Origin of the sequence: Bernardetia aquimarina (assembly GCF_042180575.1) — a bacterium.
GTDB lineage: Bacteria > Bacteroidota > Bacteroidia > Cytophagales > Bernardetiaceae > Bernardetia.
This window is the reverse complement of sequence record NZ_CP170094.1, coordinates 4957672-5015342: the sequence shown is the minus strand read 5'-3', so window position 1 is coordinate 5015342 and position 57671 is coordinate 4957672. Positions and strand designations below refer to the sequence as shown.

The 57671-nt window shown below is 32.1% G+C and carries 62 protein-coding genes and 2 tRNA genes (2 of these 64 only partly in view); 24 read left to right on the top strand and 40 right to left on the bottom strand.

Going from position 1 to position 57671, the window contains the following annotated elements; all coding sequences use genetic code 11:
• The 8 genes in view from ACE193_RS21520 to ACE193_RS21485 are tightly spaced (at most 47 nt apart) and all read left to right on the top strand, a layout consistent with a single transcriptional unit that may run on beyond the window.
• A protein-coding gene (locus ACE193_RS21520) for a GPW/gp25 family protein (RefSeq protein WP_375560260.1) crosses the window boundary here: on the top strand, positions 1-100 show its 3' end. The gene continues 296 nt to the left of window position 1, outside the view; the window shows 100 of its 396 coding nt (coding positions 297-396); its start codon lies off the left edge, out of view; its stop codon occupies positions 98-100.
• Positions 101-106: 6 nt separating this feature from the next.
• On the top strand, positions 107-337 hold the full coding sequence (locus tag ACE193_RS21515; RefSeq protein WP_375560259.1) for a hypothetical protein: 231 nt from the start codon (positions 107-109) through the stop codon (positions 335-337).
• A 45-nt stretch (positions 338-382) separates the two neighbouring features.
• Positions 383-976 (top strand): hypothetical protein, encoded by a 594-nt coding sequence (locus ACE193_RS21510; protein ID WP_375560258.1) that lies wholly within the window; start codon positions 383-385, stop codon positions 974-976.
• Between the two features lie 38 nt (positions 977-1014).
• Positions 1015-2673, top strand: a complete 1659-nt coding sequence (locus tag ACE193_RS21505) for a baseplate J/gp47 family protein (RefSeq protein ID WP_375560257.1) — start codon at positions 1015-1017, stop codon at positions 2671-2673.
• Between the two features lie 2 nt (positions 2674-2675).
• Positions 2676-3446 (top strand): hypothetical protein, encoded by a 771-nt coding sequence (locus tag ACE193_RS21500; protein ID WP_375560256.1) that lies wholly within the window; start codon positions 2676-2678, stop codon positions 3444-3446.
• Between the two features lie 47 nt (positions 3447-3493).
• A complete protein-coding gene (locus tag ACE193_RS21495; protein ID WP_375560255.1) occupies positions 3494-4834 on the top strand; it encodes a hypothetical protein in 1341 nt (446 codons plus the stop codon).
• Between the two features lie 13 nt (positions 4835-4847).
• On the top strand, positions 4848-5240 hold the full coding sequence (locus ACE193_RS21490) for a hypothetical protein (RefSeq protein WP_375560254.1): 393 nt from the start codon (positions 4848-4850) through the stop codon (positions 5238-5240).
• Between the two features lie 31 nt (positions 5241-5271).
• Positions 5272-6660, top strand: coding sequence for a hypothetical protein (locus ACE193_RS21485; RefSeq protein WP_375560253.1), 1389 nt, complete (start codon positions 5272-5274; stop codon positions 6658-6660).
• A gap of 69 nt (positions 6661-6729) precedes the next feature.
• On the opposite strand, the gene ACE193_RS21480 is transcribed toward ACE193_RS21485, so the two are convergent.
• The gene (locus ACE193_RS21480; protein ID WP_375560252.1) at positions 6730-7185 is read right to left on the bottom strand and encodes a hypothetical protein; all 456 of its coding nucleotides are present in this window, start codon (positions 7183-7185) and stop codon (positions 6730-6732) included.
• 248 nt (positions 7186-7433) lie between these two features.
• On the opposite strand from ACE193_RS21480, the gene ACE193_RS21475 reads away from it, so the two are divergent.
• A complete protein-coding gene (locus tag ACE193_RS21475) occupies positions 7434-8339 on the top strand; it encodes an IS982 family transposase (RefSeq protein WP_375560251.1) in 906 nt (301 codons plus the stop codon).
• 267 nt (positions 8340-8606) lie between these two features.
• Here the strand turns inward: ACE193_RS21475 and ACE193_RS21470 are convergent, their stop codons facing one another.
• The 13 genes from ACE193_RS21470 to ACE193_RS21410 form a co-directional block, all read right to left on the bottom strand.
• Positions 8607-9104, bottom strand: coding sequence for a hypothetical protein (locus tag ACE193_RS21470; protein WP_375560250.1), 498 nt, complete (start codon positions 9102-9104; stop codon positions 8607-8609).
• Between the two features lie 57 nt (positions 9105-9161).
• Positions 9162-10571, bottom strand: coding sequence for an RHS repeat domain-containing protein (locus ACE193_RS21465; RefSeq protein ID WP_375560249.1), 1410 nt, complete (start codon positions 10569-10571; stop codon positions 9162-9164).
• Between the two features lie 209 nt (positions 10572-10780).
• The gene (locus ACE193_RS21460) at positions 10781-11503 is read right to left on the bottom strand and encodes a hypothetical protein (RefSeq protein ID WP_375560248.1); all 723 of its coding nucleotides are present in this window, start codon (positions 11501-11503) and stop codon (positions 10781-10783) included.
• A gap of 2 nt (positions 11504-11505) precedes the next feature.
• Positions 11506-13101 (bottom strand): RHS repeat domain-containing protein, encoded by a 1596-nt coding sequence (locus ACE193_RS21455; RefSeq protein WP_375560247.1) that lies wholly within the window; start codon positions 13099-13101, stop codon positions 11506-11508.
• Positions 13102-13678: 577 nt separating this feature from the next.
• Positions 13679-15010 (bottom strand): RHS repeat domain-containing protein, encoded by a 1332-nt coding sequence (locus ACE193_RS21450; protein WP_375560246.1) that lies wholly within the window; start codon positions 15008-15010, stop codon positions 13679-13681.
• Positions 15011-15044: 34 nt separating this feature from the next.
• Positions 15045-15635, bottom strand: coding sequence for a hypothetical protein (locus tag ACE193_RS21445; protein ID WP_375560245.1), 591 nt, complete (start codon positions 15633-15635; stop codon positions 15045-15047).
• A gap of 9 nt (positions 15636-15644) precedes the next feature.
• On the bottom strand, positions 15645-18464 hold the full coding sequence (locus ACE193_RS21440) for an RHS repeat-associated core domain-containing protein (protein ID WP_375560244.1): 2820 nt from the start codon (positions 18462-18464) through the stop codon (positions 15645-15647).
• Positions 18465-18649: 185 nt separating this feature from the next.
• Complete coding sequence (locus tag ACE193_RS21435; RefSeq protein WP_375560243.1) at positions 18650-19225, bottom strand: exonuclease domain-containing protein; 576 nt, start codon at positions 19223-19225, stop codon at positions 18650-18652.
• 19 nt (positions 19226-19244) lie between these two features.
• Positions 19245-19598 (bottom strand): hypothetical protein, encoded by a 354-nt coding sequence (locus tag ACE193_RS21430; protein ID WP_375560242.1) that lies wholly within the window; start codon positions 19596-19598, stop codon positions 19245-19247.
• Between the two features lies 1 nt (position 19599).
• A complete protein-coding gene (locus tag ACE193_RS21425; RefSeq protein ID WP_375560241.1) occupies positions 19600-19923 on the bottom strand; it encodes a hypothetical protein in 324 nt (107 codons plus the stop codon).
• Positions 19924-19927: 4 nt separating this feature from the next.
• Complete coding sequence (locus ACE193_RS21420; protein WP_375560240.1) at positions 19928-20332, bottom strand: hypothetical protein; 405 nt, start codon at positions 20330-20332, stop codon at positions 19928-19930.
• A gap of 84 nt (positions 20333-20416) precedes the next feature.
• Complete coding sequence (locus ACE193_RS21415) at positions 20417-21154, bottom strand: hypothetical protein (protein ID WP_375560239.1); 738 nt, start codon at positions 21152-21154, stop codon at positions 20417-20419.
• 31 nt (positions 21155-21185) lie between these two features.
• Entirely contained in the window at positions 21186-21869 is a 684-nt protein-coding gene (locus ACE193_RS21410; protein ID WP_375560238.1) for a hypothetical protein, read from the bottom strand.
• Between the two features lie 191 nt (positions 21870-22060).
• Between ACE193_RS21410 and ACE193_RS21405 the strand changes: the two genes are divergently transcribed.
• From ACE193_RS21405 to ACE193_RS21380, 6 genes are all read left to right on the top strand, one after another.
• Complete coding sequence (locus ACE193_RS21405; protein WP_375560237.1) at positions 22061-22285, top strand: hypothetical protein; 225 nt, start codon at positions 22061-22063, stop codon at positions 22283-22285.
• Positions 22269-22730, top strand: a complete 462-nt coding sequence (locus ACE193_RS21400; RefSeq protein WP_375560236.1) for a GIY-YIG nuclease family protein — start codon at positions 22269-22271, stop codon at positions 22728-22730. Before ACE193_RS21405 ends, ACE193_RS21400 begins: the two co-directional genes overlap by 17 nt.
• A 12-nt stretch (positions 22731-22742) precedes the next feature.
• Positions 22743-22988, top strand: coding sequence for a hypothetical protein (locus ACE193_RS21395; RefSeq protein WP_375560235.1), 246 nt, complete (start codon positions 22743-22745; stop codon positions 22986-22988).
• Positions 22942-23292 (top strand): hypothetical protein, encoded by a 351-nt coding sequence (locus tag ACE193_RS21390; protein WP_375560234.1) that lies wholly within the window; start codon positions 22942-22944, stop codon positions 23290-23292. The genes ACE193_RS21395 and ACE193_RS21390 overlap by 47 nt, the downstream gene beginning before the upstream one ends.
• Positions 23293-23451: 159 nt before the next feature.
• Positions 23452-26661 (top strand): SpoIIE family protein phosphatase, encoded by a 3210-nt coding sequence (locus ACE193_RS21385; RefSeq protein WP_375560233.1) that lies wholly within the window; start codon positions 23452-23454, stop codon positions 26659-26661.
• 458 nt (positions 26662-27119) lie between these two features.
• Entirely contained in the window at positions 27120-27320 is a 201-nt protein-coding gene (locus tag ACE193_RS21380; RefSeq protein WP_375560232.1) for a hypothetical protein, read from the top strand.
• Positions 27321-27620: 300 nt separating this feature from the next.
• On the opposite strand, the gene ACE193_RS21375 is transcribed toward ACE193_RS21380, so the two are convergent.
• The 25 genes from ACE193_RS21375 to ACE193_RS21255 form a co-directional block, all read right to left on the bottom strand.
• Positions 27621-28250, bottom strand: a complete 630-nt coding sequence (locus ACE193_RS21375) for a hypothetical protein (protein ID WP_375560231.1) — start codon at positions 28248-28250, stop codon at positions 27621-27623.
• A gap of 21 nt (positions 28251-28271) precedes the next feature.
• The gene (locus tag ACE193_RS21370) at positions 28272-28922 is read right to left on the bottom strand and encodes a hypothetical protein (protein WP_375560230.1); all 651 of its coding nucleotides are present in this window, start codon (positions 28920-28922) and stop codon (positions 28272-28274) included.
• A gap of 11 nt (positions 28923-28933) precedes the next feature.
• Positions 28934-29440, bottom strand: a complete 507-nt coding sequence (locus ACE193_RS21365; protein ID WP_375560229.1) for a hypothetical protein — start codon at positions 29438-29440, stop codon at positions 28934-28936.
• Between the two features lie 38 nt (positions 29441-29478).
• Positions 29479-30003: a hypothetical protein gene (locus tag ACE193_RS21360; RefSeq protein ID WP_375560228.1), complete on the bottom strand. Its 525-nt coding sequence runs from the start codon at positions 30001-30003 to the stop codon at positions 29479-29481.
• On the bottom strand, positions 30000-30215 hold the full coding sequence (locus ACE193_RS21355) for a hypothetical protein (protein ID WP_375560227.1): 216 nt from the start codon (positions 30213-30215) through the stop codon (positions 30000-30002). Before ACE193_RS21355 ends, ACE193_RS21360 begins: the two co-directional genes overlap by 4 nt.
• Position 30216: 1 nt before the next feature.
• Positions 30217-30900, bottom strand: a complete 684-nt coding sequence (locus tag ACE193_RS21350; RefSeq protein WP_375560226.1) for a hypothetical protein — start codon at positions 30898-30900, stop codon at positions 30217-30219.
• A 47-nt stretch (positions 30901-30947) separates the two neighbouring features.
• Entirely contained in the window at positions 30948-31349 is a 402-nt protein-coding gene (locus ACE193_RS21345) for a hypothetical protein (protein WP_375560225.1), read from the bottom strand.
• Positions 31350-31359: 10 nt separating this feature from the next.
• Positions 31360-32478, bottom strand: coding sequence for a hypothetical protein (locus ACE193_RS21340; protein WP_375560224.1), 1119 nt, complete (start codon positions 32476-32478; stop codon positions 31360-31362).
• On the bottom strand, positions 32450-33337 hold the full coding sequence (locus tag ACE193_RS21335) for a hypothetical protein (protein WP_375560223.1): 888 nt from the start codon (positions 33335-33337) through the stop codon (positions 32450-32452). Before ACE193_RS21335 ends, ACE193_RS21340 begins: the two co-directional genes overlap by 29 nt.
• A 75-nt stretch (positions 33338-33412) precedes the next feature.
• Positions 33413-33676 (bottom strand): hypothetical protein, encoded by a 264-nt coding sequence (locus ACE193_RS21330; protein WP_375560222.1) that lies wholly within the window; start codon positions 33674-33676, stop codon positions 33413-33415.
• A 64-nt stretch (positions 33677-33740) separates the two neighbouring features.
• Positions 33741-34661 carry a PD-(D/E)XK nuclease-like domain-containing protein gene (locus ACE193_RS21325; protein ID WP_375560221.1) on the bottom strand — a complete coding sequence of 307 codons (921 nt, stop codon included), beginning with the start codon at positions 34659-34661 and terminating at the stop codon, positions 33741-33743.
• A 22-nt stretch (positions 34662-34683) separates the two neighbouring features.
• Entirely contained in the window at positions 34684-35229 is a 546-nt protein-coding gene (locus ACE193_RS21320; protein WP_375560220.1) for a hypothetical protein, read from the bottom strand.
• Between the two features lie 147 nt (positions 35230-35376).
• The gene (locus ACE193_RS21315) at positions 35377-36027 is read right to left on the bottom strand and encodes a hypothetical protein (protein WP_375560219.1); all 651 of its coding nucleotides are present in this window, start codon (positions 36025-36027) and stop codon (positions 35377-35379) included.
• Positions 36028-36100: 73 nt separating this feature from the next.
• The gene (locus ACE193_RS21310; protein ID WP_375560218.1) at positions 36101-36391 is read right to left on the bottom strand and encodes a hypothetical protein; all 291 of its coding nucleotides are present in this window, start codon (positions 36389-36391) and stop codon (positions 36101-36103) included.
• Complete coding sequence (locus ACE193_RS21305; RefSeq protein WP_375560217.1) at positions 36366-36656, bottom strand: hypothetical protein; 291 nt, start codon at positions 36654-36656, stop codon at positions 36366-36368. Before ACE193_RS21305 ends, ACE193_RS21310 begins: the two co-directional genes overlap by 26 nt.
• Positions 36657-36810: 154 nt before the next feature.
• Complete coding sequence (locus tag ACE193_RS21300; protein ID WP_375560216.1) at positions 36811-37455, bottom strand: hypothetical protein; 645 nt, start codon at positions 37453-37455, stop codon at positions 36811-36813.
• Between the two features lie 38 nt (positions 37456-37493).
• Positions 37494-37567 (bottom strand) — tRNA-Met (locus ACE193_RS21295).
• 123 nt (positions 37568-37690) lie between these two features.
• A tRNA-Arg gene (locus tag ACE193_RS21290) sits at positions 37691-37764 on the bottom strand.
• An 85-nt stretch (positions 37765-37849) separates the two neighbouring features.
• Positions 37850-38227: a hypothetical protein gene (locus ACE193_RS21285; protein WP_375560215.1), complete on the bottom strand. Its 378-nt coding sequence runs from the start codon at positions 38225-38227 to the stop codon at positions 37850-37852.
• A 106-nt stretch (positions 38228-38333) separates the two neighbouring features.
• Positions 38334-38564 (bottom strand): hypothetical protein, encoded by a 231-nt coding sequence (locus ACE193_RS21280; RefSeq protein ID WP_375560214.1) that lies wholly within the window; start codon positions 38562-38564, stop codon positions 38334-38336.
• Between the two features lie 68 nt (positions 38565-38632).
• Entirely contained in the window at positions 38633-40180 is a 1548-nt protein-coding gene (locus tag ACE193_RS21275) for a hypothetical protein (RefSeq protein ID WP_375560213.1), read from the bottom strand.
• Positions 40150-40341: a hypothetical protein gene (locus ACE193_RS21270; RefSeq protein ID WP_375560212.1), complete on the bottom strand. Its 192-nt coding sequence runs from the start codon at positions 40339-40341 to the stop codon at positions 40150-40152. The genes ACE193_RS21275 and ACE193_RS21270 overlap by 31 nt, the downstream gene beginning before the upstream one ends.
• Positions 40342-40361: 20 nt before the next feature.
• Entirely contained in the window at positions 40362-40883 is a 522-nt protein-coding gene (locus ACE193_RS21265) for a hypothetical protein (protein WP_375560211.1), read from the bottom strand.
• Positions 40884-40907: 24 nt separating this feature from the next.
• Positions 40908-41081, bottom strand: coding sequence for a hypothetical protein (locus ACE193_RS21260; protein ID WP_375560210.1), 174 nt, complete (start codon positions 41079-41081; stop codon positions 40908-40910).
• Positions 41053-41559 carry a hypothetical protein gene (locus tag ACE193_RS21255; RefSeq protein ID WP_375560209.1) on the bottom strand — a complete coding sequence of 169 codons (507 nt, stop codon included), beginning with the start codon at positions 41557-41559 and terminating at the stop codon, positions 41053-41055. The genes ACE193_RS21260 and ACE193_RS21255 overlap by 29 nt, the downstream gene beginning before the upstream one ends.
• Before the next feature lie 167 nt (positions 41560-41726).
• On the opposite strand from ACE193_RS21255, the gene ACE193_RS21250 reads away from it, so the two are divergent.
• The 3 genes from ACE193_RS21250 to ACE193_RS21240 all read left to right on the top strand — a co-directional run bounded on the left by ACE193_RS21250 (position 41727) and on the right by ACE193_RS21240 (position 45714).
• Complete coding sequence (locus tag ACE193_RS21250) at positions 41727-42200, top strand: helix-turn-helix domain-containing protein (RefSeq protein ID WP_375560208.1); 474 nt, start codon at positions 41727-41729, stop codon at positions 42198-42200.
• Between the two features lie 237 nt (positions 42201-42437).
• Complete coding sequence (locus ACE193_RS21245; RefSeq protein WP_375560207.1) at positions 42438-43403, top strand: hypothetical protein; 966 nt, start codon at positions 42438-42440, stop codon at positions 43401-43403.
• Positions 43404-43410: 7 nt separating this feature from the next.
• On the top strand, positions 43411-45714 hold the full coding sequence (locus ACE193_RS21240) for an AAA family ATPase (protein WP_375560206.1): 2304 nt from the start codon (positions 43411-43413) through the stop codon (positions 45712-45714).
• Positions 45715-45762: 48 nt separating this feature from the next.
• Here ACE193_RS21240 and ACE193_RS21235 read toward each other — a convergent pair whose 3' ends face one another.
• Complete coding sequence (locus ACE193_RS21235; RefSeq protein WP_375558806.1) at positions 45763-46563, bottom strand: IS5 family transposase; 801 nt, start codon at positions 46561-46563, stop codon at positions 45763-45765.
• A gap of 234 nt (positions 46564-46797) precedes the next feature.
• Between ACE193_RS21235 and ACE193_RS21230 the strand changes: the two genes are divergently transcribed.
• The 6 genes from ACE193_RS21230 to ACE193_RS21205 all read left to right on the top strand — a co-directional run.
• Positions 46798-48279, top strand: a complete 1482-nt coding sequence (locus tag ACE193_RS21230; protein WP_375560205.1) for an AAA family ATPase — start codon at positions 46798-46800, stop codon at positions 48277-48279.
• A 5-nt stretch (positions 48280-48284) separates the two neighbouring features.
• Complete coding sequence (locus tag ACE193_RS21225; protein ID WP_375560204.1) at positions 48285-49103, top strand: HNH endonuclease; 819 nt, start codon at positions 48285-48287, stop codon at positions 49101-49103.
• A 234-nt stretch (positions 49104-49337) separates the two neighbouring features.
• Positions 49338-50552 carry a hypothetical protein gene (locus ACE193_RS21220; RefSeq protein WP_375560203.1) on the top strand — a complete coding sequence of 405 codons (1215 nt, stop codon included), beginning with the start codon at positions 49338-49340 and terminating at the stop codon, positions 50550-50552.
• A 59-nt stretch (positions 50553-50611) separates the two neighbouring features.
• On the top strand, positions 50612-51547 hold the full coding sequence (locus tag ACE193_RS21215; RefSeq protein WP_375560202.1) for a hypothetical protein: 936 nt from the start codon (positions 50612-50614) through the stop codon (positions 51545-51547).
• 4 nt (positions 51548-51551) lie between these two features.
• Positions 51552-52745, top strand: coding sequence for an AVAST type 1 anti-phage system MBL fold metallo-hydrolase Avs1a (gene avs1a, locus ACE193_RS21210; RefSeq protein ID WP_375560201.1), 1194 nt, complete (start codon positions 51552-51554; stop codon positions 52743-52745).
• Positions 52742-57671: the 5' portion of a trypsin-like peptidase domain-containing protein gene (locus tag ACE193_RS21205; RefSeq protein ID WP_375560200.1), read on the top strand. It continues 200 nt past the right edge of the window; only the first 4930 of its 5130 coding nucleotides appear in the window; its start codon is at positions 52742-52744; the stop codon falls past the right edge of the window. The genes avs1a and ACE193_RS21205 overlap by 4 nt, the downstream gene beginning before the upstream one ends.

The window sequence follows — 57671 nt, the reverse complement described above, 5'->3', positions numbered from 1 at the left end:
TCCACAGAATGCGATTAAGTGCATTATTAGCTATCAAATCGTAGGAAGCAACCAAGAGGGCAGTTATGTTTTTCCTTTTTATCGTGAACTTAACATATAAAAAACTATGGCAATATCAGAACAGTCAATTCAAGTAAAATGTAATATTCAATCACTACATTATCGAATTCTTGAAGCAATAGACTTTTTTTGCAAAGAGAAAAATAATGAAATTACATACGTTGAAATTGATGCAGCCTTAATAGAAGTACTTTCTAAAAATCGTCAATACCAAATAAAAGGTTTAGTTGAGAAGAAAGAAAAAGAAGATATTGATAAAATAAAAGAAGAAGTCTAATTCCCTCGTATTAGATGGAATTAAAAAATAAAAACCATTACAAATATGTTAGGCAATAGTTTATATCAAGAATTGATAAAATTTGCTAATCTTGAATTAATCATGCAAGAAGATGAAGTATTTTATCTTGGCGATTATTATATTAATTTTCAAGAAAATGAATTTGTAATAATACAAGAAAATGAATTTGGAGCAGGAAATAAGGCAATGAAAATACCATCTATACATCTTGATACAATAGAAGATTTTTCATTCTTTTTTTATTGTCTTACAGGTAAGTACTTATTATCTGTTCTAATTAATGATAAATTAAAAGAACTTGATAGTTATAATTTGTTAGAAAGTAATTTGTTTAACTTAGGTGTAAAGTACATATCGCAAGAATTTTTTCAACCTACTCTAAATACTCGTCGTCGTACACTTAAATACGAACCTCAATTGTTGTTCGATCTTTGTTGGAGGGAAATTAGAAAAGATTTAGAATTAAAGAGAGAAAATAGAGCTATATATCAATCTAGATTTGAACAGGTAAATAAAGTTTGGAAAAAGGTAAATACTGATTTAGTTTCTCAATTTGATAAAGGAATAGGAGATGATAGTTTTAGCAATCATTTTATAAGACATAGAGATATTTTTTAGATAAAAAAAGAATTTTGATACGATAGAATAAAAATAAGATGAGTTTAGAAAATGAATTTGTTAGTTATGGTGACCGAAGTCAAGAACAGATTATGAATACTGTCTTGCCTAAGCTACCAGCCAAACTTCCACGACATACTGACCACTCTCCGACAGAGCCATTATATATGCTGCTTTTTGTTTGGGGAGGTATTGCTGAAATGCTTGGGTATTATATTGATGAACAGGCACGAGAGAGTTTTTTAGTAACGGCAACTCGTTATAAAAACGCTGTCAAGTTTGCTAAGATGGTAGGCTACCGAGTAAAAGGAGTGATTCCTGCTTCGGTTGAGCTTCGTTTTTATTTTGAAAGCGCATTACCTTCTGACGTGCTTATTCCTATCGGAACAGAAGTCCAAACGGCTGACGAAATTATCTATACCACGTCTGATAATCTAATTATTTTAGCAGGACAAACAGAAGGTTTTGTCGATGCCGTTCAACAAATTTCATTTACCAATATTTCCGTCGGTACTTCTGATGGAACGGCTTCACAAACTTTCGAACTCATAGAAGAAATTGTAGATAATTCGGTTTCTGTTTTGGTAAATGGTTTAGGTTGGGCCTCAAAAGATTCCTTCTTAAAATCGTTTCAAATCAATAGGGATTTTGTGGCAGGAGTTGGACAAACTCGTAAAATGGAAATCGTTTTTGGCGATGGAATAAAAGGAGAAATTCCACAAGTGGGAGCTGATATTACTGCCAACTATGCCGTATCTGAAGGAAGTAGAGGTAACGTCTCTGAAAATTCTATTACAGACCTTATTAGCTCGGTAAGCGTTCCGAGTGGGTTTGTTTTGAAAGTTACTAACCTTGATAGAGCAAGTGGAGGCGCAGATATTGAAGCACTAGAAGATTTGCAACGCAAAATTCCTATTTTTATTCGCACCCAAGATAACATGGTAACACCAAGTGATTATAGCGATGTACCTCTTTTGGCTGCTGGAGTTGGAAATGCAGGTCATTTTTTTGATTGTGGGAAATATGTAGATATTTACGTTTCTCCTTTGGGTGGTGGAACGGCTACACAAACGCTGCTTGACAATGTCGCTTCTTTTTTGGAAACAAGAAGAATGATAACGACAAATATTACTGTCCGAAGCGCAGGCGTTTTACAAGCAAAAGTAAAATTCTCTATTCAAGTACGTTCTAATTTCGTTCGTGCTGCCGTGGTTGCTGCTGTAAAAGCAAATATTTTAAGTTTCCTTTCGGCTGATAAACAAACGATTGGAGGGAAAGTGAAAATAAATGATTTGGTAGAAGTCGTCGAAACAACTGAAGGTGTGGATAGCTCAGATACGATTTACTTTTATATTGAGCCGTTCGCTCGTCCTTTACTTGAAAATATGACGGAGTTAGTCTGGAGTAAATCTTTACTTCCTGCTTCCTCTGAAACGATAAAATGGAAAATTACTTTTGTTTCTGCTACTTCATTTAGAGTGTCAAAAAATGGAGTTTCTTTGGGAACTGCAAATGTAGGGCAGCTTATTTCTCAGTCAGAAATAGAGTTTACTATTTTACCAAATGTAGATTATACCCTTGGTAAAACTTGGGAGTTTTACACCTACCCTTATTCAAAAAATTTACTCATTCAAGAACCTTCTATCGTACTCGCCTACGCAAATGATGTTCTTATAGATTCGGAAGGGGGGATATAAATATGGGATATTGGAGTGAAAATATATGGTCTTGGTTCGGTACTGCTTATGACATTTTGGATAAGCAAGGCATTGTTGACGAGAATGGGAAAGGAGAGTTTGAAAGATACAATGAAATTATAGGAGAAGATATTGATGAGAATATTGAGCCGTTATTAGATGCGCTGATAGACAATACAATGCTCGCTGATACGATGTACGATAGGTTTGTTGCGCTTTTTGAAACCACTATTGGAATGACAATGCGACTAACAAATGGAATTGATTTAAGACGAAAAGTTTTAAAAATAGCTTTTCAACTCTATAAAATTAGAGGAACAAAATTAGGTTATGAAGTGCCTTTACGAATGCTCGGTTTTGAGAGTGTTGATATTGTAGAATCTTGGGTAGTTTCTTCTTTGGATTCGCCTCTTACATTAGATGACCCTATTCGTCGTTTGGATAGTGGAGGAAGATGTCAGAGCTGCTCAGGCTATGAATTACATTTGACTGGAAATATAGAATTGACAGCCGAAATAATGCGAGCTGTTGGAGAAGTGATAGAATTTAATGAGCCGATAAATGCTCGTTTGACTGCTCTGACATATAATGGAGAAGATGCACTTTCTAGTTTGATTCGTTTTCGAATTTTTGAAACGAACTTGTATTATGAAAACCTATCGCTTTATGATGTAGAATTTGTAATAAATAATGTAGGAGAATTGATAGCACAAGGAGCTGATGCATATCGTTTTGAGATAAGAAATGGAGATATATTTTTAAGAACAGTTTGATAGTGATAAAATAGAAGGAATAACGATAATTATAAATTGATACAATAATGGCAGAAACTAACTTAGGGCAAGTAGTGGGTATTTGGCTAGAGCCAACTGAACCTACACACAAAAATGTACTTTGGATAAAAACGATAAACCAACTAACCAGTGAAAAAACAGGATTTATTTGGAATGGAACAGAATGGATAAATATCCAAGGGTTAGGCTTTTCGTGGAAAGGAGAGTTTGATGAAAATACAGATTATACAAAAAATGATGTTGTTAAATTTGAAGACAACCTCTATATCAAACTCAATGAAGTGGTAAGTAATGGAGATAACCCTGATGAGATTGCTGATTTTGACTTATTTCTTCCTTCTGCAACTCCTACTGGAGTAGAAGGTAGTGTACAAGTTAAAGATGCAAATGGTAAGTTATTTGGTTCAAATTTACTAAGTTTTATTGCAGGCTTATTTTCTATTTATGGAAACTTCTTTTTAAAATCAAATTCAAGTACTTCTGGAAATGCTGTAGAAGTTAAAAATCTAGGAAATAAAAACCTTCAAACAATCTCAAATGATGGAAAAAAAACAAGAGATGTAAGTATCTTCCAACAAGATGGTGTGGTTACAACGATTGCAGAATCAGAAGATGTCAAAATAACTCACAACTTTTCTGATTCTGGTCAGCAGCGAGGAATTTTTGGGAAGCAATATAATCTGACTTTAGAGCAAAATACAGTAAGTACAAACCGAGAGGTCTATGGAGAACGTCAAGTTTTTACAGAAACAGGTTTAGCTCAAGGAGCTGGAGGTAAATCTGGTTATTATCAGCAAATGGTTGGTGGTACTAGAAGCGTGAGTTACTATGGTAATAGTATGTTCCTTTCTGGCAATCTTCCTCGGAATGTAAATACAGATCATTCTATTCAGAATGGGTACACATATATGACTTGTGGGGATAATTTTGGCTTTCAAGCGACTTATACTTCAGCTTTAGCTAGTACCCAAACTTTACTTAGGCTAGAAGCTAGACAATCTCCTTTATCTGGATTTATGATACCTATCGGAAGAGGTATTCAAACATTGTTTAGCTTGCATGTTTATCGTGACCCTGCAAATGGAAATACAAATTCAGTAATCAATGATTACATCGGTGTACGTGTAGCAGATGACCAATATGCGACTTTAAAATCTGAAATGTATTTCAAAACCACTCAAGACCGTGTAAGTGTAGAGCCTTTAGTTCTAAGAGGTAAGGATGTAAAGCAAGGCTACGCTGACGGTAAACAAGGTTTCTATGGCAAAGAGCCTATTGATAAACAAAGTCTTCCTCAAAATGCTACCGCTCAACAAATCTTAGAAGCTCTTGAAAACCTAGGACTACTTGATATAATCATCCCATAAAATATAAACCAATATGAATAGTTTAAAAGACATTTTTCCTCCTGTATTTATAAAAGACACAAATGATTTAAAGATAATAGCTTGTGTTACTGATGTATATATGGGGATTTTTGGAAATGAAATAAAAGTGGAAGTATCACTTAATACAATTACAAGCATTAATCCACAAGGACTTAAATCATCTGAAACATTAAGTATTTCGAATGAGAATAAAATACCTGTGTACCAAACCACGCAAACACCAAAATACGATATAAACGGAAATCAAGTCTATATTTCTGAAATGCAGATGTGGCTTAATTTGATGGATAAATATACACTAAAGCAGTGTATGCAAATGATACAGGAATCTATGAAACGCAAATTCGGACTTATCACAAGTGATTTTGTTTATATAGAAGATTAAAAAATTGACAGTATAAAATTTATAGAATAAAATGGCACAAAATAGACATATAGAATTTTTAAGTGATGATATAAGTTTTCAGTTTAATGAATTCTTGATAGGACTTATTCCTCCAGGGCTGTATCGTGGTTTTGAATTTAACCCTAGTTCTAATTTATTCTTAGAACTAAATCACGAAAACACAGGCTATTTTTATCCAAAAAAAGACGGAACGATTTCTTCTAAAATAGGTATAGTTCGTTCAAAGCAAGGTGTTTTAATAACTGAAGATGAACCTGTTACTTTACAAGTGAGTGCAAATACAACAGCCAACCCAAGAATTGACTTAGTAGTTTGTGAGCATAAATATGAAGAGATTGCAGGAGGAATTGAAGCTGAATACTTTATTATTGAAGGAACGCCAAATGTAAACCCAACCATTCCAACACTTACAAATCCAAACTTTCAAGTAGTTATTGGAGATCTGTATCTTCCTGCTGGTGCTTCTACTTTGGATGCAACTGATGTGGTTTATACACGTCCACAACTACCAGAGCTTGGAAATAATAATTTGCAAGAGCAGCAAAATATTCTTCAGCAAAACTTTGATGCACTACAACAGAATTTTAATACACTACAAAGTAATTTTGATACGTTGAATCAAACAATGATTGATTGGAGAGAGTATTATCGTCCTGTTATGCAGTTTGATGGCGTGTATATAGAATGGAAATGGTTTGGAGAAGCTGATGATCCTGCTGTTTGGAGAGATTTAGCGCAAGCAATTGTCGTGGACTGCTCGGGTCCTGGAACGATGGAAGTCCGAATTCTGGAAGCGCAATATTTACCAAACGCAGAAGTTTGGAATGCTGCCAATCCAACACAAAGAGACCACAATGTATTAGAGTTTAATACAGTTATTTCTCTTCCAGATGCAACCTATTGGATAAACAATAGAGAATGGATAGCCCCACAGACTAAAAATTATCGCTTTTTATTGGATACACTGAAACTTGTAGCTATTCAAGATTTGATATATGCAAACATAGATACCAATGATTTTCCTTTTAGTTATGGAAATCCTCCATCTAAAAATTGGTGGTTTAATGCTGGTGTAAATGGATTTATAAGAATTGAGCTTATAAAAAATGAAACGGATATAGCCTTTAGCACTTTCCATAAATTTTTAATGGAAGATGGAATGTTAGTCGGAGATGAGATACTGCTTCCAGTAATAGATGAGGTTATTTCTGCTGAAGCTGGTGATCATTTTATTTGGAGAATAAGTATAATGCCTAATTATAACAATCCATCTGAAACAATTCCTGATGGATTTAACTATAATGCAGAAGGTCTTATTATACAAGGAAATACAGCTTGGGTACAAAGAGAATATTTTAATATTCAATCTGGGCATTGGACGATGTTTGGGATGACATAGAATCAAAAAAACTAGAGCTTCATTTTTGAAACTCTAGTTTTTTGAGATTTTAAAATTTAAAGATACTGATTATTTAACTAGAGTAGATGTAGTATTTATCTTTACACTTCCTGTTTCATTGCTAATATCATCAATTTCATAGGAAGACACAAAACGATTTTCTGTAAGTTCTATTATTGTTATGTTTGTTGTTCTAGTCAGTGAATCAATTCCTGGTCCCCTATATAATTTATGTTCTGTAAGTAATGATGTATCATCAATTAGTTCCCAACTTCCACTTATTACAAAACCATCGTTATCTGATACAAATCTATCATCAGATTTATATTCTGTAGTTCCAACATAATCTCTTGTGTAGTCCTCTATAATTTCATCTCCTTCATCATAAACAGTCGTTTGTATTGATTGATGTGTCCAGACACCTATAAGTTTTTCTCTAGTAGATAGCTCATCTTCCTTTTTACAAGCACTAAAAAACAAAACACAGAAAGAAAGCAGAATAAAAATAATTGATAAATTTTTCATTTGAAAATTTAAGTTTAAATAATGAATGTTTACGTTAAAATAAATAGTTGTAACAAAAGTACTACAAATCTGAATAGTTGGCTATACTGACTTAAAAAATAATTGAATTTATTAGTATAACGTGAACTCGGTATTTAACTACTTTATATTTAGCGTTTTATACTGTTTTTTTAAGAGTTTTTTATCAAAAAAGGCTCAAAAAGGTTATTTTTGAATAGCATTAATCAACTTTAACTCTTTTTCGCCTTATGAATGACAAAAATATAAAATTTGATGAAGACCAACTAATCGGTATTTTTTATTTAGTAGATGAGTTCTGTTTACAAGCTCAATCCTATGTTTCTAGCCATTGGGTAGGTAGCAAAAGTCAATCTTCTTCTCATTCTCCAACTCGTATTCCTGAATTAAGCGCAAGTGAAATGATGACTATTTTGATTTATTATAACTACTCTGGTTACAAGAATTTTCAATACTATTATCAACGTCTTGTTAGTACAGATTTACTACCTTATTTTCCTAAACTTTGCTCCTACAATCGTTTTTTAGAACTCATAGAAAGAGTGAGCCTTCCCATGTATGTGTTAGCTAAATTACTCTGTGCTAAAAGTCAAAAAACAGGAACTTATTTTGTAGATTCTAAGAAAATAGTAGTTTCTGATAATCGTCGTATTCACTCGCATAAAGTGTTTAAAGACCTTGCAAAACGAGGAAAAGGCTCAATGGGCTGGTTTTTTGGTTTTAAACTTCATTTAGTTATCAATCAATTAGGAGAGGTGATGGCATTTGAAATCACAGCAGCTAACAAGGCTGACAATAACCACAATCTATTGAAAAAATTACTCAATAACTTAGAAGGAAGTTGCTTCGGAGACAAAGGCTACTTGACAAAATTATGGCAAGAACTCTATGAAAATGGACTTAAATTAATTACTAAAGTCAAAAAGAACATGAAGAATCAACTTATTACGTTGAAAGAAAAATACACCCTCAGAAAAAGAGCAGTTATTGAATCTGTAAATGACATTCTGACTTCTGTTTTTGACCTAGAACACTCTAGACACAGAAAAACAATAAATGCTTTTACACATATGTCGGCTACCATAGTTGCATATCATTTATATCCAGAAAAACCTAGAATTTTTGTACCCAACTAATACCGAGTTCACGTTAGTATAGTCAATACAAATACAAAAATACCTACACTCGCAAATCTAAGATTTGCCATACTGATAGGTCTTAGTCGCAGACTAAGACCTACGAGGGATGGCAATATTACGAGCAACAGCAGGGAATACTTGTTTTTTTTAGACATAAAAGAAAAATAAATAAATGGTGGAAAATTAGTCTTGCAAAGTTACAAATTAAGCCTGTAATTCCTTAACTTAATGACATTGTCGGAACACCAACAAGAACGCACTAAATTATCTTTTGTTATCTACTACATGTATATTAAAAGGAATGCTTCTGATACAACCATTCTCACTAAGTATACTATTTCCTTTTATAGTGTCATAACAAAATGTCCCACTTATTGATAAATCATACTCTTTTATTGTAGGCCTTTCTATAGCATTTCGAACTCCTAAGGATTTAATTATTATAGAATCTTCTTTTAATTCAAAATATATTTTTGACGAAACTATATTATATTTTCTAATATCTAAAAAGGAATTGTTCTTATTTAAAGTAATTTGGAGATTATTTTTTACTTGAGAATAAAAATGCTTATTATTTTTTATATGATTTATAAATATAGGAATATATTTTGTGCTATCAAATATTTCAATACTTTCATATTCTTCTGGTTTTATATGGTAATTTATAGTAAATAAATATTCTTTTTGTTTTTCTTTAATGAATAAAGAATCACTACTCAATTCATAATAGGTAGAGTAGGTAGATATATCGGAATCTTTCATTTTATTGCAAGAAAGTAAAACCAATAAGCATAATAACATAAAAAAATTTTTCATAAATTAAAATCTTGGAGTGCCAAATATAACCCTAAGCGACAAATCTTTTAAAAATAAATCCATAGCTCTTACTACAGAACTCATCGGTTGTAATGCAACAGCAGGACGTGGATAAACCAAAGCCATAAAATTGTAAAAACTATGTCCTAAATAATTACTGTAAAAATCTGAGGACTGATAAGCAGATTCATCATGTCCTCCAAGATCTTGCCCTATTTCTACAAGTGCGCCAACAGTATTGCCCATCATTCCTATAACGAAGAAATGTCTCATATCAATTAGTTTTCCATTTAAAGGATCTTCAACATATCTGAAGAGAGGACCAGCAAATAATTGTCCAGCTTGCTCATTTCTATCATTAACTACTAAACCTAACATTCTGTGATCATCTTTATATGCATCATAAAAATCATTCCAGCTATAAAGAATTTCCCCACTAGGCAAACCTCCGTCATCTTGACCTTTAAATTGCATTATATTATCTAAAGTAAAGAAACTAGAAATTCCACTACTCTGCACACTTTCATTAGAGACTGTAATATAAAAACTATTGCTTTGTCCTTGTTGTTGATGTTCACTTGCATCACCAGCCTCGCTTGGACCATAATTTGATCTACTTTGACTAGATGTATAAACTCTCTTTCCTTGTTTCAACTGCCCACTAGTAGCCAAAGAACCATACACGCTTTCCCAAGATAGTGCTTGCCCTCTACCATTTTCATATCGACCTGTATCCCAGTTGTAATGTTGTCCTTGGTTTTTCTCTCTAGCTTCTCTGTCACTTATAAAATCAGAAAGTCCTCTTACTTTTTCTGGCCCTGTAAGCGTATAAATTGTTCTAAGTCCAGAAGGATCATTAGCACTAATAGGATTATTAAATCCAAACTGAAACATAGAAATAGAATGAAACTCATCAGCCAACGGCTCTACCTGCCAAAACCTCCCAAGCTGTGCATCGTAGCTTCTAAAAGGTGTTTCATACAACTCCAAACCAAAAGCCTCTTCCTTTTCTATCATTCCGTTGAACTGATACATCAAATCGCCTTGACGTTCAATGCCACTCATATTCATTCCAAATGGATAATAATGGTGTTCTTGTGTAATGACTAAAGTAGGGTCGCTTTCTACTCGTAGTTCAAGATTATCAAAATAAACAGGTTCTGTATCGCTATTATCAATAAAAACGGTTACTTCGCCTTCTTCTGCTGTAAATTCAGATACCAGTTTTTGCCACGAAACAGTAGCAGAAATAGTTATTTTTTGTCGCTTCTCAACAATCAAACTATCAGTAGAATCTCTAAGCTGAACTACTAACTCGCCTCGTGGTACGTGGTAACTATCAGGTTCTAAATCCTTCGCCCTTTTGGCTCGGTTTAGTTCTCTTATATTTTTTATTACTGGGACAAAATCCACACAAAAATACCTACCTCACAAATCTAAGATTTGCCATACTGATAGGTCTTAGTCACAGACTAAGCCCAACGAGAGTACTATATTTGTCCATTTTAAAGAAATAGAAGGGAAGAATAAAAAAATATACTCCTAAATTACGAAAACAAAAACACTTTCGAAAGAGGGCTGTTAAAAACGAGCGATGGCAATCTACGAGATACAGCAGGGGACTATTTTCTCTCGTTTCTCAAGTCTCTTGCTTCAGTAGCTCTAATTTGTCTTTCACGCATTTTATGACAATACAAAGTATCTACAATCTCATATTCAGCATTGAGCCTTTCAAACTGTTCGTTTTTTGTACAAAAAAGGATGTCTTTATAATTTTTATTTGATGGAATAATTATCTCTTCTAGTGGAGATATAATGTACAGACTACTATCTACTCTCATTTTATTCAAATCAAAAGAAAAAGGAATAGTTTTTTCTATATCTATATCATATATTTCTACCCAATATTCAAATTTATCTAATCGTATTTCAGAATTAGTAATTTCAGAAAGTGGATTTATAACTTTTACACACTTCAAGTCCTTAAATGTTGAGTCTATGAAAAGTTTTTCACTTAGTTCTGTCTCAATCAAACTTAATATTTCTAACTGTTTAAAAAAATCTTTCCTATATTTTATAGAAGATTCTTCAATAAATAGACCTCTTATAGGATAAGAATATAAAGAATCAGGAATAGAGTCGTTGAGGTTTTTTATACTTACGTACACTATAATATCCCTATCAGCATTATAGTGTACAGATATGCTAGGGCTTATATTATTTTTATTTAAGGAAAAATTATTTTGTGTTTCAGTATTTTTACTTGAAGTGTCATTGTGTTCTTTTTTTCCTCTAATCGTACAAGAAAACAATAAAGGAATAAAAAATAAAAAAAAATATTTCATATTTATTTTATAATTTCGTATATTATAACTTTTAAAATATCAATCATTGCAGGACTTTTGTAATTGTGTACATTTATATTATTGTCATTAAATATACTTGCAGGATTACCAGAGCCATTGAAATAGCTTTTGACAAACATCTGCCAAGTCCTATTTTGTTCGTTTTCTTCACTCATTGAAGTAATCTCAGCAAATGAAGCTCCATTTTTAAACGCACTACCCAACGCACCTCCATTAGTCATAATTCCTAGATTACCAGAATATAGATCTTTTATTCCAGCATTATGTCCCATCACATGTAATATTGTTAATGCTATAGCTTCTGCAGAATTGATGTTTTTACCTCTAAAACCAATATCAGTATAACCTTGTGGTCCAGTTTCTCCTGTATATGTGTAGTACTTATCTAGCCCAATAGTCGCAGTATTTCTTCCTCCAAATGGGTTAACTGTAATTGTTTTAAGTTTTTTTTCACCAATCTGATACCTCCATCCTGTTGCACTTTCTACAGCTTCTCTATCTCCTTTATCAAAGACTTTTGATGCCCCAGGCATAGCTAATGTATTAGAATACTTAATTAAGGCTTTTGCATTTTTGCTATCTCCTATAAGATATACAGCATTTCTTCCTTGGATATTATCAATAGTTAGAGATTGGGATCTAGAAAATTCCATAACTCTTGCATTTATCCCATTATCTTCAAGAAAATCATTCACGATAGATATTGCTTTTGTAACATCTTCATTACACTCATAATTTACGATTCTAATCATAGCAGGTCCTTGCCCAGGCGTTCCACCCATTGAATAAGGCGATGATCTGTTATTTCCTAACTCCCAAGTGTAACCTCCACCTCCAATTCTAGTACGAGAGCCACCTATGTTAGCTCCTCCACCTATACGTCCAGGATCAGAAGGACCACTACCAACATTACCACCTGTTTGTGGCTCAGGTTGAGCTGGAAGAGGAAAACCTCCAATACCACTACCACTACCAGTATCAGAAGATAACCCAGTAGGGTCATTAAATGAAACAGGATTATTATAAGCAAATTGATACATACTAATACTACAATAAATATCAGCCAACGGCTCTACCTGCCAAAATCTCCCAAGCTGTGCATCATAACTTCTAAAAGGTGTTTCATACAACTCCAAACCAAAAGCCTCTTCCTTTTCTATCATTCCGTTGAACTGATACATCAAATCGCCTTGCCTTTCTATTCCTGAAAGATTCATTCCAAAAGGATAATAATGGTGTTCTTGCGTGATAACTAAAGTAGGTTGTCTTTCAACTCTTAACTCCAAATTGTCAAAGAATACAGGTTCTATATCGCTATTATCAATAAAAACGGTTACTTCGCCTTCTTCTTTGGCTACAAAATCGGCTGTTAATTCTTGCCAAGCTGTAACTGCTGAAATAGTTATTTTTTGTCTTTTCTCAACAAGCAAACTATCAGTCGAATCTCTAAGCTGCAAGACTAACTCCCCTCGTGGAACGTGGTAGCTATTAGGTTCTAAACTCTTTGCCCTTTTAGCTCGGTTTAGCTCTCGTAAATTACGAATTACTGGGATAAAATAAAAAACACAAAAATACAAATACACGGCTACAAGCCGAATACATAGCTACTCACTCGCAAAATGCGAGCGAGGGCTGGGGCATAAATTATTTGTTTTTACCGTAAAACTTGTCTCTGTTTTTTCTAATTTCTTCATCACTTAGAAACACAGCAGGACTAATATGTATGTCAAATTTTTTTATTAGATGCAGAGATATCTTTGTAAATAATTCCTCATCTACTAGAAATATTGTTATGAACAAAGTAAATAATAATTGACTTGACAAAATCAATATCAATAAAATACTAAAAAGTAAGCTAATCATTTGTTGTATTTTTTTTTATTTTTTTTAAAATTGATTTTATTTTATCCTTATTAAATATAATTATATAAGATAAAATTAAAAAAATAATTAAAGAACATATAGAATTAATAACAACTAACCAAGTATTGAAATTATCCATAACGTAAATATAATTTAGTTTAAGTAGTAGAGTAGAATGAATTGTATGTTATAACTTTATTAAATACAAAGTTATAAAACGCAGAAAAGAAAAAATACATTTTTAAACGCCATATTTTGTAAGTTTTATGTATATTTAATATGTCCACTTGCTTACCATTTCCAGCCTAAGCCAATATTAACAGGAACAAATTTAAATCCTCCTATCATAGCACTCCCTCCGAGTGTGTATTTAAAACCAATTCTTAAATGAGTTCCCCCTTCTCCTCCATCTACCCCTTTAGTTTCTAAATAAAATCCATGAAATTTTAGAGCTCCTCTCCTCGTAGTTATATGAGTTTCATCATTAGTTTCTTCCATATATTCAAATCCGATACCACTAAAAGATAAGCCTAATCCAGATACAGTATGTTTGGTTATACTACGATCAGAAGTTGAACCCTTGATTCTTATCATTTTCATATCATGCATCATGGTAAACCTTGCTTGATCCCAAGGAGCCTCAAAATCTAAACCAAAACTTGTATCATTATCTTTTTCTGAATAATAAAGATCTAAGTTAGCTCCTGCTTCTCCGTCATTAGGTGCTATAGATTTTAGACCATCCCATACTATAGGGAGTAATTTATCTATAATTCTCTTGATAGGACCTGGTTTATTAGGAGGAGAAGGCACAGGTGTATCATCACCAAAACTAAAAAATATAGATTGTCTTGATGCAACACCACTAGCTCCATCAGTATCAGTAAATTGTCTATCAGCAAAATGATACCAATAACCATTTTTTCCATTTGTAGCAGCTCCACGAAGTATTTTTACATCTTTTAATAGTCCACTAGCTTCTAAAGAGCCATACACGCTTTCCCAAGATAGTGCTTGCCCTCTACCATTTTCATATCGACCTGTATCCCAGTTGTAATGTTGTCCTTGGTTTTTCTCTCTAGCTTCTCTGTCACTTATAAAATCAGAAAGTCCTCTTACTTTTTCTGGTCCTGTAAGCGTATAAATGGTTCTAAGTCCACTTGGATCATTCGCACTAATCGGATTATTAAACCCAAATTGAAACATAGAAATAGAGTGAAACTCATCTGCCAATGGCTCTACCTGCCAAAAACGCCCAAGCTGTGCATCATAACTCCTAAAAGGTGTTTCATAGAGTTCAAGACCAAAAGCCTGTTCTTTCTCCACCATTCCGTTAAACTGATACATCAAATCGCCTTGGCGTTCGATGCCACTCATATTCATTCCAAATGGATAGTAGTGGTGTTCTTGCGTAATGACTAGCGTAGGCGCAGTTTCAACTCTCAATTCCAAATTGTCAAAAAAGACAGGTTCTGTATCGCTATTATCAATAAAAACGGTTACTTCGCCTTCTTCTTTAGCTACAAAATCGGCTGTTAATTCTTGCCAAGCTGTAACTGCTGAAATAGTTATTTTTTGTCTTCGCTCTTCCAAAAGATTGCCTAAACTATCTTTGAGTTGCAAGACTAACTCGCCTCTAGGAACTTAGCAAATACCTTTAATTATACTCATTATAGAAAATTAAAAAATCTTCTTGATTATCAAAATAAAATCCATCTAGTTTATCCATTTTCTCCCATTGATATATGGAGTCATTTTCAATAATAGGAGATATACGATAGTGCAGAAGAAGTACACTGCCATCTTCTCTAAAAAATGTTCGTTCTCTTGCTTCTACTACAGTTGAATTGTCTTTATCAGGATAGACATTTGACATATCTATAGTATTTTCTAAAATATTTATATCAACATAAGTTAGTTTTGAACGAAAATATATTTTTCCTGTTTGGTTTGATTCAAAAAAATCAATTCTATTTTCTCTTATTAAATTTAAACTAATAGAATCTACTAAGAAAAAATAACTTTTTATTTTTTCATCATTTTTTAATAAAAATTGATTATCGTTTATCTTATAACAAGATCTAAAAAGAGAAAATGGTATCCTGCAATAAAAGGAATAAGTATAATTTTCTAGATATTTATTTTCATATAGATTTATAGTCGCTACTTGACCATCTATTGTTATAAACTTGTAAGTTTCTTTACAAATAGTCATATTCAAGAACAGTAATATTGTTAAAAAAATCATAAAAAATAATTATTTAGACCAACGATAGGCAGCATCTCTCAAAAAACTATATGGATCTGTACCTAGTAAACTTCCTCGTGTATTAGGTCCGTCAAAACCTCCCAACGAAATATTATTCAATCTCATAGGAGTAGAAAATACAACCCCACCAGTTTGTATATTAATAAATGAATACGAAACATACAAATTTATATTGGCATTAGTTGCAGCTTCTAATACATTATAATGAATATATGCTCCATAAGGTACAACAAGCGTAAATGATGCAGCTTTATGTTCTTTTAATGAATACAAACCAGACATATCAGTAGCATATGTTAAATAAGTAATCATTGTAGCAATCTGATTCCTACTTGTTTCCATTAAAACTATGTCTGACGCTTTAACTTCTACTATTCCTCCATATTCATAAGATATAGTTACTCCATTAGAATAAGACATACTAGTTGAATGTATATGATCTGGAATTATAATTTTAGGTACAGGTATAATCCAACTATCTGGTTTATATGAAGATATAACTCTCTTTTTTAGAGGTGTATAGCTTACAAATGCGAAGTAGATATTTTCGAAAGCAATACCACTAGCCCAATTTCTTTGTTCTTCTGATAAGTTGGGATTTATACTTTGTATATCATTTTTTACATCTTTAGCTCTATATCCTGTATAATTAGAGGAGTTTTTTAGGTTAGTATATGATAAAGGATCAGCAATTTGCGACTTATTTCTACGTCCAAAATCTAGTATTGGATCTCTAGTTCTAGTCATTCCTCCTAAATCTCCATAGCCTTGAAACCCTCTATTATTTCCTAACTCCCAAGTGTAACCTCCACCTCCAATTCTAGTACGAGAGCCACCTATGTTAGCTCCTCCACCTATACGTCCAGGATCAGAAGGACCACTACCAACATTACCACCTGTTTGTGGCTCAGGTTGAGCTGGAAGAGGAAAACCTCCAATACCACTACCACTACCAGTATCAGAAGATAACCCAGTAGGGTCATTAAATGAAACAGGATTATTATAAGCAAATTGATACATACTAATACTACAATAAATATCAGCCAACGGCTCTACCTGCCAAAATCTCCCAAGCTGTGCATCATAACTTCTAAAAGGTGTTTCATAAAGTTCAAGACCAAAAGCCTGTTCCTTTTCTACCATTCCATTGAACTGATATTTTAGTTCTCCGTCCCTTTCTATACCACTCATATTCATACCGAAAGGATAGTAGTGGTGTTCTTGTGTGATAACTAAAGTAGGGTCGCTTTCTATTCGTAGTTCAAGATTATCAAAATAAACAGGTTCTGTATCGCTATTATCAATAAAAACGGTTACTTCGCCTTCTTCTTTAGCTACAAAATCGGCTGTTAATTCTTGCCAAGCTGTAACTGCTGAAATGGTTATTTTTTGTCTTCGCTCTTCTAAAAGATTGCCTAAGCTATCTTTGAGTTGCAAGACTAACTCGCCTCTAGGAACATAATACGTATCAGGTTCTAAACTTTTCGCCCTTTTGGCTCGGTTTAGTTCTCTCAAGTTACGAATTACTGGTACAAAATCCAATAGATTGAGCCTTACTCGTGGTGCTTTTATAGTTTCTGTTCGTGCAGGACTTATTTCTGGATTTAATGGAATTTCTATTTCTTGCTGTGTTGGATTTGTAGTTACTACTCCTGCTGCTGCACTTCCCAAAGACAACAAAACATCTTTTTTAGCTTTATCAATCGCTTTATTTGGGTCTGTTTGAGCTATTTCTGGGTCATTGGTCGCAAAAACGGCTGCACTTATTTTGTCGCCTTTTTCTACTTTTATGGTTTTAGAAATGGCTTTATCTGCATTTGTCAGACGTGCAGAATATGCTCCTTTTTGTTCTTTTAGGTCGGTTCTAGCTACTTTTACATTTTCAAATTCCTTTTCTTCGGTTTCTGCGCTGTCGGCTTCCATCGTTAGAGCATACCGTGCATTTTGTTGGTCGGTTACTTGGAAGGCAAGGCGTAGGTTTCCTAAATGGTCTTTGAAGTGATATTCTGGAATATACTCGCCATCTTTAAAGACTATTCTACCCTCTGGCATTGGGAAAAAATCTAGTGTGTCATTTCGGTATTGAAAGCCGTTTACATAGTCTATTTTTTTTGTTCTTGCACCTTCTTTTACTATTTTTTGGAGTTTTGAGCCTGTCGCATCATAGAGATAGTCTATTTTGTCATTTGGATTATTGGCATTGATGATTTTGTTTACTCTACCTAAATGGTTGTATTCAAAACTTACGCCTTTATTTTTGTCAGAAATGATACTTCCTTCGTTGTTGTATTCATAATCAGCACCATTATTTCCATCTTTAAAGTCTTTGCTGGCTGTTTCAAAGCTCGCTCCATCTTCTACTTCTACCAACATCAAACCTCTATTTTCTAGTCTTTGATAACCATATTTTAGGTCATCTATCAATCCAAAGACTTTTTCATTGCCTGATTCTTTGACTAATCCATTTCTTTTTACAGAAAGAATATTTCCATCTAGGTCGTAGTTTAAATCCCAAACGGTATAGTTTTCATTTTCGGCTGTCCAAGCTCCTGTATTTTCGTCTTTTGCGTGGTAATTAGCTCGTTTTAGTCTGCCGAGTTTGTCATACGCAAAACCGTAAGAGCGTTCTACATTATTGGTCGCACTTTTCCATTTTACGCCCGAAATATTTCCATTGTGTTGGACTTCTTCAAAACCTGTTTCATAAGAGAGTTCCATTCCGAAAACATCTCTAGTATCAGAGAGTTCTGAATCGTTGATATGAGTAAGCCACCCTCTCACATTGTATTTAAAATCTACATCTTGCAAGAAGCTAACCCCTTCATTTTCAGAATGCAGTTGTTTTTGAGTTACCTGTCCAAGTTCGTTGTAATGATCACAAGAGTTGAATATTTTGTTCTATTTTTTCACTATTTCATCTGCAAGGGTAGCATCTGTAATATCTTGCAGTTCTTGGATTAGCTTTTCGTGGTCTGACATATTGTGATTTTTTTTTAATGAATAGAAACCCTCTCATAAATTTGCATACATAAATCTATATCATATTCGGCATCGTGCAGCTTTGCCTCATCGACTTCAATACTGAGCTTTTTAGCTACTGTCATCTGTTTGAAGTTCTCAAAACTGGCTCTTTCTTTTTTGAAAAAGTTACTAGCCAAAACATAGCAATCAATAGAATCTGCCCAAAACAAACTGCCAAAATATTTATCTCCGTTTTGAACAAAAAATGCTCTTAGGAAAGCATTGTCAAAACTAGCATTGTTGTAGCCGACTAAGTGAAATTTATCTTTTTTGTCAAACTTATTTACATACTTGGTAAGCAGTTGAGTCAGTTTTTTATAGACAGTTTCGAAAGGTTCATACACATCTGTCTCTAAATCTTCTTTAGTAACATTAGCTATTTTGAGGGCTTCCTCTTCTATCAGCGCATCTTTGAAAGGTTTTACTCTAAAATTAAAACGTTCTTTTACTTTTCCATCAATTACGATTGCTCCAGAGATTTGATGGATTCCGTTTTTCCAATATCTGACTCCTGTTGTCTCCAAGTCGTAGAAGAATAGTTTTTCCATAGTTTTTTGTGTTCGTTTTTTAATAAATAGGTATTTCCATTTGGTTATGTCCGTTTATAGAAAGCATTATTCTATAATCTTCAATATCTAAGTTTCTAGCTTTTGCTGTTTGAATAGCTATTAAAGCAGCTTCTTCTTTATCTGTATAGACTAATCTTGGATAAAAACCTCTGAGATTACTAGCTTCTATCCAAACCTCTATTTTATAAACAGTTGCTGGCATTTCTTGCCTCAAATAGTTGAAATAATTATCATTGCCCTTTTGATACAATTCGAAACTATCAGTTCCTTTTTCAAAAGGATTGTTCCAATGCCATTTTACTTCTTCTTTATCTTCAAAAAGGTATTTCTTGATTTTTGATAGTAGTTTCATATTATTTCTCTTTAAGAATTTCCTTAATCCCCAAGCGATTATTGGTAACTACTAAATAGGTTTTGCCTACTTCTAAATAATTATAATCTTTCTTTGGATTATCTGTAACAAGATGCCATTCGCCACTTCCACCATTAAAAAGATAACCACAAACAGCTTTACCATTCGGATACCATTTATTGATATTTTTCTCAACAACAGTTACTTCTTGAATATGCGTTTCTGTAGTGTCATATACTATATATAAAAAAGCGATGAGGGACAGCAACAGAATGATTAGAGGAAAGACTTTATCTTTCTCAATTCTTATATAATTTAGTTTCATAATTTTATTGGATAGTTTGGTGTTGTAATTCACAATTATTTTTAGCCATTCGATATTTATCAGCATCGAAAAAATACATATATGAAACGGCAGGTATTTCTTCCCCAAACTCGTTATGTATAAATATTTTATAAGCAGAATGAATTATAAATCCATTTTGAAGTTCTATGGACATCTTGTCCTCTGTTTCTACAAAGTCAATAGATTTCATTGTTAATAGAAAACCAACAAGTTTTTTGCCTTTGTTTTTAGGTAATGAAACTAGGTCATTAATTTGTGAGTCTTTACTTGGAAAGTATCTTGCTTGTAAAAAACAAAGCTTCTTGTCTATTTTTATTTTGACTATTGACTCTATTTCAGCCAATAAAATATCTTGCTCTTCTTCTGTTAAGTTGCTATCGAATTGCATTTATGTATTTGGTAATTTGGTGATTGAATAAAAACAGAATAATAAAGACTGCAAAAAACTTCACAGCCTTTCTAATTGCTCACTCTAATTTTTTTGAGCTTGCTCGTGAATAACTTTAGCTTGGTCAATCCTTGCTTCCAAGACTTCTTGCCTAGCTTCTTTCACTCGTTTAGCTTCCTCATCCTTGGTCTGAGGAATAGAGCGTTTGAGCGTAACAAGTTCTTCATATTCTACAATTCCTTGAATAAATGCTTCTGTTTTGGCTTTTTTGATGATATTTTCAGAATCCTCTATATCCTTTTTGTACCTAGCTGCATTTTTCTCAGCAATATTACACCTACCATTTATGGTATCATAGCTTGCTTGGAGCTTGCTAAAGTTATTGTTGAGGTTGCTGTTTTCGGCTTTGAGGTAGCTATGAGCTTGCTCCCACTCTTTCACAACTAGCAAGTTATTTTGATGAGCTTGCTTATAGCTTGCTAACTCTTCCTCTAGCTCGTTACTCTCAAGTATTGAAACTTGTAGAAGTTTAGCAATCTCATCTGCATTTTTTAGTTTAATATCATTTTCTTTAATGATAATCTGACCAGCCACAAAGACAATGTAAAGAAGAGCTACGATAGGAAATATAAATTGTAGCGAGCTTTCAGCAAGGTTTGACCAGATAGCAGAAGCTAAAAACAAGATAGCTAAAACTTTAAGGAAGCTAAAAGCTACCTTGGTGCTTGAAGAAGATTTGAAATGCAAGCTCAATAATTCAGTAACTCTTGAAGAGCTATCTGTTTGAGCTACTGAATTTGGATTGGTGTTTTGATTTTCCATTTTTTAGTTTTTGGATTTTGAGTAATTTATTTTAGTTTGGTGTAACTTGTTTTCTGCCTAAAGCTCTCATTAGGTCTTTCATTCTTTTTAGCTCTTCTTCTTCAGTTGAAGAGTTTGACTTAGCTAAATTTTGCATTTCTTTTTCTATTCTAAGTTCTTGATGTGCTGCTAACTGTAAGCCTAAAGCTTCCATGTACTTATCCGTTTTGTATTTTTTAGAAATCTCCTTTGAAATTTCTTTTGAAATAAAGTCTGGTGTAACTGCCAATACAAAAACGGCAAAACACTTTAAAATAAACTTCATCTCTTCTTTTCCAAAAGCCCACTTTTCAATCATAGCTCCACTAGCATCCACTACTAATTTTGAAAAAGAAGGAATGTCTGTTAGAAGCATCATTGCATAAGTAGAAATACTCAAAACGATACTTAGCCAAAACAATACTTTTCCTAATCTTTCATATCCATTTATAATAGAAAAATAACTACCAGAAGAAATCACAAGTGAGAAAACAAAGCCTATTAGATACGGAAGCCAGTTTGCCATTTGTGCATCATATTCTGCAATTCTATCTGTAAAAATCATTTTGAAGAAAAACATATATCCAACTGTATTTACTAATACAGTAAGAATTATTACATAAGTATTCCCTGCTGTAGTGGTGGCAAAGAAGTTCATATTATCAATTCTATATTTCGAATTTGCGATGTTTTCCATATCTGTAAGCGTTTGTCATTGAGTGAATTAGTTTTTTAATTGGCATTAACAAATATAAATTAATTATTGCAAATATGAAAAAATAATCGTATTTTTATTGAAATATTTTTAACAAAAGCGAATTTTATTGAAATTATCGTAATATTTAATAAATAATATCACATTATTTATTATCACATTATTTAATAATTATGGAAGCAACTAAAAAAACTAGAGAGAATCTTTCTGTTACTGTACCTAAAGATATATCTGACTGTCTTGAAGTAATGCATGGTGTAGAAAAGATAAAAAAGACTAAAAAGTCAAAATCTGATATAGTAGAAGATATTATACGAAAAGGTCTTGAGACTATGGGGATTGATCCAAAAACCTATGGTCAAGATATAAATTTGAGTGGCTATGAAAGCACTACTTAAAATTGGAACTCATCCTTCTTTATCTCAGCATTATCATGTTGAGGTAAAAGACAATTTCCATAAAGAGTTAATATATTTTATTAATCGTTTTGAGAAAATTAGCTTCTCTGTTATAAGAATGGAAAATATAGATAAGCAAATAAATAGAAGTAATACAATTTTTGAACGCTCGGCAGGTGGGAATTATATGCTTTTCCACAAGCCAACGAACTCCATTTATTTTGGAGAAACAAATAATCTTGCTGCTCGTGCGCTTGAACACATGACTGCGATATGCTGCAAATCACACGTCAATCGTGCTATTCGTAGGCGTTCAAGAATTGGCAAAATGGAAGACTGGATATTTTCAGTTTTGTGTTACGAGCAGTCCGAATTTAATCGTAAAAAGTTTGAACGAGCTTTTATAAATCGGAAGTGGGAATGGGAAGTTTTGAATGTGAAATGAAATCTAACATAAATGAAAAAAGTAATATTGATAAGCTCAAAAGCTGAACTATTAAAAAAACATTTGCAAGAAAGTCTTTTTAATGACCAACAACTCATTGCGCTAAAAGATATTTTATCAAGACTGTATAATGTGAGTTTAATAGGTTTATATAGTGATGGAACTCCTATATATAAAAACGAAGAGCAGATTCAACATATTAAATCAGAAATTGAATCAAGAACAAAGACAATTATTGAATCACAAAATAAAGAGTAATGCTAAAAAAACTATTCGAACTACTTCTATTATCAACGATTTTAACTCTAGTGTTAATAGCAATATGTTACTTTATTTTTTAAAAATGATTACAGAAACACATTATTCATTCGACGATTTAGAATCAAGCGAATGTAAGAGCTGCTCAGAGCAGTCAGAAGAAATTTTAATTAATGATGGAAGGTGTATTGATTGTATTGAAGAGCAGAAATTCTTTGAGCAAACTATGAAAGGTATTCCTTGTAATAACTGCCAAGGTGGTGGATGTCCTGTTTGTTGTGGTTCTGGTATGCTCTACTATTAAATACAGTTTATCTCTCCTATAGGTAGCGTTTCTCTAAGTGTGTAAGTTGATAGGGCAGGATTCCTAAAAATAAATTTAAAAAAAGTATAAATAATAAATAATGTGTTATTTTTGAGAAATGACAGGTTTTACACTTGCTTCTTAACTTACACTAAAATAATGACCTCACACTTAGTCATTCTCAAAAAACTAATAGTTCCTATATTATTTTTTTTCATTATAACTTCTTATTTCAATATCTACTCATTACATGCTCAAACTACCCTAAGTTATCATGCAATGCCTTTTAAGCGAATCTATTCTCCTAAAGAATACCGTGCAGGAGATATAAATACAGCTATTAAAAAGAATAAAAAAGGTGTTTTTTATTTTGCTAATGCAGCAGGAGTTATACAATTTGATGGAAAAAACTGGCGCACTATTGTAGTTCCTAATGTTGAGTTTATAAGAACTTTAGATATTGATGAGAATGGAACTGTTTTTATTGGTACTATTGACCAACTTGGAAAATTAGAAGCCGATTCTACTGGAAAATTAGAATTTATCTCTTTATTGGATTTAATAGATAAAGAGGATAGAAATTTTGGAGAAATATGGAACGTTAGAGCTACACCTCAAGGTATATTTTTTACTACTGATAACTATATATTCAGATATAAAGACAACAAAATCAAAAAATGGAAAACTGAAGGAGATTATTTTTATTTGACCTACTATGTAAATGACCAAGTTTATGTATTAGATAAAGGTTCAGGGCTAAAAAAATTGGAAAATGAAGAGCTAAAATTAATTTTTGATGCTGAATTAATACAAAAGAGTAGCATTGCTTTTATGCTTCCTTACTCTAAAGGGCAGAAAGGCGAAATACTGGTTGGAAAAAAAGATGCAAGTTTTTTGATTTATAATCCTGACACAAATACATTTAGAGATTTTGAAACAGAACTTACAGAAGAAGAAAGAAATTCTGTTTCTGATGGAATTATTGGAAAAGATGGAAATTATTATATTTCTACGCTTCGTTATGGAATAATTTGTATAGACACAGAAGGGAAAAAAAAATTTCAATACAAGCAAAATGACGGTATAAGTAATAAGGTATATGCAGCCGAATTAGATAATCAAAATAATCTATGGCTTGCTCTTGACAAAGGAATAGCAAAAATAGAAATAGGCTCTCCTTTTCTACAATACGGAGAAAATAAAGGAATTACAGGAATTGTAACCGATACAAAAAAACATAATGGATTGTTTTATGTAAGCTCTACAAATGGACTTTTCTATTATGATACAAATGAAAATAGATTTTTAGTTATAGAAGGTAAATCACATCAAACGTGGAAAATGCAAAACCTTCCTGTTTCTTTTTCGAAGGATACTCTGTTTTTTGCTGTTACTAATGTGGGAGCTAATCAAATCAAAAAAACTTCTTGGGAGGAATATGTAGATACAGATGCCTCAGCAAACTATATTGCTCCTTCCTTGATTACTCAAAACAGACTCTATATAGGTGTGCTTAATCAACAAGGTATTTACCAACTAGATATTTTAAAAAATGGAGAAAAGGAGTTTGTACAGGTCATACCTAATATTACTACAAACGAATTAAAAACAAAAGATAATTTATTATTTGTTTTAGATGGGAATAATAAAATACGCCTCTTTGAAGAAAAAGATTCTTTAGTAGAAAAGAAAATAGATTTTAACCTAAAGGTAATAAGTATTGAAAGCCATAATAAAAATATATTTGCAGTAACATCTGAAGCCATCTATATATGGAAAAATAATGGTTTCGAGCCTTATACGGCTATGAATACATTACGCAAAAAAGATGAGAAATTTTCTTTACTATTTAATATTGATGATTCTACTCTTGTTGTAAGAATCATGCAGGGGAATGAGCTTACTTGTCATTTATTCAATACAAAAACAAATACAAGCAAAAAACTACCTATAGAAAGGCTTACAAGCAATACTATTGCTATTAATACTTTTTTTGGAGTGGAGGAAAAAAATAAAATCGGATTAGGAACTTCAGAAGGTCTTTTTTACTTAGATTTAGCAGACAGTAACTATAAAAAAGTAAATTTTAATATCTTTCTTCGTAAGATAATGCAAGGTGATTCTATTCTGTTTGAAGAGAATTATACAGATAAAAATAATAATCCAATACTTAGCTATGAGCAAAACTCGCTTACCTTTTTTTATAGCTCGAACAATTCTTTAGATGAACAAAACACCCTTTTTAGGCATAGACTTCAGGGTTATGACAAAAAATGGTCAGAGTGGACAATCGAAACAAAAAAGGAATATACAAATCTTGATGCAGGAATATATTCTTTTGAGGTAGAAGCAAAAAATATCTACGACACAAAAAGTCAGATTACAAAATATGCGTTTAGAATCAAACCTCCGTATTACAAAACATGGGGAGCTTATATTGCTTATTTTATCCTTTTAAGTCTTTTTGTATGGCTCGTAATAAAATTAAATTTGAAGCGATTACAAAATGCAAACATAAAATTAGAAAAAATAGTAACAGAAAGAACGGTAGAGTTGAGGAAAAAAAATAATGAAGTAGTTGCACAAAATTATTCTATTACACTAAAAAACAAAAACATAAATGCAAGTATAAACTATGCAAGTCGTATTCAAAAAGCAATGTTGCCACCAACTGAGGAAATAAAAAATGCGTTTGATGAGGCATTTATTCTTTGGCTTCCTCGTGATGTAGTAAGTGGCGATTTTTATTGGTTTGCTAGGGTAGATGAGAAAATATTTATTGCTGCTGTCGATTGTACAGGTCATGGCGTACCAGGGGCGTTTATGTCTATGATTGGAAATGATATGCTCAATCATATTGTCTTAGAAAAGAAGGTTACAACACCTTCGCTTATTTTGGCAGGTCTTCATCAGCAAGTTTCAACGGCACTTCGCCAATCTGAAACTCAAAATCGTGACGGAATGGATATGGCTCTATGTGTTTTTGATACTAAAACAAAGGAATTAGAATTTGCAGGAGCTAAAAATCCGTTGTATTATATTCAAGGTGGAAAACTCAACGATATTCCAGGAAGTAAATCTCCCATTGGGGGAAAATGGAGGGGGGAAAAAGAACGAGTGTATGAAAATCATACCCTAAAAATAGAAGAAGAAACAATGATTTTCTTATGTACAGACGGTTATCAAGACCAGTTTGGAGGAAAAAAAGGGAAGAAACTCATGAGGAAAAACCTAAAAGCTCTTTTTGTAGAAATAGCACAGCTAGAAGACAACCAACAGAAAGAAAAACTAGAAAACTACTTTCTAGACTGGAAAAAAGAAGAAAGCCAAGTAGATGATGTTTTGGTAATGGGTTTTAAAGTAGGATAAAATTTTGATTTAAGCTTTCATATTTCCATTGACCAGTCCAGTATAAGCAGAAATGAGTGATTTTTATTTAATACCTAAACTCAGTAAAATGCAGTAAAGCCTGTTCAGAGTAAAGCCTGTTCAGAATGCTCATAAGTCTTGAAAAAACATAAAAAAACACTGGTTAGTATTTCAGCAATTTCTTCTATAAATAATCGGAATCAATTAGAAATTTTAATTAACTAGATGAAGAGTCGAAATTACTTTTAGTAAGTAATGAGGTGTTTTTTTATATAGCTTTATGAGAGATTACAAACAAATATAGCCTCAACTAAGTGTTTTTACTGTTTTTTTAAAAAGAGCATTTTTACGGATGTTATTGAGTAAACAAGTCCTTAACTTTGAATTATCAACCTTTTGATAGGCGTATTCTGAAAAGCCTCAATAGAGTAAGAATAATTTTTTAAATATACTGAACTATGATATTACAACCAGGAGCGTCTATTGAAGTTTCTACAGCCTCCATTACTGTAACTAATTTATCTAATACAAACAATGGAGCGTTTAGTGTAACAGGTGCTTCTTATACATTAGATCCTGATGAAACGAAAACTGTCAATCTAATGGAAGAACCTGACACAGTCATTAACAGTGGTTCTACAGACCTTAATGTTATTTAGACTGAGAAGTATAATACTGCTTTGTGCTTATGATCCAGCAAAACAACAACATCTCTATTAAATTAAGTTATCTTATTAGCTAAACATAGAGCAAGTTTATTTTTTTATAACGAATAAACCTGTCAGTATACAAAAATAGTTGCATACTAACAGGTTTATCCATATTATAAGTCATTTTGGTAAAAATAAAATTGCTGCACTTAAAGAATACATTTTAAAAACTCTACATAACTTTTTTAATCGTGATAAAATATAATTTTACTTTACAGAATAATCTTTTTTTCGTAAAATAGAGCAATTTCAATACCTAAAATCAGTAAAATGTATCAATGCCAATTCTGAATGCCCATAGGTCTTGAAAAATCGCAAAAAATCACTGGTTAGCATTCCATCATTACTAGCGAGTTGGTCCACACATAAGCGTACTCTATTCAAATAAAACTTACCTTTGCTGTAACGAACTTTCTGCAAACCAATCTTGCAAGAAGCATCTAAAAATAGAATCTCCGATTGGGTTTCAGTTTTGTTCTGCTCCCATTCGGTCAGCGAAATGTAGCCTTCTCCTTCTTGTACCTTTCGAACAGCAGCCGACCAGTATGCATAATCTCTACGAAGTGTATGTATCTTTTGTCCTGTTCGTATTTTCCTAGCAAAGTTTGTTTCTTTTCCTGCCTTTTTATGGGTTGGAGGGAAGTGTTTAGCGAACAGAAGTGGAAAGCGTTCTAGTCCTCTTGTCTTCTCTTGATAGCTTAAATCCAGTAGTGCCATCTTCTTTTGTTGGAGAAGAACAGCACATCTGTCATTTTCTGTTTCTCGTCCTTCCAAGTAGGTCTTGGTTGGATTATCTTCGTATTCTACTGACTTAAGGTTGGTTAATATTTCGCTAATGAGGTCTATTTTTGCTTGGGTTAGTGATAAATTTTGGCTCATAATGATTGGTAATTTGGTGGTTTAAAATAAAGTGTGTTGTAAGGTTTCTATGTGCGACTTGCACCTGCCAAACTTTCGTTTAGCTTCTTTGCGATTTACGACTTTGATATGGCAGTTCTTTTTGTCAATCAAATATTGAATTTTACGGTACGAATCGTAATTGATAAAATCTTTTATACCGTGTAAATTCAGATACTTTTGACAGCATTTACATTCTATTGCCAAGGCGATATCCTCTTGTTTTACTACCTTGTTGGTTTTGATAAACTCATAGAGCTGAGTAGCAAAATCTTTGTAGAACACTATGAGTTTTTCAACAGCATCATATTTGGAGTTTCTGACCGTTTTACCACCGTAGGTTTCAAGTTTTATATCTGAGTTTATAGCTTGACTTATCTTTATACTCATATCATTTAATCGCTGAAGAAAAATAAAGAACGAAGTAGGGTTCTTTTTATATTTCTCATAGAACTTTCCAAAATATAAATCAAGCAAAAATTTGGAAATTTTAGAGTTCTTTTCTAACAAGACTATTTTGATAGACTCATCTATAATGCTTGGGATGTTTATAAATGCAGTTGGTGTGAACTTGACAGTCGTAGTTTGTTTTTTTACGACTAAGCAAGATTTAGTTCCTCCAACATTTTTGTGTATTGGCTTTGGTGTTTTCATAGGTGTTGATTTTAGAGCTTTTCAATAAGGTCAGGGTCAGTTACAAGCATAAAATCTGTACGATAGTCGTTATCCTCATCTTCATAATCTGAAAGAAAATATGATTCGTATTCTCTTAAATCCTGTACATCACACCTATTAGCGATTGGACAACTGAACGAGTAGCATTTACCTATAATCTTGCATCCAAATTTCTCAATAAATGAATCATCATAACATAATTCATCTCTAATTTTTCCTGCATATAGTTTTCCTTCCTCAGTCGCTAATGCCTTTTCAATATTTTGGTAACTACCATATTTTTTGCGTAAGGCTACTTTTAGAATCTTATATCTAAGTTCTTCATTACCAACTCTAAATTCCTCTCCATCTACTATTCTTACAATTTCTGAGTCTTCCACGTCTGGATGATTACAACCATATCCATTATTAACAGGTGTTTTTCCATTGAAGAATCCACATACATCAGCTAAATCGTTAATATCTACGATTTTGAAATTTTCTTGATTTGTTTTCATTTTGTTTTTAGGTAATTCGGTGTTTTTAAGTTTGATTTTTAGACTTCCATCAGCTCCTCACGAGTTCGCAGAAACCACAGCATTTTGAGATCGTTGAGAGTGTAAAGCTCTATTGTTGGCAAATGCGAAACAAAATAATCGTCTCTTTTACTTAATCTAAGTGTCTGATAACCTTTTTCGTCTCCTTCCCTTCGTTTAAAATAATCACCATCCCAACAAAGTTCGAAGCCGTGTTCAATAAGAAGTTCACCACTTAATTTTAGATTATTCAACCTTTCTTCTGTCTCATCTCTCAATCTTATAGCTACTTCTTTGTAAAAGGATGTAACTTGGATAACACCATCTGCTTCCAATGAAGCGACTGATAACTTATTTTTTTGCGCTTCTTTTTTCCTTTGAGATTGTCTAATCTTGTTATCAAAAGTTCGTAATAGACTATCCCAGTTTATTGAAATATAGCTTTGATAATGTAGGAAGTCTCCGTAATGGTCTCTAACTTCTGCCACAGCGTTATCAAGATTTTTACAAGCATCTCTTAGATTTTTCTCAAGTTGATTTTTCATTTTTCTGTGATATAAAACTGAGTAATAAATATTCCCCTACGAGTAGAAGATTGAATAAATAATTCTATTGCTGTTTTTGATTCAAATGTGAGTTGATATGAGCCATTACCAAGATAAATTGTACTTGTACAATTATGACTTTTTAAAGAGTTATTGAAAATATTCTTGTATGCATAATTTGGTAATTTCGCTTGGCAATGGTAAGTTTTCATATTAAAGTTCCTCCTCTCTAATCTCAACAGGAACTCCAACTTTCTCAGCTTCAGCATTGCGCTCTTTCACTCGCTCTTCTGCTGCTGCTTTCATTCCTTCGATATGCCCTTGGGGAGCTGCCGAGCCTGTAATTTCTTGAGTGAACTTTTCTACATCATCAAAAGGAGAGATAGAAGTTTTGATTTCAACTTTGTAGTCATCGTTATCAAAAATATCTCCTTGACGGTATTCACTTTTACACGATTTTTCTGCAATCGAACTCAAGAATTTTTGAAAGTTTTCAATCATTCTTACCATCTGGTCAGGTAGTTCAGTATAACTACGATTAACCAAGGGTATTTTGATGGTGTTTGGAATCGTTTTTCCATTCTCAGACTTATCATCCACGTGATAATTGATGGTAAATTGGACAAGCTGGATAAGCTCCTTTGTTTCACTGTCCTTTCCTTCGCTGAATTTTATACCAACGATTAAGGAATCATTCTCAAAGGGCAGTTGTGGAAACTGATTGTCTGCTAAAATAAGTGGTTTTAAGTCCTCACAGAGTCGCTTGAATTTTTCTATATCCTCCTCATTAGCGATTTGACAGGTATAAGAATTTCCTTTGACAGTTTGGGCTTGTACAAAAAAGATAAACTCATTCGTTTTCTTTTTAAAGCGAGTTTTTAATTCTCTAGCTAACATAAAATTGAAAAATTAATAGTGATAAAATAAATTTGGGTGATTATTTTTTAGTCTTGATTAAATTTCTTGAGTACCTTGTAAGTCGGTCGGCAGACTTCGATAAAATTGTCATTTGTATTTTCTGCTTTTTTTGAGTTTGCCAAATCCATCTTTCTACGATTTTTAAAATAGCTCTTTTGATAGGTTCTCATCTGTGAGTTTCTTTCAAAAAGTCCAATAAAATCTTTTGCCAATTTTGACTTGGCAAGCATTGTATTGACAGCTTCTTTGAGTAGAATTTTGACTCCTGCTAATTCAATGAAGTATTCATTTTCTACTCCTTCAAAACTTCCTTCTACCTCCACTTCCTCATTGGTGATGGTGTAGAAAATAGGGTCAAAAAGATCTTCTATTTTTGCAGGATAGACGAATAGGTGTTTGTCTAATTGCTTTTTGATTTGAGCATCCATAATTGTTTTCTTAAGCTTCTAAATAGTATTTTCTTAGGTAATTGGCTTTTGCTTCTCGGATTGCATCTCGTTCAAAAGTGTTATTCTTGATAGGTTTTCTCACTTGATGATTTTCTTTAAAGCATTCAAATTGAGTTTTTAATCCTTTGCGTTTCAATTCTCGTTTTTGAAAACCGATAGCATTTTTTTCAAGAATGCTTTTTCGGCTTTCGATAAGCTCCTGCCATTGCAAGTCAGTATTCACCTCTACAAGCTCATTCCGACGAGCTGTATCAAACCACACTTCTAGCAAAAAATCACTGATCATTTCTCCTCCTCCTCTTGCCTTTTTAATCTGCTCAACCATTTCTTTTTCAAGTATTTCAGCAAGTGCTTCTTTGTCAATTTCAGGCTCTGGACTTCGTCGTTTTGGTGCAGCGAGTTGTCTTCTATCTTTACCATTCAATGAAATAATATTGCAGGATTCTCTAAGTCTACTAAGCACTCTTTGGTCAAATTTGAGCTTGTCGTAAGCAGGAATTAAATTGTTATTTTTATCCACTCCTGTCATCATTTCTTTGGACAGATTCGTTGTGTAATGGGTGATATAGCCATTTCGGAATGACTCGTAACGAGTTTCTATCACACTGCCATCTACGTCGATACCATTACCATAGCTCTTGTAATTCCTTGCTTCGGTAAGACCAATTTCATCAAAAAAGTAGTTGTCCATTTGTGAAATAATAGGCAATTCACCTTTTTTGAAACTGGACAATATTTGTCGCATTGACTTCTTTTTGAAATTGCTCTTAGAATTATTTTTGTAAAAAAAATCCCACAAAGCAATAAATATTTCCATTAGATTCGTCTTGCCACTTCCAGGCGCACCCATTAGTAAAATCCCTTTTCCTGAGTAATATCTTGGGTTGTACTGCAAGTCAAAGTCCTCAGGATTAAAGAAATAATCCCACAGAAGGCGAATCACTTTTTCATTATCCTCGTCGATGACAAATCTAAAATCTTGCGATTTGTTGGTATGTAACCGAAGCATCACTCCTGCTGCAAAATCACAAAAGAACGCTTTGTCAAACTCCTTCCTTTGATTTTTTGGAGGTGAATTCTCAGAGAGTAGTGTCTGAATAGTCTGCATTGATAAAGTCTGGTTTGATGATTTGATTTGTGTTTTTTGGTGCTGAATAATTTTGTTCTCGGACAATATTGTCAGGAAATACACCCTGCCAACCGTTCGTAGCACTCGCCTCAAGGGCTTGTGTGGCTACTTTTTCACCGAACTTGCTTAGCTTTTTGAAAATCATTTTGGCTGCCGTCGGTGTGACAGGTTTCCTCATTTCCTTTCGGACTTGTCGGAAGCCAAGCCAGTTTTCTCGGAACTCTTCGCTTTCAAAAGGCAATTCCAAGGCATCGACCTTCGCCTCCTGCGTTTTTTGGGTGCTGGAAGATTTGGAAACCTTTTTTGGCGCAACTTTTTTGGAAGGGGAAATTTCTGTCTCTGCTGGAGGTTTGGAAATTTTCTCTTCCGTCGGTTTTTCGAAATTTTCATTTTCAGAATTTTCTTCTTCAAAATTATTTTTCGAAAAATTTTCCTTGTTATTTGTATTTGTATTAAGTATTATGTATTCTGTATTATTATGTCTGAAGGTTTCAGTTACACTTTTAGTGTCTTTTACCTTTACCTTTACATTATCACTTACCTTTACAGTTGTACTGTAATTTTTACAGTGTAATTTCTGAAATAAAGGAAATTGATATTTACATGCGCTACCTCTTTTTCCACTTTTAAAGTCAATTAAACCCTTTTGCTTTAGCTTGTTCCGAGCTGAAATCATCGTTTTTTCTGAAACGGATATCTTGTCGGCAAGACGGACATTGGTAATGGCTATTGTGTTTTTCCAAAAAAGTTTGTTTGCTAAGTCCACTAAGGCAGCAAACAATATTCCTTCTGATGGTGTAAAACGCTCCAATTCTGCCATTGACCAATAGGCGTTCATTAACGCAAAGTATTTTTGATTGTCTTGCATCGTAATTTTTCTCTAATCTTTATTCTAAAAATTGTATTTTACTATCTATTCAAAGTTACCCATCCAGTATGTTGAGTCTGTTTTTTTACTACCCACTTCGTAGGTAATTATATTATTCTTTATAAGATTTTCTCTAGCTTTTATAAGTGTTTTTTCAGATGTGCTGATAACACTACAAATTTTAGCATTTAAATGCCTGTCTTTGCCTCGTGAAATTTGAAAAAATAGATAATGAAATAAAGCTATTTCTACTGGCGTGAAATTTTCTAATTCACTTTTTAGCCAAAATCTTTCTAAAATTTGTTTCATTTTCGTTGTTATTTTTTAGGTGTATAATTACTTATCATTCAATTACTGCTCCTGTAAGTGCTTTTTATTGAGCAAGTTGCAGGAAGTTGTCAATTGAAAAAGTCTTTGTGTTTTCAATCAATGGCACTTGCTCGGCTTGGTGTGTTTCCCATTGTGTAAATAATGGATAAGAAGGATATTCTCCTTTTGCAATCGTTTCAAAGTAAGTGTCAAAAAGTTTTTCATATTTCTCTTCGCCTCGTTTGAGTGTTGATTCAGTTACTTCGATAATGCTTATTGGATAAGGAGCTGATTTTTCAACAGCGATAAAGAAACAATCAATATGTCCATTGGCTAATCCACACATTCTTGCACCAAGTCTATAAAAAGCCATCTGTCTGTCGTAATCGTAATTGCGTCCAGCTTTTCTAATAAATTCACTGGGTTTGGCATCGATTACAAATTTAAAATCTGCGATGTAATCATGCTTTTTAAGCAAGTCTAGTTTGCCTTTGCATTGTAAGCCTCTATATTTCCAATAGAGTGATTTTTCTACTTGGCATTCTTTGATGATTTTCATTACATCAGGAGTGTTATGAACAGTATTTAAAATACCGTCTATCATTCTCATTTCTGCCTCATTAAAGAGGTAGATTCCATTTCTCTGCGCTTCTTCTTCCTGTTCTCTAATACGAGTATCTACACCTTTTCCCTTTCTTGGAATCTTCATTTCCCAATGCGCTTTATGAGGTTCAAGCACAGCAAGATGTAGAAGCTGACCGATGTAAAGAGGTTTTGTGTCTAGTTTGTACTCGCCATCTACAAATGCTTTATAGTGCATCGGAGATTTTGCGAGATAACTAAGAGCTGAATTGCGAATGGCAGGAACAGCATCGTAATTTTTCTCTAATCGGAATACAGGTTTTCCATTCTTTTCGCCTATTTGGTGTTTTAGATAAGCAGCTTCCTTTTGGGAAACCACTTGAGTTAAAGGTGTAGATGTCATAAATAAAGAGTTTTAGAAGGTTTTACTTACTAGCTTGGGGTACTCGGATAGCGAAGTCCATAATTTTACGATCTGCGTTTTTCTTTGAGGGAACAAATCCTATAAACTCAATCTCCCACCCTGTTTGAGTAGCGTATTTGTAGCTTAGGCTTGTGAAGCCTTCCTCTTTGCTTCCTTCCATTTGCAGAAACATGTTTGTAATACGAGTCGTGGTCATTCTCCATTTGCGAAGAGATCCTTCACCGTCTTTATCTTTGTAGGCTTCTAAGAATTCTACATAAGGCACATGAACTGTACTTGAAGGATCGTCCTTGCTTGGCATTTTTGCTACACCTCCTCCTAAGAAGAGCATCATTTTCTTTTCTCCTATATTATCAGGAGTCCAAGAGCGTGTTGCGACATCTAAACGTTGAGAGGTAAGTCCGAGCAAGTCACTTGCAATATCCTTTACACTTCTCTCTTCTATTGAGATATTAGTTGTTGGAAGTGTGCTTTCTGTTATATGCTCTTGCTTTTGCACTTCTGTTGATACGGCTGTTTCTGTTGTTTCTAATTCTTGATTGTCCATAGTTTTGAAATAAATTAAATTTGAATTGATAAAAATTGAATAAAACTGATTTTAGTTTTGAGGAGGTGGTAGGATTCGAACCTCCAGTTGGCTAGAATACCACCAACAGCCCATCTAAATAGTTATAGACTTCACCCTCTTTAATTTTCACGATACATATTGTTGTGGTGGATTTTTGAAATAGCCTTTGCTATTTTCCAAGTATCTTTCTACTTCTCGTCTTTCATATCCCCACTCTTTTCCATTTATCTTTCTGCCTACAATTCTATTGTGTACTCTAGCTTGATTGATCGTTTTTGCAGAAATTTGATAGTTCATTTCAATCATTTTCGTTGTCAGAAGAATGTCGTCTTTTCGTTTATTCTCTGCTTTTAATTTCTGAACCTCTCTTTCCATTCGCTCCAATCTTTCTACGATAGCCTGTATATAAGCAGGGTTTGTCATCTCAATCGTTGCAGGTGTAGTTCCAATTTGCTTTAAGTTGGTTTTGAAAGTAACCTCTTTTGCTTGCTTCTTTTTTGGCTTGTAGAGTTTGCTAAACTGCAAGTCCATTGGTTCTATATGGTCTTTGTGTTCCCAGTCTGTATGAAACCATGTGATGAGTTTTTCAACATCTTCATCGGTTTCTAAAAAGTCTTGAGGAGTTTTGTATTCGCCATTTAGATACTCACTTCCAAATATTTGTCTTAGCTCTTCTTTTTCGATTGCCATAACGAAATACTCTTTTCCGATTTGATACTCTATTTCCCAAGGATTTAAAAAAGTATATTGTTTTATTTTTATAATTAGAGTTTTCATAATTAAAAAATATTTTTAAATATTTATTATTTGTTTTTTTTATAGTACTGTACACGATAACGTGTGCTATTGGTTACGATAATAGGCTTTCTTTCTGCTCTTTTTTTGCTTCTTTTTCAAGCACTAAATAAGCGACTTGAAAGCCTGTGGAACGGTCTGAAACTTCCTCTTCATACGCCATTATTTGGTTGGTTTTGATGCAACAGCCGAAGCGTTCTTTTTCAAATGCTGTGGCTGGAGAAAAGGAGTTTTCATTCATCTCTTGGTAGCTTACCCAAACTGGAAACCATCTATTCATTGCCTTCCAATAATGTCGGATTAAGACCCAACGAGTAATTTTATTCTGATTTTGATGGTGTTTCATAAATTGAAAATTCAGAGATGTGAGTTTCTTGTCCTGTTAGCTCTTTTACTTCCATTTTTAGTTTTTCTACCATAGTAAGTATGGTATAATGACTGCTTAGGATTTGGTCTTCATCTCCTTCTTCTTGGTCAGATAGTTTTCTAAATTTCGATTCGGTAAAATCAAATTTGATTTCTACATAGCCTGTTTCAGACTTGAGTCTTGAGAGAAAAGTAAATACTTGTTCTTTTGGCTTGTTGATGGGGTTGTTGATTAGCTCGTTCATTTGCGTAATAGGTTAGAGATGAGGGTTTTAGTGAGTATGTAAAAACTGATAATGTGATAAATCGCTGAATTGATAAGGTTGATAAAATGCTTTTTCATAGTTTTTTTATTGAATGGTTGAGTTTCGTTTTTAGTGGGTCTTATAGGACTTGAACCTATGACTTCAAAGATTGATGAAGTCTATCCAAAGCAATATTTGTGTAGCAAAAAGGAATAAGTCTATATTGCCCTCTATTTTTAGCATCTTGTATTGACTTCAAGAGCAGTGAGTTATTAGGAATGAAGAAGCCATCTCTTTCTTTAGCAAAAAGAGAATTTTCTCCAGAGCTACTAGTGATAGATAAGTTTCCATTTGTATTGTTCTTATTAAGAAATTTTACATATTCATAAACACCTGCTCTAATCTGTTTCTCGTAAAATAAGTGGTTAGGAATATGAGAACACTCTTTTGAGATTTGAATGAACTTATCTCTATTTTCTATGTAAATTGTATCGTTATTTACAACCTCGTCTTCCACTTTAACAATACTAAAGTCATCAGAACAAGTCCAAAAGTCTTCTGTCAATTTTACTTCGTTATTGATTTGAGTAACATTATTTTCCCAATCACTCCAGTCAGAGTTATTTAGAATCCAATCAATTCCTTCGTAGGAGTCTTTCATAGCATATGCTACTTCATCAGCGTATTTTTTAGACTCTCTATTAGCTTCTCCTACATAGTAATCAGCTCTGTGTTTTGCTACCAAGTCCAATGGAAGTGAATATTGTCCTGTGGGGGTATTGATTATGATGACTTTCATTATTCAGTTTTTTAATTGAGTAAATAAATTATTTTTTGTGGGTCTTGCAGGACTCGAACTTGCGACTTCAACATTATGAGTGTTGCGCTCTAACCAACTGAGCTAAAGACCCATAAAAATCCTGCATCGGAATCTAACCGATTCAATAGTTAGTACTAGGACTATTGCTTATTCATCAGCAGGATTTGTACGTTTAATTTATGTGGACACATTGCCAAACGTACAAAAGCAGGCGTGCGCCACACAGGATTCGAACCTGTAACCTTTGGTTTAGAAAACCAATGCTCTTATCCATTGAGCTAGTGGCGCATAAAAGAGCAGTACGTTCACCATCCTTTGATTTAGATGGAAAATTTGGTTTGATACCCTGCTCTCCCAGTATCTCCCCTTTTTCTTATGCTACCTGCTCCGTTTGAGTAGGTTGTTGAATTCTGTGATATACTTCGATGACTTTGAGTCTAGCTTCTTCTTTTCGTCTCAAGAGTTCCTCTCGGATGATTCTCTCTGTCTGAACTTCTATTAATCTATTTATTTCAGGGTCTTTACAGATAGTGTGAATTTCCCTAAGTAGATCATCACTAGGCGACTCTTTTATATTATTTGCTAAATGGTCATCAAAGAGCTGATTGTACATATTTTCTACAGTGCGCTTCTCGTTTTCTTGAGAATCTGAAGAGATGTAGCACTCGTCCATTTCTGCTTCTAGTTCTTCATAGAATTGAAAAAGTGTATCTGTCTTTTTGATTCTATATTCTTGTGGTTCTGTCTCCATTTCTTTAATTGTTTGATAGTTTTGGAATTGATTTTTTAGGTAAAATTTGGTGATTGTTGGTGAGATTGAGACGATTGAGACACACAACGGTGTGTCTGTACTGATGCTAGATTTTTAAATTCTCTCTGCTTAAAATTTGATATTCTAATTCTTGAGAATCTAATTGCTTTCCAAAATCCATTCTTGCTCGTGCCTTCGCTTTGGTGTGAAGAACTTCCACATCATCATTGTCAAAGCAGATGATGGCATAGTCTGAATTGAAGTCTTTTGCCATTACTCGGACATTGGCGAGTTGCTTTCTTGCAGGAGTTGGGTTGTTATAAGGATTTGCTCTCATTTGATTTTTTGGTTTTAAAAGTTGAGTGATAGATTAAAATTTGGTTGTTGAATATTTTTGAGAAAAAACTACTCTTTTATATAGCCGTATTTTTCTGCAATACGGTTTAAGGTTGGTATTCCGTAGTTCGTATAATCTTTTAGCATTGGAAGGATTTCGTCATAGAATTCAGCATTGTCTATCCAAATCCAAGTTTTGAAGTGAAGCATGCTTCTTGCAGCACTAATGCCTCTTTCATTTTCTGCTTTTTCATACGCAAAAGGCAGATAATCCATTATCTTTTCTTTTGCATTTTCTACCTCCCAAATCTCCTCTCCAGCTTCTACTTGTTTTACATACTCTTTATTAAGAAGGTCTTTCGCTGTTTCGAATTCCATAAATTCGAGTAAATCCTTTTTTTGAACATCTAGAAAATCCTTTGCTTTATCGAAGCGTTCTCTGATTTCTTCTTGTGTGCGAGTCGTTTTTTCTGCTGGTTCGTTGGTGTTGTTTTGTTCCATTGCTTTGTTTCTTAGATTTTCCAATTCAGTCATTGTTTTACAAGCTCTGATTCTAGTTAAAAGACTTCCTTCTTCTTCTTGCTTTTCATTGTCAGATTCTAATTTTTTAATTTTATTTTGCACCATGTTATTAATGTCTATTAGGACAGATTCCCTCAGAGAATCAATATCTTTTTTTGCTTGTGCCTTTGCCCAGCGTTTGAAGTATTCAAATTTGTTTAGAATGACTTCTTTATGCTCACTTTCTACTTCTAAAGCAGGAAGCTGAAAACTGTCAATCCAATCTAAAAGCTGTTTTTCGATTGGCTCTTGTGCTTTTTGTTCGGCAGCTTCTCTTTCCAGTTCAGCTTTTACTTGAGCTTCTTTTTTTGCTCTTAGTTCAGCGTATTCTTTCGCTTTTAGCTCGGCTTCTAGTTTTGCCTTTGCTTCTCTTTCAGCTTCTACTTGAACTTTGAGTTTTTCGTTCTCAATTCGTTGTTTTTCCCTCGCTTCGGCATCAGTTTTTTCTTTGGCAATTCTTTCGGTTTCTGCCTTTTGCTCGGCTTGGATTTGTTTCTCGTGTTCAGATTTTAATCCTTGTAGGTAAAAACCGAAATTTGTATCGTTCATATTTTCAAAAACACTAGGATTAGGCTCTATGTACTTTGAGACTTCATTGATTCGTTTTTGCGTTCGGAGTGCCTTTTGTTCAGCTTGAAAGCGTTCTACAAAATCAGCTTTGAATTTTGCTATTTCCTCAACAGCTTTGAATTTTTCTCCAATTAACTGTTTGGCTTTAAGCCACATCTTATCCTGCAAGTCGTATTCAGATTTTAAGGCTTTAATCTCTTGGCGTTTGGCATCAAAAATTTTTTCGTACTTCAAACGAGTTTGTTTGATATTTTTTCGGTATGTATCGGCAAGCTCAATATTCATTTTGTCGTCAATGCCTTTGACCTCAATGGATTTTACTTGCTTTTCTATTTCCTCAAAACCTGTAAAGGCTTCTTCAATAGTTTTTGTAATCTCTACTTTGTTTTGTTGAGATGACTTTACATAGAGTTCGTCTTTTTTCAAGACTGCAAGAGGAAACTCTTGTTGTTGATTTACTGCGAGTTGTGTTGTTGTTTGTTCCATTTTTTAGGTTTGATAAATTTGATGATTGATTTTACTAATTCGGCTAGTTCTGACCATTCTAGGAAGAGTATTCCAAAGAATATGATGAGCATTCCGAATATGAAGGCTGCCATCCATATATCGGTGGTAATTGTTCCATTGCTTACGGCTTTTGTTAGCATAGGTAGTTTGGTGATTTTTTTTAGGTGGTTTTATATAAAGGTTTTTCTATAGGATATACAGTTGCCCATTTGTTTACAATAGCTTTCTCAAGGCATTCTATAGCGTGTTTTTCAGACTGATTATTCAATCGACCTATTATTTCCTTAGCCTTGGTAACAGTTAAATGATTATCTATTTCAATTCTAGAATCATAGAATCTTTCCCAAGCATCTCTAAATGCAGCACTATTGAAATTTGTGTTCAAATCAACAGCAAAAGGCGAATGTAAATTGTCATCCTGTAATCCTAAATCAACCCCAAACTCCACAGTAGTCGGTGCTTCCGTTTCTTGAAATTCCATTTTTGAGTAGAGGAAGTCCAGCATTGTCCATAAGGACAGTATATGTTGTTTTTGAATCCACTCATTACCTTCTTTTACTTTATATTGAGTGTACATACTAGCACCATTTGGTTCGTAAACAGCAACATCTTTAATTTCAGAATTAGGGTGTTTGCTTTTTAGGAAGTCCTTAAGAATGGCTGTTTGAAATGGAGTTATCATAGTTTGGTGATTTTTTTTAGGTGTTTAGTTTTTGAGTTGCTTTTCAGCATCTGCGACAGCCTTGTCTCGCTTGGCTCTCAATTTGGCTAGTTCATCTTCTAGTTTTCTTGTGGAAGCTCCTTTGCTTTTTCGATAGGAGGCTTGACTAGCCTTTTTGCTTATCTCTCTTTCAAGAGATTTGTATTCGGTGAGTGTCATGAGTTTTAGGTTTTGATGGAAGAATAGGTGTAGCATTCATTTTCTTTTCATTCTTCTGTACTATGTTAGAGTACATAGCAAGCTGTTGTAAATAAGATTGAATCTCATCTTGATGACGAGCCACAATCTCTACAAGCATTGCTATAATGAAGTCTGAATAATATTTGAATCCATAAATTTTGGTAAGCCTAAGCAATTGCTTATGGCATTCTGGAGTAGCGTGAAAACGCAGCAGAATAGTTGGGCTATCCTTTTCTACCAGTCCCTTTTCTTGTGGAAAGAATACTTTTCTATTAGAGTGTGTAGATTTCTTCTCTGCCTTAGCTATCATTTGCTGGTCAGCTGTTTCTATTAAAAAAATGAGAAAATCAGTCGCATTATTAAATCCTAGCAAAAAGGCGATGATTCGGACACGCTCTTCAAAATCTTCGTGAAGCGTAATAGGTATCTGTGGAAGGCGTTTTTTAGGCTGCTGCATAAGGTTTTCTAATTCAGAATTGCAGCACTGATATTTTTAGAATATCTTTGTGTCAGTGCTGATGTTGTAATTGGTAATACAAACATAAGCAACAAATGTTTATAAAGCAACATTCGTTTATAAAAATAAAACGATATAATGCTATTTAGAATAATTCTAAATAAATTATGATTGATAATAATGAAATTGGATACAGAATAACAGCTTTGCGTAAAGCTGCTGATTTTTCTATGGAAAAGATTGCTAATCTGTGTGGAGTAACCTCTAGTGCAGTTTCTAACTATGAAAAAGGACGAGTTCCTTCTTTAGAGTTTATGTATAAATTCTCAGATTTATTTAATATTTCTGTAGATGATTTTATTTCTGAAAAATTTGAAACAGAAACAAACGTTGCTAAAATAGCATCAATAGTAAACAAATATGGAAGTTATACCAAATCAAATCCTGTTAATAGCAACCACAACATCATCAGTAAAAGCAAGGATGTGAAAAATAATATCCAGTCGCAGGGGGGAGTAACTACTACCAACGCACAAGAAACAGATAGTAACTTGGTAGAATCTCTCAAGAAGGAAAATGAGTTTTTGAAAAAGCAACTGGAATTTACGCAGGGGCTTTTGGAGAAAGCTATGGGGAGGTAAAAACCCTAAATTTTAGAAACTGGTAAAAACCTTACAATGATAATGAATTAGAAACAGTAGTTTTATAAACTGCTTTATTGAAAAAAGACTTTTATAATAAATTTTATAAACCAATAATCTTTATATTTTTGACAATCAAATAGCTATAAGGTGTGTATTTTTTGAATTTTCTTGTAATGATTTGTGGATATAAAGTATAATTTTTTTTTAATCTTGACAGTAACTACAGTATAACTAATGACAGAAAACGCAAAAAAAAGAGAAAAAATATTCAATGTTTTTTCTTCTCAATTAAACACACTAAACTCAGGAAATCTCCTTCCGTCAAAATATAAAAACTTAAAGTTTGACAAGACTTATGTTTGTCCAATTTGTTTAGTTCAATTCTCTCGTGATGATTTAAACACTGAGATTGAGAATTTTTTGACTCTTGAAGATGCTCCACAAAAATCTCTAGGAGGAAAAGCAAATACATTAACATGTAAAAAATGTAATAATACCTGTGGTGCAGAAATAGACTTTCATTTAGTTGAAGGAGTTCATAAACAGGATAGAAAACATTTTTTACCTAATACAACTGGTAGAGTGAAGTTTAGTATTAGTAAAGGGGAACAAGTACAAGGTGAATATAGTGTTAATGATGCAGGAGTAATTACTGTAGAGCATTCAACAAAGAACAATAACCCTGCAAAACTAAGCTACCATATAGACAATATCCGTAAAGACTCTATTGTCATACTAGAACACAAAGCAAGCAAAGTAGATGAAAAAAAATTGGAAGTTGCGTTATTAAAAACAGCATATATTCTTGCATTTGAAAAATTTGGCTATTCTATAATATTAGACGAATGCTTTGATATTGTCAGAGAGCAATTATTGAAGCCAAATAACGAAATCTACCCTGAAGGATTTTGGACTCGTCAAGAAGTATTTACAGAAAAACATGAAGGTTTACATCTAATTAAAATAAATGAAGGTGTTGGACTTTTTTGTGTTTTTCCTTTGAAAACACAATCATCTACAAAAAGATTTGGTGTTTACTTGCCATTACCTAAAGAGGATACTGAAAAAACAATTAAAACACTTAAAAATATGCAGAAAGATTCTCCACTAACACTATATCCTTTGTCGTCAGATTTTATTCACAACTTCCAAAAGACAGAAGAGATAATTAAAGACATAAAAGCCCAAAATAAAAAATAACCAAATAATGAATATAAAAAGCATTGGACTTGAAAATTTTAGATTAGTTAAAGATGATTTTTTTGACCTTTCAGATTTTGTCATTTTAACAGGTGCAAATAATTCTGGAAAGTCTACTTTACTAAAAGCTTTATTGCTGATAGCAAAAAGTTTTAAGAAATTTCCATCTTTAGATTATCTTGACTTAAAAGGTATTAATCCTAGCTTAGGAGGATTTAAAAATATATTAACAGAGGGTAGTAAGCAGAAAGAAATAGCATTTACACTACCTTTTGATTTTATAATAGATAATTTTTTCTCTTGCAAAGAACAGCTACAAATAAAATTTACATTTTCAAATACTAACTCAAATAATAAGCATTATCCAGAACTCATAAAACTAAAGATTTTTGGTGAAAATGAATTACCAATTCTTGATATTAAAAATAGAAAAATCACTCTTTCAAAGAATCCGATGGAAGATTTAGATGCATCTGCAAATGAGCAAACTGTATTTTTTAATTATACTTGGTATAGAGAGAAACTTAAAGAAGTGCTAAGTGAAACAAAAACAAATAAATACAAAGGAGATTCTATTAATGATATAAAAGTATTTCTAGATGATAATGAATATTTTTCTGATTTTGAAAAGCTAAAAAATGTTCATCATAAGATTGCTAATGGTTGGTTGGTTCAAGATAGAGATTTTAAAAATGGTAAAAAAAACAAGTATACTTTTACCGAGAGTTTAGCATGGTTTTTCGAAGATTGTTTTCCATTCGGAAAACTAAATAAAATTAACTCAAAAATAGACGGTCTTGATAACCCTGAGGAAGATACAATATATATAGCTGCTGAAACGATGATAAATCAGATAAAAGAAGATTTATTTTACTCACTTTCAAAATTAAGAGAAGAATTTATTGAACGAATATGTTATATAGAAGCTTATCGTGGCAGTATTGATAGGTTATACACATATAATAATGAGAGTTTTAATAGATTACTTTCTGAATATATAGAAATAGAATTATCTACTAAAGAACCTGAGTATATTTTTCTTACAAAATGGATAAATAATAAAAAGTTTGATTTTGGAGATTATAGATATTTTGAGATTATTCCTTATTCTGATTTTAATGCAAATGTAGTGTTACTTAAGAAGAATGAGACTGATAAAGAAGGAAAGGCACTTGCTGATTTTGGATATGGAACTTTACAAATTTTTATAATCTTACTAACAATTGCATTAGAGGCAAAAAAGAATAGAATAGAAAAGTATAGATTAAATTATACTGCACATACAATTCTGATTGAAGAACCTGAAGCAAATTTACACCCCAAATGGCAGGCTCTATTAGCAGATTTATTTATTGATAGTATAAATTCATTTAACACTCAATTTATCATTGAAACTCATAGCGAATATTTAATAAGAAGAATTCAGTATCAAGTGGCAAGTAAACAAATTACTTCTAATCAAATAAAAATTTATCACTTTAAAAATAAATCAGATATAACAGATATCAAAGTTGATGATCTTGGTAATATTAAAACAAAACTAGGATCTGTTTTTTTTGATGAAGCAACCACTTTAAAAGACGAATTCTCACAAATTCAAAAAGTAAAAGAACTAGAAATTAAAAATGAGAAGCTCAACTCAAAATTAAAAGAGATTGAAGGTAAGAATAAATGTGTGTTTTTTACAGAGGATGAACACACAGAATTACTAACTAATGTTTTAAAAGCATCAGGTTTTAAAATGGAGGAAACTGAATTATACTCATATCTAGGTTGTAGTAATTTATCTTCTGCCAAGCTTATATCAGAATATATAAACGGAAAATTTCCTAATCAAAAAATAGTAATACATCGTGATAGAGATTATTTATCATTGGAAGAAGTGGAAACATGGGAACAAGGATTAAGAGATGTTCATATTTACCCTTTTATTACACAAGGAACTGAAATTGAATGTTACTATTTGAATTCAAAACATATAAATCATACAGACGGAATTTCAATAGAAAAAGCAACAGAAATCTTAGAAATTACTTGTAAAGAAAAAAGAGAAGAATCAATAAAGAATATGAAGAAAAAAGAATATGGAGGAAATTATGCAACAAAGAAATCAGATATGCTTAAATTTTTTGAAAACGTGTATGATTCTGATGAAATGAGATATGTTGATTCAAAAAAAGTATTTTCTACCCTAAAACAAAAGATAAAAAATGAGACAACAAATAATGCAAAAATATTTAATTATTCTGACTTTTTGCAAGATGATAAACTCAAAGAAATATCTAATTTGATATGGAAAAAAACTGAGTAAAACAAAGGTTAAATAGCGATATGAGTTCTTTAGAGCCTGTTCGAGTTTTTATTTTTTATTTCTTTTAGCTCCTTTGTTTATGAGATTCAAAATCATAGCTAAATACACAAATGCCTTTGCAGATTTTCTTGTTTTTTCATAATCTACTTTTAGTCTTCGGTTCTGATTGAGCCACGCAAATGTTCTTTCTACAACCCATCTTTTGGGTTGTGGAACAAATGCTTTATCATCTTTTTTTTCTCTTCTTGGACTATTGACAATTTCCACTTGCACTCCTGTTTGACTAAATATTTCAGTAGCCAAAGCCCCACTTCTATACCCTGCATCAGCAAGAATTTTGAAAAATGGTCTGCCTCTAAACTGAGCTAAATACGACAAATAAGCAAGTTGATTTACATCGGCTTGATTGGCTGGACTAATCTCTAATTCTAGTAAATTTCCTTGCGTATCTACTAAAATATGCCGTTTCCGTCCTTTTTTGAGCTTATAGCCGTCCACTCCTATCGCCTCTCCTCCATAAACACTCTGAACACTTTGAGAGTCTATACAACCCAAAGAAGGTCTTGGATTTCTACCTTGTGCTATACGTTCCCTTCTAACAAGCTTATCTAACAGCTTTTTATACCAACCTGTCTGCTGCCACTTACTGAAATAATCATACAAGCTACTCCAAGGAACACCATAACTACTAGGAAGCAAACGCCAACTGCTACCTGAACGAGTAAGATAGAATAGACCAGAAAATAAATTATACAAACTGTGTTTGCGTTTTCTTTTCAAATACGAAGAAGGTATAAATTTTTTCATATATTGCCAAAGAGCATCAGATAAATATTCATTAGTAAACATAGAAATTGATATTTTAATTAGTAACTGAAAATCAATTACTTAACTAATAAAAAAATCTGATGTTCTTTTTTTTTAAACTAAACTCGAACAGGCTCTTAGACAAATCACTAATAAAAATAAGTGGAATGCATCCAGAAGTTATTCAAGCAGGCTATGAGTAAGTTAATATTGTTTTGTGAAAAATATTAAGTGCAGATTTGATAATAAAATACCATATTTCAATAAATATTAGTTATGAATTTTTATTCAAAAAGATACGGTTCACGCTTAAATGGAAATATTCAATTTCCTTATTTTGTTCTTAGTAAAATTAGTTGGAATGACCATGGATATACAACTAGCTTTGTTCTTAGTTATCATTCCTCATCAGGTCTAAAAGGACAAATAATAGGCAATGTTAAGATTTTAAACAAGAAAGCTGATTATGATATCGATTTAAATGATGGCAATGATTTACAGGATACTATATTAGAATCTAATTTTGAAACTTTATCTTCGGATTATGCTTCTTTAGGACAATCACAGGATTATTATGATAATCTAAAAAGAATGTTTCCTAACGAATATCTTCAAATTTTAGACAGCTTAAATGATATTGCTCTTCTTCCTGGTATTTGGGATGAAATAGAGTATAAAATAGGTTTCAAAAAATCACTTACAAGAGGTTCTACAAAAGAATTCATTTCAGTCATAAGAAATATTTTATATGATAACAATGAATTGAGTTCTGTATCTAAATTCTCTTATCAAGTTCAACTGCAAGGTGTGGAACAGAGTCATGTGGTGAAGTTCAACTTTGAAAAGTATATAAAGTACGGTTTTCGCACTATTGTAATAATAGGTAAAAATGGTACTGGTAAAACACAGTATTTGCATCATCTCTCACTTGCTTTATCGGATAATAATGCTTTAGGAGAGTTTGTTCATACTGACCGTCCTTTAGTAAGTAGGGTAATAGCTATTTCATTTAGTTTATTTGATGATTTTCAAACTCCAGAACCATCAAAACATTCTAGTTATAAATATATTGGTTTTAGGCATAATAACAGAATAATTAGCCCACAAGAGATTTCAGAACGACTTACTAATGCTTTTAATCATATTAAATTTCAAGAGAGAGAACAGGACTGGTTTTTCTTTATAAATAAAATTATATTCTTTGATGGAATCAATAATAGAGAATTAGAAGAATTCATTAGCAATGAGGACTTTGCAAAAATTATAGAAAACAGAGAAATTCTAATGAGTTCTGGTCAGAATATTATTTTATTTGTTATAACAGAATTAATAGCGACACTACGTAATGATTCTATTATTCTTTATGATGAACCTGAAACTCATTTACATCCTAATGCTATTGCAAAGTTTCAAAAAGTATTGAATTCAATTTTAATTAAGTATAATTCTTATGCTATTGTAGCTACCCACTCGCCAATTATAGTACAAGAAACTCCTAGTGCAAATGTGATTTTATTTGATAGAGTAGATAATATACCAATTATCAAACCTCTTCCTGATGAGTTTTTTGGAGAAAGTATCTCTAATATCACAGATAAGATTTTTTATAAAAATGAAGTAAAAGCTGTTTATCAAGAATTCTTTGAGAGTTGCATTGAACAAGGATATAGTGAAGAACAAATCAATGAGATATTTGGAGATAAATTAGGGCTAAATGCTAGACTATACATAGCTGCTATAGCTAACACTAAAAAATAATAACTATGCAAAATTTGAATTATAGCGTGCCTAATTTGATTGCAGAATATGATAAAATTTTAGCAGCTAAAAGAAAGAACTCCCCACAAGTACTTCTGAGGTTAAGACCACAAGTCTTAGTTGAATATACTTCATACGAAGATAATTTTGCTACTATACAGAGCAAACAAAGCTGTATTTTTAGTATAGCAGATAAAAAAGAATTGATAAATTGTTATAACAACGAAACAAAACCATTGAAAGATTTAAAATCATTCATAATATCTTCTCAAACTGATGTGTTCAAAAGTGTATGTCCTTATTGTTTAATTCAAAGTCATTCTTCCTTTGATCATTATATACCAAAAGACGAATATGCCGTGTATAGTGTATGTGCTAGAAATTTAGTTCCTTGTTGTTCTACTTGTAATTCGAAAAAATTGGAAATGTGGAGAGAAGCTGATAATAGTGCAAGAAATATTATCCACTTTTACAACGACATAATACCGAATGAACAATTTTTAAATTGTGCATTAGATATTACAAATTTAACCCTTAACTTCTCTCTTAACTTTAGTGCTACTTTTGATACTAATTTAAAGTTTATTATAGAGAAGCATTTTGAAAGATTGGCGTTACTAGAAAGATATAGAGCAGAAAGTTCTAAGGTTATTGCTGATTTTGTAGATCATAATAGAGCAACTAAGTCAAAAGTTTCACTACCTCATTTAGTTGAAATTATAACTGATACAGTTAATAATCAACAAGCTCGTTATGGAATAAATTATTGGATATCATTGGCATATTTAGAACTTGCAAATCCTGCTTTTTTAGCTATTATATGATTGTTTTGAATGCTTTAGAGTTCTGTATAAACTTATCTTATGTATTAGATAAACGATAGTTTTTATTAACTAATATTAACAATTTTACCAAAAACATATTTTTATAACTAACTGAAAGTCAATCACTTAAAAAGTAATTGACTTTTTTTGTGAAAATCTTGTCATATTTTAGCAGTTTTTGACATTAAGTCTAAACACCTAATATATTTTTAACTGCAAATATTTGATTACACAATGGATACTCAAAAAACACAATCTCCTTTAAATGCAAATCGCAGATGGTATGACAAAAAGCGTTTTGTTCTTCTACTTTTATTTTTCTTCTTTCCTGTTGGTCTTTATTTTTTGTGGAAAAGTAATGCTTTTTCGAAAGAAGGTAAAATTGGTCTTAGTATAGGATTTGGTTTATTTTTCTTTATGTATGTAGCTGGTGTTCTTATTGAGCCTAAAGAACAGAATAATCAAGTAGTTGATAACAATCTTCCTGATAGGGTTGATATGGTTGCTGAAGAAGGAACAGTTCAGTATAATAATAATGGAGAAGTCGTTGGTAGGACAGAAGAAAAAAAAGAAAAAGCTGTGGAGGTAAGTATGACAGTTATTTCAAAGGACTTTATTGGGAAAGAGAAAGCTGCTATAGATATAAGATTGTCAGATAGAGCATCAATAGAGCAACTAACAGCTATGGCTAACGCAATGAAAGAAAAGTACCCAGATTATAAAAGATATTTTATTGGCTATTACTTACCCAATGATAAAGTAGGTACAGGATATTGGGCAACTACTCATTTTGATCCAGATTTATATGTTAATAGAATAGGCTTATCACTTACTGAATATGAGGAAATGATAAATAGAAACATTAAATATAAAGGCACAAAAATAATAAAGTGGTTCGAAGAAAGTGGTAAACTGAGTTCTCTAAGGGTTATTTCAAAGTTAGACAACAGTAAATACATTCTTACAGAAGAGTATAGTGATGGTAGTTCATCAGAAAAGCCAATTCAGAAAAAAGGAGATAAGTATATCTATAAAAATGATTTTGGTGAATACTATAAAATAGAGAAAGATGGTAAGTTAGGTTGGTACACTAAGGAAGAAAGATTTTTTTTGTATGAGCCTATTGAGGAAGAAAATAAAAATAATAGTGTTGGTAAAGACATAGCTAATTCAGAAAATCCAAAAAAAGAAATGACTGATTTAGAAAGAGCAAGATTAATACAAGAAAACCCTAAGACACAATGGGCATTAAAGCTAGTTCAAGGCGAAAAATGGGATTTTAATAAAATAACGAATAAGTTAGGTAATGATTATGAAGTAATACAACCTACTAAGCTAAACCCAAATATTGTAAAGGGATATTATTTTAAAGATGCAAATGTTACCCTATTTACTAACACTTTAAAAAATACATTCTACTTTTCTAGAATTGGGAGAGAATCTGAGTAATGATGATGGAAAAATTGATGTTAAAATTTTGAAGTTGCAAGAATAAAACAAATAAATTTATGAGATTTTCAGATAAAGAGATTTTAAAAATAGATACAACTTATTTAGCACCAACATTAAGAGTTCATTTAGAGTTGATGCATAGTGTTGCATACGCCCCAATATCTTTTACTTCCCAACTGAAACTGAATGGAAAAATTATATCACAGTATAATTCAATTCCTAATGTAAATCATTTTAGTACAATGCAGTTGTCTGCAAAAAGCAATATAGATCTTATACAAAAAAGTAATTTCTACATTGACTTTTACTATCCTCTTGACAAAAGAGCTATTCAAGCTATTGAAAATCATAGGTTACAGACACAAGATAAGTCGGTGCAACTTGAGATAAAAATGCTTATTAATTATTTATCGGTATATAACACTATAAATGTAAATGCCTTATCTCTTGAAAAACGTCTCAATCCAATAGAACAAAGCACTTGGGTAAGAGAGTTTGCGCCAAAACTAGGTATTGGAGAATTCATTCTGTTAGAACATAGAACTCCAAATCAAGCTGTTTTTGAGAAAAAGCTTGAAGATATGCCTGAAGACAGCAAACTGAGAAAGTTTCTTTCTGACGGATTATCTCAAAGCTATAAAAATTTAGAAAAGGCGAAGCAAAAATTAGCGATGGGAGATTGGGAAGGAAGTATTCTAGCTTCACGTGTGCTAATAGAATCTTTCATGACTGGTTCTGATAGTGATGAGAGAACAAATGAACTAAAAGATTTATACATTAGGAGTCATGAAACAGATACTGGGTTCAATGAATTTAGAAACATCATACGAAATGCTTTTGATTATTCTTCTAAATATATACATATAGTAGGGCAAGGGCAAAATAGAGCTAATATACAACTAATGCCAGTAGCTAGAGAAGAAGATGCGTACTTTGTGTACAGTCTCTGTGTTTCATTCCTTTATATGATAAAAAATAAAGTAAGCAGATAAAAATATGTCAGAAATTCAACTAAAAATATACCCAGCTTTAGATGGCGACAGCTTTCTTTTGAGTATTGAGGATACTCACATCTTGATAGATGGTGGATATGTATCAACTTATAACGATCATATTAAAAATGATTTGATTACTATTCATCAAAAAAATCAATTATTATCTCATGTAATTATTACGCATATAGATAGGGATCACATATCAGGAATCGTCAAATTTTTAGAGGAAAATAATAAAGACAGAGTCATAGAAATATCAAATATCTGGCATAATGCATATAGACATTTGCCAAAACAAGCTAGTATCAAAAAAGAATTGATAAGTCTAGAAAATAAATCCTTAATTAATGAGATTAAGGGGGGAAGTTATTTGAAGAATTCCACAATAGATAATAAAAACATAAGTTCAAAACAAGGGTCTTCTTTAGGCGCATTAATATTAGAAGGTGGATACTCTTGGAACTCAGAATTTGGCAACAAAGCAATAGCAATTGAAAATCTACAAAACGTCAGTATCAATGAAGAAATAGAACTGATTCTACTCTCTCCTAATAATGAGAAATTACAGAAGTTAGAAAAGGCATGGAAAAAAGATTTAGAACGTGGAGGGTATAAAGGAAAAATTACTGAGGATTCTATTTTTGATGATGCGTTTGAGTTTATGATAGCAAAACAAAAACCTAAGAAATATTCAAAAGAGCAAAATATTTCTTCTTCTAAATTCAGTATGGATAAATTATTAGAGAGTAAATTTATAGAAGATGCAACTACTGCAAATGGGAGTTCTTTAGCTTTTATAATTAAATATAAAGATAAAAACTTGCTATTCTTAGGCGATTCTCATCCAAGTTTAGTTTTGCAACAGTTAAAGAAATACTATAATACACAATCCTCTCCTATTTATTTCGATTTGATAAAGGTTTCACATCATGGTAGTTGGAATAATACAAGTCCAGAGTTACTAAGTTTTATAGATTCAGAAAATATTATTTTTTCAACTAATGGAAAAAAACACAGTCACCCTCATAGTGAAACGATAGCTAATTTTATCAGTAGAAAATGTGAATTTAAACGTAAGTTATACTTTAATTATACTACCTCAACTTCTCAATTATTTGATCAGGATATGAAGAGTGGGTATAATTACGAAATAATAACAGCAGAACCAAACCAACCATTAATACTTTCTATATGAACTCAATTATTACTAGTGAAGACCTAAAGTATAGCTCTGTAAATATCAGATGTGGGGAAGAAAAAGAAAGTGGAACAGGTTTTTATCTGTCAAAAAATATGATATTGACAGCTGCTCATGTTATAGAAGACAATGAAGATATTTTTATTAACAATGTTCCTATTAGGTGCAATGTTATAAAAGATGATGATAAGGATGTATGTTTAATAACATTGTTAGAAAATAGCAAAGAAAATCATTTCTTAAAGCTAACTAATAAAGGTTTGCAGTATAATCAGCAATGTAAACTATTTGGATTTTCCATTTTAGAGAGTAGTAGAGGAAGGTTCTATGAAGGAGTTATTTCAGATATAGACCGTAATAAAAATTATTTTCATATTAGAGTAAATGATACAGATGACGATTATGATTATTCAGGAGTATCAGGTTCAGCTGTTTCGATAGGTGATCATATTATAGGCATCGCTATCCGTTGTGAAGATGGCGAAATAAAGGTAATACATGTTAATGCTTTTTCTTCATTTATTGAAAAGGCTGGTATAGTTGTAAATCCCTATAAACCTTATGCAATACCTGAAGAATTACAAAAACTCTCTGATACCTATATTCCTAATTATGCTTTTTTCGATCAATTAGATGAAAAACTAAGTAATAAGCAGGGATGGTTTATATGTGTAGGTTCGCCAGGGTCAGGCAAGACAACGGCTATAGCTTCATATATACCTTCAAATGAGAGTATAAAAGTATGTGGACATTATTTCTTAAAAATCCCTCAAGATAAACAGTCTCCTGCTATAAGAAGCTCTAAAAATAATATTATTTCTTGGCTTGAAACAACTCTTTCTAATCAACTAAATAGAACTATTGATAGTACAAATGATATAGAAAAAAGAATAGGTTATATTTCTTCAATGCTTGAAAATTTATCTGTAAGTAGTAATGGAATAAATCATGTGATGTTTATAGATGGTTTAGATGAGATTGATAATATAACTGATTTTCTTAGTGTTATACCAAAAAAACTTCCAAAAGGAATTTCAATTATACTTTCTTGTACATCATCCGAAATACTTCCAGCAAATATAAAAGCTAAATTAGAAGACAAATCTATTTCTATCCCACCTTTATCTATAGAAAAGTGTGAGGAAACTATAAGGAGAGCATTTGAAGATAAAGAATTTACTGCCTTGTCAATACAAAAATTGGCAAAGAAATCAGAAGGTCATCCACTTTACTTGAATTATTTAATAGAATCTATAAAAGATTACGATGATAAAGGCTTGAATTTAGAAACATTAATAGAATCAATGCCAACTATTAATGGGGATATTAAAGAATATTATGAAGAAATCTGGTCTAGTTTATCAGATAAAATAAACCAAATTTGGATATTGATAATACTATCTCAACTAAGAGTTCCTATTAAAAAAAATCAATTATACGATATTTTACCAACTGACCATAAATCAAACTTTCAGAATGATTCTTTTTCAATAAATTATTTAATTAAAGAAGGTAAAGAGATAGAACTTTATCATACATCTTTTAAAAACTTTATCATAAAGAAAGCAGAAGAGAATCTAAGGTTAGCAAATGACTATATAGTAAAATATTGTATTGATAATAATGAAGAGTATTTTTCAGTAGAAAATGTTCTTTATCATAAAACATTAAGTAGCAATTACAAAATTTCTATTCAAGATTGTAATCAGCAGTGGTCAGATATGGTTGCTTTCAATCATGTAATGCCCAGTTTGGTTATTTACGACATAAAAAAAGTAATTAAAATTTGTTTAGAGGAACAAGATTCTACTAGTTTAATACGTATTTTGTTGTTGTTACAGCGTATTGAGTTCAGATATGAAAGTGTACTTGCTGAACATTCCTATCTTATCGCCAAAGCTTTAATAGCTCTAGATAAAGGAAAGCATGCTATAAAATATATCATCAGAGATGAATCATTATTAGTTAGCAATAATGAAGCTCTTGAATTATTACAGCTTTTTAATGAGAATAATTACAGAGAAGAAGGAAAAGCGTTATCTACTATTCTAGACAATAACTTTCGTGTCTATCTTCAGGACGAGTTTGGAAAAGTATTAGGAGGTTTTAGTGTAGAACCATTTTTTTTTCAAGTGAAGTTAACATCTTTAAATTTTTCACTAGAAGATAAGCTTACACATGAGCAGGCTTTTTATTCTATTGATATGATACTAAAACTTATAAATTTTGTTCGTTCAAATGATAGTGAAAACCATGCAAATGACTTGGGAGAAGAATTTAATAAGGTAGTCCCTTTTTCAAATGCATATCTTAGGAGAATGAGTAATGAGTTCGACTCGCTAAAAGAATTTGAAGAAGTAAAAGGGGAGCTTAATAAAAACTGGACAAGACTTCATATTTTAGAAAAAGTAAACTACGATTTTTTTAATAAATATAGTAATAAACAACATTTCAATGGTAAAAAAGAGTTAGTTTCTTTGATAGAAGAATTAATTGATAAGTATGGCTATGAGGAGAATGAGAGAAATACGAAGATATTAATTTTAGGGTTAATAACAGACAGTAAGAGAACTGATATAGTTGAGAACGCAATTCAAACATACTTGAATAAATATGTTCAAAAGAATATTAAATTAAGTTTTAGAAGCGAAAAAAATGGAGTTGATTTAGATGATGAAGGTTTAAGAAGTTTTTATATGTATAATAAATTTATAGGGTATTTAAAAACTGATGAATTAGCTATAAATATTCCATCTTACTATTTTAATTGGGAGTTATCTTTAGAAAATTGCCTAATGCATTTAGGTATGTTAGAGGGTAGATTAAATAAAAAATTTGCAGAAGGTAATGATTCATCCAAAGAGCTAGAGTCATTAAAAAAGATAGCATTGAGTCTCAAATTTGATCTAGATGAAAGATCTACTTGGAAACGTAGCTATTTTTTACCTGAAGTTATACTACCTTTTATTTATGAGCAAATTACAGATATATTTAGTACATACTTTAATAGTAATTTAGGCTGGTGGATAGAGAGAATAGTAGAAAGAAGTCGCTATCAATTAGGTTTGTATACAGAAGGTTATAGAAACTCCTTATCAGATATAATTGAACGCTTGATTAAGAACAACGACAAAAGATATGCTCATCAGGTAATAAAATTATTAGAATCTCATATTCTTGAGCATATACAAAATAGATGGGAAAGAACACCAGAATTACTTAAAGTAGTAGAATACTATGGTTTAATCAAATGTTTTGATAAAGGGGAAGATGTATTTAAAGAAATGCTGAAAACTTCAATGGGACCATCTTGGTATAAAGAGGCTCAATTTCAACTTATTAATTCAGTGGCAGAAAATACTAATTTGCAGTCACAAAAGGATTATAATTATCTACAAAATGCTTGTAGTTTGATAGATTATGCTTCTGGTGAGATGACTTTTCAACAATATATTAGAAATACAAAAACAAATCTAGCAACGACTTTCCTAAATGAAATAAATTTTAGTGGTGCAATAGAATATGTGAAATTTGAAACAGTTCCACCACCTCAAATACTTATTCAGAATGCAGAAAGTAACAAGTTGGATAACTTAAAATTAGGATATGGGTATGTACAAGGAGCTAATAATATAGACATACACAGTGCTATAGTAGAAATTATTAAATGTTCTGATGAGTCATTACCTGAACTAAATATTTTTTTACTTCTTATCTTTACTATTAACAATGATACGCCTTTTTGTTTTAAATCATTTGCTACTTCAATAGCAAATAATTTAATAAAAGTAGGGGATAGAGAACATCGTATTATCTTCTATGATTGCATATACGGCATACTGCTTTCAGAAGAAATGAAAGACTACAAAAATGAGTATAACCAAACAATCTTTAATCAGTTGAGTGATGATTTGAAAACAGAATATGAAGAGCTTTTTAAAGAAAAAGGTATTTATATAGATAACCCCAAATCTTCTATATCTAATGAAAGCAACAAGGATATACAAACTGAACAAAGTGAATTGGATAAATTTAACTCCCTTTGTGAAAATGATGGTTTTTACTCTCTAGGTAGAGAAGGGTTGATAAAAAATGGAGTAAATGCATTCAAAAATAGTGGATTAACAGGTATTTGGTATAATCGTTTCTCAAAGGATAGTGATCAAGCTAAAGACAACCTGAAAAGCTTATTTGATAATGATAAAGAAATTATTAAATATCTTCAACCATTTATAAACAATATAGATACAGAGGCTTGGGTAGTTGTAGAAAATCTTATTGACTTCTTTGCTAATAAACTAACATCTGATCAAATTATAGATATAAGAAAAAGTATAATAGAACATTTTAATTTATTAGTCTATCCTCCTCAATATATAATTGAAAAATATCAATGGGTAAACGGAGAGAAAGAAGAGATTTCTGCTAATGAAGCACAGATAAGTTTTATTATTTGGCTCTTAAACTATCCTACTTATGATATTCGGAAAAAGACATTTGCTACAATATGTTATCTGATAAAAATGAAACCTAGTTTTGCACTAGTTCCTTTACTAAATGAGTCTCTAAAAGACAAGCCATTACGATCTGTAGAATTATGTGTAGATATACTCCTAAAAAATATAGAAGAATGTTTTTTAGATTTTATCGATATTCTAAAAGGTAATTCTAGTTATTTAGAGCAAATTAAAAATATTAGGCATCTATCTATTTTTAAAAAATACTTAGATATTGCTTCATTTTTAAAAGATAAAGGGTTTTCAAGTTTACATAATGAAATGAATAATAATATAAAAAATATAGCCTTATTCTCTCCTAACATAGCTGTAGAGGATAGAATAGTTTATGATATTCAATATATTCTAGATGATTTGGAATCAGGAGGCTTTTTAAGCAAGGATTTTTATAAAGAAATTATTAATA

Coding starts and splice junctions, on each gene's coding strand:
- ACE193_RS21425 (WP_375560241.1), bottom strand. CDS start 19,923: ATGAAACTAAATTATATAAGAATTGAGAAAGATAAAGTCTTTCCTCTA.
- ACE193_RS21490 (WP_375560254.1), top strand. CDS start 4,848: ATGAATAGTTTAAAAGACATTTTTCCTCCTGTATTTATAAAAGACACA.
- ACE193_RS21275 (WP_375560213.1), bottom strand. CDS start 40,180: ATGGAACAAACAACAACACAACTCGCAGTAAATCAACAACAAGAGTTT.
- ACE193_RS21395 (WP_375560235.1), top strand. CDS start 22,743: ATGAAAAAAGTAATATTGATAAGCTCAAAAGCTGAACTATTAAAAAAA.
- ACE193_RS21445 (WP_375560245.1), bottom strand. CDS start 15,635: ATGATTTTTTTAACAATATTACTGTTCTTGAATATGACTATTTGTAAA.
- ACE193_RS21405 (WP_375560237.1), top strand. CDS start 22,061: ATGGAAGCAACTAAAAAAACTAGAGAGAATCTTTCTGTTACTGTACCT.
- ACE193_RS21320 (WP_375560220.1), bottom strand. CDS start 35,229: ATGGACAATCAAGAATTAGAAACAACAGAAACAGCCGTATCAACAGAA.
- ACE193_RS21250 (WP_375560208.1), top strand. CDS start 41,727: ATGATTGATAATAATGAAATTGGATACAGAATAACAGCTTTGCGTAAA.
- ACE193_RS21355 (WP_375560227.1), bottom strand. CDS start 30,215: ATGAAAACTTACCATTGCCAAGCGAAATTACCAAATTATGCATACAAG.
- ACE193_RS21240 (WP_375560206.1), top strand. CDS start 43,411: ATGAATATAAAAAGCATTGGACTTGAAAATTTTAGATTAGTTAAAGAT.
- ACE193_RS21285 (WP_375560215.1), bottom strand. CDS start 38,227: ATGGAGACAGAACCACAAGAATATAGAATCAAAAAGACAGATACACTT.
- ACE193_RS21420 (WP_375560240.1), bottom strand. CDS start 20,332: ATGCAATTCGATAGCAACTTAACAGAAGAAGAGCAAGATATTTTATTG.
- ACE193_RS21430 (WP_375560242.1), bottom strand. CDS start 19,598: ATGAAACTACTATCAAAAATCAAGAAATACCTTTTTGAAGATAAAGAA.
- ACE193_RS21505 (WP_375560257.1), top strand. CDS start 1,015: ATGAGTTTAGAAAATGAATTTGTTAGTTATGGTGACCGAAGTCAAGAA.
- ACE193_RS21310 (WP_375560218.1), bottom strand. CDS start 36,391: ATGAAACACCATCAAAATCAGAATAAAATTACTCGTTGGGTCTTAATC.
- ACE193_RS21515 (WP_375560259.1), top strand. CDS start 107: ATGGCAATATCAGAACAGTCAATTCAAGTAAAATGTAATATTCAATCA.
- ACE193_RS21375 (WP_375560231.1), bottom strand. CDS start 28,250: ATGAGCCAAAATTTATCACTAACCCAAGCAAAAATAGACCTCATTAGC.
- ACE193_RS21315 (WP_375560219.1), bottom strand. CDS start 36,027: ATGAAAACTCTAATTATAAAAATAAAACAATATACTTTTTTAAATCCT.
- ACE193_RS21305 (WP_375560217.1), bottom strand. CDS start 36,656: ATGAACGAGCTAATCAACAACCCCATCAACAAGCCAAAAGAACAAGTA.
- ACE193_RS21345 (WP_375560225.1), bottom strand. CDS start 31,349: ATGGATGCTCAAATCAAAAAGCAATTAGACAAACACCTATTCGTCTAT.
- ACE193_RS21400 (WP_375560236.1), top strand. CDS start 22,269: ATGAAAGCACTACTTAAAATTGGAACTCATCCTTCTTTATCTCAGCAT.
- ACE193_RS21260 (WP_375560210.1), bottom strand. CDS start 41,081: ATGACACTCACCGAATACAAATCTCTTGAAAGAGAGATAAGCAAAAAG.
- ACE193_RS21510 (WP_375560258.1), top strand. CDS start 383: ATGTTAGGCAATAGTTTATATCAAGAATTGATAAAATTTGCTAATCTT.
- avs1a (WP_375560201.1), top strand. CDS start 51,552: ATGTCAGAAATTCAACTAAAAATATACCCAGCTTTAGATGGCGACAGC.
- ACE193_RS21415 (WP_375560239.1), bottom strand. CDS start 21,154: ATGGAAAATCAAAACACCAATCCAAATTCAGTAGCTCAAACAGATAGC.
- ACE193_RS21300 (WP_375560216.1), bottom strand. CDS start 37,455: ATGAAAGTCATCATAATCAATACCCCCACAGGACAATATTCACTTCCA.
- ACE193_RS21470 (WP_375560250.1), bottom strand. CDS start 9,104: ATGAAAGATTCCGATATATCTACCTACTCTACCTATTATGAATTGAGT.
- ACE193_RS21495 (WP_375560255.1), top strand. CDS start 3,494: ATGGCAGAAACTAACTTAGGGCAAGTAGTGGGTATTTGGCTAGAGCCA.
- ACE193_RS21435 (WP_375560243.1), bottom strand. CDS start 19,225: ATGGAAAAACTATTCTTCTACGACTTGGAGACAACAGGAGTCAGATAT.
- ACE193_RS21270 (WP_375560212.1), bottom strand. CDS start 40,341: ATGCTAACAAAAGCCGTAAGCAATGGAACAATTACCACCGATATATGG.
- ACE193_RS21230 (WP_375560205.1), top strand. CDS start 46,798: ATGAATTTTTATTCAAAAAGATACGGTTCACGCTTAAATGGAAATATT.
- ACE193_RS21325 (WP_375560221.1), bottom strand. CDS start 34,661: ATGACATCTACACCTTTAACTCAAGTGGTTTCCCAAAAGGAAGCTGCT.
- ACE193_RS21330 (WP_375560222.1), bottom strand. CDS start 33,676: ATGAAACAAATTTTAGAAAGATTTTGGCTAAAAAGTGAATTAGAAAAT.
- ACE193_RS21365 (WP_375560229.1), bottom strand. CDS start 29,440: ATGAAAACAAATCAAGAAAATTTCAAAATCGTAGATATTAACGATTTA.
- ACE193_RS21335 (WP_375560223.1), bottom strand. CDS start 33,337: ATGAACGCCTATTGGTCAATGGCAGAATTGGAGCGTTTTACACCATCA.
- ACE193_RS21370 (WP_375560230.1), bottom strand. CDS start 28,922: ATGAAAACACCAAAGCCAATACACAAAAATGTTGGAGGAACTAAATCT.
- ACE193_RS21350 (WP_375560226.1), bottom strand. CDS start 30,900: ATGTTAGCTAGAGAATTAAAAACTCGCTTTAAAAAGAAAACGAATGAG.
- ACE193_RS21460 (WP_375560248.1), bottom strand. CDS start 11,503: ATGAAATATTTTTTTTTATTTTTTATTCCTTTATTGTTTTCTTGTACG.
- ACE193_RS21385 (WP_375560233.1), top strand. CDS start 23,452: ATGACCTCACACTTAGTCATTCTCAAAAAACTAATAGTTCCTATATTA.
- ACE193_RS21410 (WP_375560238.1), bottom strand. CDS start 21,869: ATGGAAAACATCGCAAATTCGAAATATAGAATTGATAATATGAACTTC.
- ACE193_RS21265 (WP_375560211.1), bottom strand. CDS start 40,883: ATGATAACTCCATTTCAAACAGCCATTCTTAAGGACTTCCTAAAAAGC.
- ACE193_RS21475 (WP_375560251.1), top strand. CDS start 7,434: ATGAATGACAAAAATATAAAATTTGATGAAGACCAACTAATCGGTATT.
- ACE193_RS21220 (WP_375560203.1), top strand. CDS start 49,338: ATGGATACTCAAAAAACACAATCTCCTTTAAATGCAAATCGCAGATGG.
- ACE193_RS21235 (WP_375558806.1), bottom strand. CDS start 46,563: ATGTTTACTAATGAATATTTATCTGATGCTCTTTGGCAATATATGAAA.
- ACE193_RS21245 (WP_375560207.1), top strand. CDS start 42,438: ATGACAGAAAACGCAAAAAAAAGAGAAAAAATATTCAATGTTTTTTCT.
- ACE193_RS21360 (WP_375560228.1), bottom strand. CDS start 30,003: ATGAAAAATCAACTTGAGAAAAATCTAAGAGATGCTTGTAAAAATCTT.
- ACE193_RS21380 (WP_375560232.1), top strand. CDS start 27,120: ATGATATTACAACCAGGAGCGTCTATTGAAGTTTCTACAGCCTCCATT.
- ACE193_RS21480 (WP_375560252.1), bottom strand. CDS start 7,185: ATGAAAAATTTATCAATTATTTTTATTCTGCTTTCTTTCTGTGTTTTG.
- ACE193_RS21255 (WP_375560209.1), bottom strand. CDS start 41,559: ATGCAGCAGCCTAAAAAACGCCTTCCACAGATACCTATTACGCTTCAC.
- ACE193_RS21500 (WP_375560256.1), top strand. CDS start 2,676: ATGGGATATTGGAGTGAAAATATATGGTCTTGGTTCGGTACTGCTTAT.
- ACE193_RS21280 (WP_375560214.1), bottom strand. CDS start 38,564: ATGAGAGCAAATCCTTATAACAACCCAACTCCTGCAAGAAAGCAACTC.
- ACE193_RS21340 (WP_375560224.1), bottom strand. CDS start 32,478: ATGCAGACTATTCAGACACTACTCTCTGAGAATTCACCTCCAAAAAAT.
- ACE193_RS21485 (WP_375560253.1), top strand. CDS start 5,272: ATGGCACAAAATAGACATATAGAATTTTTAAGTGATGATATAAGTTTT.
- ACE193_RS21225 (WP_375560204.1), top strand. CDS start 48,285: ATGCAAAATTTGAATTATAGCGTGCCTAATTTGATTGCAGAATATGAT.
- ACE193_RS21215 (WP_375560202.1), top strand. CDS start 50,612: ATGAGATTTTCAGATAAAGAGATTTTAAAAATAGATACAACTTATTTA.